This is a genomic window from Burkholderia sp. A9, from assembly GCF_000801975.1.
Window position 1 is genome coordinate 1 of record NZ_JSZN01000003.1, and the last position, 57,128, is coordinate 57,128.

General features: G+C 68.3%; 52 protein-coding genes. 17 read left to right on the top strand and 35 right to left on the bottom strand.

Translation table 11 applies throughout. The features are described 5' to 3' along the window. Positions 1-130: 130 nt before the first annotated feature. The 3 genes from PI86_RS00940 to PI86_RS00950 all read left to right on the top strand — a co-directional run bounded on the left by PI86_RS00940 (position 131) and on the right by PI86_RS00950 (position 4,451). Positions 131-1,705, top strand: a complete 1,575-nt coding sequence (locus tag PI86_RS00940; protein WP_039317753.1) for a DUF3138 family protein — start codon at positions 131-133, stop codon at positions 1,703-1,705. Between the two features lie 112 nt (positions 1,706-1,817). Continuing rightward, positions 1,818-3,122 carry an NAD(P)/FAD-dependent oxidoreductase gene (locus PI86_RS00945; protein ID WP_039318195.1) on the top strand — a complete coding sequence of 435 codons (1,305 nt, stop codon included), beginning with the start codon at positions 1,818-1,820 and terminating at the stop codon, positions 3,120-3,122. A gap of 27 nt (positions 3,123-3,149) precedes the next feature. Beyond that, complete coding sequence (locus PI86_RS00950; RefSeq protein WP_039317755.1) at positions 3,150-4,451, top strand: NAD(P)/FAD-dependent oxidoreductase; 1,302 nt, start codon at positions 3,150-3,152, stop codon at positions 4,449-4,451. A gap of 143 nt (positions 4,452-4,594) precedes the next feature. On the opposite strand, the gene PI86_RS00955 is transcribed toward PI86_RS00950, so the two are convergent. From PI86_RS00955 to PI86_RS00995, 9 genes are all read right to left on the bottom strand, one after another. Continuing rightward, the gene (locus PI86_RS00955; RefSeq protein WP_039317759.1) at positions 4,595-5,269 is read right to left on the bottom strand and encodes a DUF799 domain-containing protein; all 675 of its coding nucleotides are present in this window, start codon (positions 5,267-5,269) and stop codon (positions 4,595-4,597) included. 10 nt (positions 5,270-5,279) lie between these two features. Next, complete coding sequence (locus PI86_RS00960; RefSeq protein ID WP_039317762.1) at positions 5,280-5,711, bottom strand: DUF4810 domain-containing protein; 432 nt, start codon at positions 5,709-5,711, stop codon at positions 5,280-5,282. A 56-nt stretch (positions 5,712-5,767) separates the two neighbouring features. Then, positions 5,768-6,439, bottom strand: coding sequence for a CsgG/HfaB family protein (locus PI86_RS00965; RefSeq protein WP_200885173.1), 672 nt, complete (start codon positions 6,437-6,439; stop codon positions 5,768-5,770). 625 nt (positions 6,440-7,064) lie between these two features. Next, positions 7,065-8,420: a glutathione-disulfide reductase gene (gene gor, locus PI86_RS00970; RefSeq protein WP_039317767.1), complete on the bottom strand. Its 1,356-nt coding sequence runs from the start codon at positions 8,418-8,420 to the stop codon at positions 7,065-7,067. Positions 8,421-8,664: 244 nt separating this feature from the next. Then, a complete protein-coding gene (locus PI86_RS00975) occupies positions 8,665-8,889 on the bottom strand; it encodes a hypothetical protein (RefSeq protein WP_039318199.1) in 225 nt (74 codons plus the stop codon). Between the two features lie 376 nt (positions 8,890-9,265). Next, positions 9,266-10,387 (bottom strand): porin, encoded by a 1,122-nt coding sequence (locus PI86_RS00980; RefSeq protein WP_039317770.1) that lies wholly within the window; start codon positions 10,385-10,387, stop codon positions 9,266-9,268. Positions 10,388-10,871: 484 nt separating this feature from the next. Continuing rightward, positions 10,872-11,639, bottom strand: a complete 768-nt coding sequence (locus tag PI86_RS00985; RefSeq protein ID WP_039317773.1) for a YoaK family protein — start codon at positions 11,637-11,639, stop codon at positions 10,872-10,874. A 264-nt stretch (positions 11,640-11,903) separates the two neighbouring features. After that, a complete protein-coding gene (locus PI86_RS00990; RefSeq protein ID WP_039317776.1) occupies positions 11,904-12,431 on the bottom strand; it encodes a chromate transporter in 528 nt (175 codons plus the stop codon). Beyond that, complete coding sequence (locus PI86_RS00995; RefSeq protein ID WP_039317779.1) at positions 12,428-13,042, bottom strand: chromate transporter; 615 nt, start codon at positions 13,040-13,042, stop codon at positions 12,428-12,430. The genes PI86_RS00990 and PI86_RS00995 overlap by 4 nt, the downstream gene beginning before the upstream one ends. A gap of 95 nt (positions 13,043-13,137) precedes the next feature. Here PI86_RS00995 and PI86_RS01000 point away from each other — a divergent pair, with 95 nt between their 5' ends. From PI86_RS01000 to PI86_RS01025, 6 genes are all read left to right on the top strand, one after another. Next, positions 13,138-14,022 carry a transcriptional regulator GcvA gene (locus tag PI86_RS01000; RefSeq protein ID WP_039317782.1) on the top strand — a complete coding sequence of 295 codons (885 nt, stop codon included), beginning with the start codon at positions 13,138-13,140 and terminating at the stop codon, positions 14,020-14,022. An 897-nt stretch (positions 14,023-14,919) separates the two neighbouring features. Then, positions 14,920-15,426: a Csu type fimbrial protein gene (locus PI86_RS01005; RefSeq protein WP_014895811.1), complete on the top strand. Its 507-nt coding sequence runs from the start codon at positions 14,920-14,922 to the stop codon at positions 15,424-15,426. A 95-nt stretch (positions 15,427-15,521) separates the two neighbouring features. Continuing rightward, entirely contained in the window at positions 15,522-16,274 is a 753-nt protein-coding gene (locus PI86_RS01010) for a fimbrial biogenesis chaperone (protein WP_039317787.1), read from the top strand. A gap of 25 nt (positions 16,275-16,299) precedes the next feature. Then, on the top strand, positions 16,300-18,594 hold the full coding sequence (locus PI86_RS01015; protein ID WP_152608015.1) for a fimbria/pilus outer membrane usher protein: 2,295 nt from the start codon (positions 16,300-16,302) through the stop codon (positions 18,592-18,594). Further along, complete coding sequence (locus tag PI86_RS15785; RefSeq protein ID WP_039317789.1) at positions 18,591-19,094, top strand: Csu type fimbrial protein; 504 nt, start codon at positions 18,591-18,593, stop codon at positions 19,092-19,094. The genes PI86_RS01015 and PI86_RS15785 overlap by 4 nt, the downstream gene beginning before the upstream one ends. 73 nt (positions 19,095-19,167) lie before the next feature. After that, on the top strand, positions 19,168-19,755 hold the full coding sequence (locus tag PI86_RS01025; protein WP_082012095.1) for a hypothetical protein: 588 nt from the start codon (positions 19,168-19,170) through the stop codon (positions 19,753-19,755). A gap of 43 nt (positions 19,756-19,798) precedes the next feature. Here PI86_RS01025 and PI86_RS01030 read toward each other — a convergent pair whose 3' ends face one another. From PI86_RS01030 to PI86_RS01090, 13 genes are all read right to left on the bottom strand, one after another. After that, a complete protein-coding gene (locus tag PI86_RS01030) occupies positions 19,799-21,106 on the bottom strand; it encodes a solute carrier family 23 protein (protein ID WP_039317792.1) in 1,308 nt (435 codons plus the stop codon). Between the two features lie 221 nt (positions 21,107-21,327). Next, positions 21,328-22,566 (bottom strand): flagellar hook-associated protein FlgL, encoded by a 1,239-nt coding sequence (flgL, locus tag PI86_RS01035; RefSeq protein WP_039317795.1) that lies wholly within the window; start codon positions 22,564-22,566, stop codon positions 21,328-21,330. A gap of 23 nt (positions 22,567-22,589) precedes the next feature. After that, positions 22,590-24,581, bottom strand: coding sequence for a flagellar hook-associated protein FlgK (gene flgK / locus PI86_RS01040; RefSeq protein ID WP_039317798.1), 1,992 nt, complete (start codon positions 24,579-24,581; stop codon positions 22,590-22,592). A 190-nt stretch (positions 24,582-24,771) separates the two neighbouring features. Further along, on the bottom strand, positions 24,772-25,527 hold the full coding sequence (locus PI86_RS01045) for a flagellar brake protein (protein ID WP_039317800.1): 756 nt from the start codon (positions 25,525-25,527) through the stop codon (positions 24,772-24,774). Positions 25,528-25,751: 224 nt separating this feature from the next. Further along, entirely contained in the window at positions 25,752-26,744 is a 993-nt protein-coding gene (flgJ, locus tag PI86_RS01050) for a flagellar assembly peptidoglycan hydrolase FlgJ (protein ID WP_039317803.1), read from the bottom strand. Further along, positions 26,745-27,932 carry a flagellar basal body P-ring protein FlgI gene (locus PI86_RS01055; RefSeq protein ID WP_039318206.1) on the bottom strand — a complete coding sequence of 396 codons (1,188 nt, stop codon included), beginning with the start codon at positions 27,930-27,932 and terminating at the stop codon, positions 26,745-26,747. A 5-nt stretch (positions 27,933-27,937) separates the two neighbouring features. Continuing rightward, positions 27,938-28,627: a flagellar basal body L-ring protein FlgH gene (flgH, locus tag PI86_RS01060; RefSeq protein WP_039317806.1), complete on the bottom strand. Its 690-nt coding sequence runs from the start codon at positions 28,625-28,627 to the stop codon at positions 27,938-27,940. A 21-nt stretch (positions 28,628-28,648) separates the two neighbouring features. Beyond that, on the bottom strand, positions 28,649-29,437 hold the full coding sequence (gene flgG, locus PI86_RS01065; RefSeq protein ID WP_014895799.1) for a flagellar basal-body rod protein FlgG: 789 nt from the start codon (positions 29,435-29,437) through the stop codon (positions 28,649-28,651). A 35-nt stretch (positions 29,438-29,472) separates the two neighbouring features. Then, entirely contained in the window at positions 29,473-30,231 is a 759-nt protein-coding gene (flgF, locus tag PI86_RS01070; RefSeq protein WP_039317809.1) for a flagellar basal-body rod protein FlgF, read from the bottom strand. Positions 30,232-30,251: 20 nt separating this feature from the next. Next, positions 30,252-31,493: a flagellar hook protein FlgE gene (flgE, locus tag PI86_RS01075; RefSeq protein ID WP_039317812.1), complete on the bottom strand. Its 1,242-nt coding sequence runs from the start codon at positions 31,491-31,493 to the stop codon at positions 30,252-30,254. Between the two features lie 27 nt (positions 31,494-31,520). Next, positions 31,521-32,267 (bottom strand): flagellar hook assembly protein FlgD, encoded by a 747-nt coding sequence (locus PI86_RS01080; protein ID WP_039317815.1) that lies wholly within the window; start codon positions 32,265-32,267, stop codon positions 31,521-31,523. A gap of 67 nt (positions 32,268-32,334) precedes the next feature. Then, positions 32,335-32,760, bottom strand: coding sequence for a flagellar basal body rod protein FlgC (gene flgC, locus PI86_RS01085; protein ID WP_014895795.1), 426 nt, complete (start codon positions 32,758-32,760; stop codon positions 32,335-32,337). 38 nt (positions 32,761-32,798) lie between these two features. Next, positions 32,799-33,287 carry a flagellar basal body rod protein FlgB gene (locus PI86_RS01090; RefSeq protein ID WP_039317818.1) on the bottom strand — a complete coding sequence of 163 codons (489 nt, stop codon included), beginning with the start codon at positions 33,285-33,287 and terminating at the stop codon, positions 32,799-32,801. A gap of 204 nt (positions 33,288-33,491) precedes the next feature. Here PI86_RS01090 and flgA point away from each other — a divergent pair, with 204 nt between their 5' ends. The 3 genes from flgA to PI86_RS01105 all read left to right on the top strand — a co-directional run bounded on the left by flgA (position 33,492) and on the right by PI86_RS01105 (position 35,719). After that, positions 33,492-34,745, top strand: a complete 1,254-nt coding sequence (gene flgA, locus PI86_RS01095) for a flagellar basal body P-ring formation chaperone FlgA (protein WP_039317821.1) — start codon at positions 33,492-33,494, stop codon at positions 34,743-34,745. Positions 34,746-34,863: 118 nt separating this feature from the next. Next, complete coding sequence (gene flgM / locus PI86_RS01100; protein WP_014895792.1) at positions 34,864-35,193, top strand: flagellar biosynthesis anti-sigma factor FlgM; 330 nt, start codon at positions 34,864-34,866, stop codon at positions 35,191-35,193. A gap of 85 nt (positions 35,194-35,278) precedes the next feature. Further along, entirely contained in the window at positions 35,279-35,719 is a 441-nt protein-coding gene (locus tag PI86_RS01105; RefSeq protein WP_039317824.1) for a flagella synthesis protein FlgN, read from the top strand. 96 nt (positions 35,720-35,815) lie between these two features. On the opposite strand, the gene PI86_RS01110 is transcribed toward PI86_RS01105, so the two are convergent. Continuing rightward, a complete protein-coding gene (locus tag PI86_RS01110; protein ID WP_014895790.1) occupies positions 35,816-37,666 on the bottom strand; it encodes a M24 family metallopeptidase in 1,851 nt (616 codons plus the stop codon). A gap of 438 nt (positions 37,667-38,104) precedes the next feature. On the opposite strand from PI86_RS01110, the gene PI86_RS01115 reads away from it, so the two are divergent. Next, complete coding sequence (locus PI86_RS01115) at positions 38,105-38,923, top strand: helix-turn-helix domain-containing protein (protein WP_039317829.1); 819 nt, start codon at positions 38,105-38,107, stop codon at positions 38,921-38,923. 49 nt (positions 38,924-38,972) lie between these two features. Here PI86_RS01115 and PI86_RS01120 read toward each other — a convergent pair whose 3' ends face one another. The 4 genes from PI86_RS01120 to PI86_RS01135 form a co-directional block, all read right to left on the bottom strand. Continuing rightward, positions 38,973-40,214, bottom strand: coding sequence for a multifunctional CCA addition/repair protein (locus PI86_RS01120; RefSeq protein WP_039317832.1), 1,242 nt, complete (start codon positions 40,212-40,214; stop codon positions 38,973-38,975). Next, on the bottom strand, positions 40,211-40,858 hold the full coding sequence (locus PI86_RS01125; protein WP_039317836.1) for a glutathione S-transferase family protein: 648 nt from the start codon (positions 40,856-40,858) through the stop codon (positions 40,211-40,213). The genes PI86_RS01120 and PI86_RS01125 overlap by 4 nt, the downstream gene beginning before the upstream one ends. A 55-nt stretch (positions 40,859-40,913) precedes the next feature. After that, positions 40,914-41,870 (bottom strand): complex I NDUFA9 subunit family protein, encoded by a 957-nt coding sequence (locus PI86_RS01130; protein WP_014895786.1) that lies wholly within the window; start codon positions 41,868-41,870, stop codon positions 40,914-40,916. Between the two features lie 344 nt (positions 41,871-42,214). Continuing rightward, positions 42,215-44,167, bottom strand: a complete 1,953-nt coding sequence (locus PI86_RS01135) for a lytic transglycosylase domain-containing protein (RefSeq protein WP_039317839.1) — start codon at positions 44,165-44,167, stop codon at positions 42,215-42,217. A gap of 8 nt (positions 44,168-44,175) precedes the next feature. Between PI86_RS01135 and PI86_RS01140 the strand changes: the two genes are divergently transcribed. Continuing rightward, the gene (locus PI86_RS01140; RefSeq protein ID WP_052319343.1) at positions 44,176-44,784 is read left to right on the top strand and encodes a 5-formyltetrahydrofolate cyclo-ligase; all 609 of its coding nucleotides are present in this window, start codon (positions 44,176-44,178) and stop codon (positions 44,782-44,784) included. Between the two features lie 86 nt (positions 44,785-44,870). Here the strand turns inward: PI86_RS01140 and PI86_RS01145 are convergent, their stop codons facing one another. Further along, positions 44,871-45,383 carry a winged helix DNA-binding protein gene (locus PI86_RS01145; protein WP_014895783.1) on the bottom strand — a complete coding sequence of 171 codons (513 nt, stop codon included), beginning with the start codon at positions 45,381-45,383 and terminating at the stop codon, positions 44,871-44,873. A gap of 148 nt (positions 45,384-45,531) precedes the next feature. Here PI86_RS01145 and pxpB point away from each other — a divergent pair, with 148 nt between their 5' ends. Genes pxpB through pxpA form a run of 3 tightly spaced genes read left to right on the top strand, consistent with a single transcriptional unit; the run spans position 45,532 to position 48,072 of the window. Next, complete coding sequence (gene pxpB / locus PI86_RS01150) at positions 45,532-46,188, top strand: 5-oxoprolinase subunit PxpB (RefSeq protein ID WP_014895782.1); 657 nt, start codon at positions 45,532-45,534, stop codon at positions 46,186-46,188. Further along, entirely contained in the window at positions 46,185-47,252 is a 1,068-nt protein-coding gene (locus PI86_RS01155; protein ID WP_039317847.1) for a biotin-dependent carboxyltransferase family protein, read from the top strand. Before pxpB ends, PI86_RS01155 begins: the two co-directional genes overlap by 4 nt. A 55-nt stretch (positions 47,253-47,307) precedes the next feature. Next, positions 47,308-48,072 carry a 5-oxoprolinase subunit PxpA gene (gene pxpA / locus PI86_RS01160; protein WP_014895780.1) on the top strand — a complete coding sequence of 255 codons (765 nt, stop codon included), beginning with the start codon at positions 47,308-47,310 and terminating at the stop codon, positions 48,070-48,072. 570 nt (positions 48,073-48,642) lie between these two features. Here pxpA and PI86_RS01165 read toward each other — a convergent pair. The 7 genes from PI86_RS01165 to PI86_RS01195 all read right to left on the bottom strand — a co-directional run bounded on the left by PI86_RS01165 (position 48,643) and on the right by PI86_RS01195 (position 57,092). Further along, on the bottom strand, positions 48,643-49,788 hold the full coding sequence (locus PI86_RS01165; RefSeq protein WP_014895779.1) for a TraB/GumN family protein: 1,146 nt from the start codon (positions 49,786-49,788) through the stop codon (positions 48,643-48,645). Continuing rightward, the gene (locus tag PI86_RS01170) at positions 49,781-50,797 is read right to left on the bottom strand and encodes a peptide ABC transporter ATP-binding protein (RefSeq protein WP_014895778.1); all 1,017 of its coding nucleotides are present in this window, start codon (positions 50,795-50,797) and stop codon (positions 49,781-49,783) included. Before PI86_RS01170 ends, PI86_RS01165 begins: the two co-directional genes overlap by 8 nt. After that, complete coding sequence (locus tag PI86_RS01175) at positions 50,794-51,792, bottom strand: ABC transporter ATP-binding protein (protein WP_014895777.1); 999 nt, start codon at positions 51,790-51,792, stop codon at positions 50,794-50,796. Before PI86_RS01175 ends, PI86_RS01170 begins: the two co-directional genes overlap by 4 nt. A 1-nt stretch (position 51,793) precedes the next feature. Continuing rightward, positions 51,794-52,711: an ABC transporter permease subunit gene (locus tag PI86_RS01180; RefSeq protein WP_039317851.1), complete on the bottom strand. Its 918-nt coding sequence runs from the start codon at positions 52,709-52,711 to the stop codon at positions 51,794-51,796. A 4-nt stretch (positions 52,712-52,715) separates the two neighbouring features. After that, on the bottom strand, positions 52,716-53,726 hold the full coding sequence (locus tag PI86_RS01185; RefSeq protein ID WP_014895775.1) for an ABC transporter permease subunit: 1,011 nt from the start codon (positions 53,724-53,726) through the stop codon (positions 52,716-52,718). Positions 53,727-53,843: 117 nt separating this feature from the next. After that, the gene (locus tag PI86_RS01190) at positions 53,844-55,472 is read right to left on the bottom strand and encodes an ABC transporter substrate-binding protein (RefSeq protein ID WP_014895774.1); all 1,629 of its coding nucleotides are present in this window, start codon (positions 55,470-55,472) and stop codon (positions 53,844-53,846) included. Positions 55,473-55,784: 312 nt separating this feature from the next. After that, positions 55,785-57,092: an MFS transporter gene (locus tag PI86_RS01195; RefSeq protein WP_039317855.1), complete on the bottom strand. Its 1,308-nt coding sequence runs from the start codon at positions 57,090-57,092 to the stop codon at positions 55,785-55,787. Positions 57,093-57,128 lie beyond the last annotated feature (36 nt).

The following is a 57,128-nucleotide window of genomic DNA, read 5'->3' on the forward strand; positions in this document are numbered from 1 at the left end:
ACATGAAGGCGGCGTTCGCGGCGGCCTGAATCCCCTCTTCCCCATCCCTCGATAACAAGACCCGCGCGCCGCACGATGCGGCGCGCAAACCGATCGCACATTGACAGGCACACGACAAGGAGAATCCGCAATGAAGAAGAAACTGATCTGCCTGCTGGTGGCCGGCGCGCTGCCGGGCATCGCGCTGGCCGACTCGACTTCCGCCGAGATCAAGGCGCTGCAGGCGCAGGTCGCCGCGCTGCAGAAGCAGATGAAGGCCATGCAGGCACAGCTCGCCGCGAAGCCCGGCGGCGCGCCGGTGGTCCAGGCCGGCGCGACGGCCGCGACCAAGCCGGTCATCGTGGCCGCCGATCCGTCCTCGCCGGATTACGGCCGTGCCCAGGCCGCGCTGACCAACGACGAAGTCAGCGAAATGAAGCAGCAGATCGCGAACCAGCAGCTGAAGGTCGACTCGCTGACGGACGCGGCCAACACCGGGCCGCTCGCGGGCCTGTCGGTGACGGGCTACATCGACCCGACCTACATCTACAACCGCGCGCCCGGCACGTCGTCGTTCCTGTTCGCGAACCACGAGAACGCGTACAACTATTTCAACAGCACGTTCGGTGACCTCTACCTCGACATCAAGAAGACCTTCGGCGTCGGGCCGATGGCACCGTCGGCCGAGATCACGCTGATGCCGAACCGCGGCAACGGCATCACGCTGCTGCAGAACTCGCGCGGCTCGATCACCGACAACCTGCTGAACACCGCGGTCGTCAACGTGCCGATCACCGCCGAGACCACGCTCGTTGCCGGCCTGATCCCGAGCTTCGGCGGCTACGAGGTGCAGCAGTCGAACCAGATGCTCACGCTCACGCACAACCTGCTGTACGACTTCTCCGATCCGGGCAGCTACGTCGGCGCGGGCGCGAACTACACGAAGGGCAACTGGGCGTGGAAGTTCTTCGTCGGCAACGAGCAGTACCGCACCTACGGTTCGGTCACGACGACGGGCACCAACGCACTCGGCGATCCGATCACGACCAGCAACAAGGTGCCGACCTTCACCGCACGTGCGGACTACACGTGGTCCAGCGCACTCGACATCGGCGGCTCGGTCAACATCGGGCGGCAGACGCTGGCGAGCGCGATCGACTCGAACGGCAACGTGCACTACGGCCCGGGCGGCGCCGCGCCGAATGCGTACGGCGCGTTCTTCTTCGGCGAAGTCGATGCGACCTACACGCTCGCGGACATCCAGTACAACGCCGAGGTCGACTACGGCCAGCAGCAGCATGCGGCGTACAACGGCGGGCTGGCGCAGTGGTACGGCCTGTCGCTGCTCGCACACCGCAAGTTCAACGCGCCGGTGGTCGGCCGCATGGGCGTGACGCTGCGCTACGATGCGCTCGTGAACAGCAAGAACGGCGGCGGCGGCGGCGGCATCGCGCTGAACGGCAACGGGATGGATCCGTCCAACGGTTTCGGCGTCGATGCGGACTGCCTCGCGACGTCGAAGGCGAACGGCGGCCTCGGTTTCGACTGCAAGGGTGCGATCCGTCAGGACGTCGCGCTCGACCTGCTGTTCTATCCGACCCAGCAGATCACCGTGAAGGTCGAATACCGGCACGACTGGGCGAACAACAAGGTGTTCCTGCGCAACGACGGTTCGTACGGCAAGTCCAACGACCTGCTCGCGACGCAGTTCATCTATTCGTTCTGATGCTGGCCGCGCGGGACGCCGTGCCGCAAGCATGGCGTCCCGCGCCGTTTCACCCGGCCGGATGGCGGTGCAGCGCGCACCGGCGCCGGCCGTCTTCGACGGAGTCGGTTTGATGACGCAGTCTTTCACCCAGCGCGCCGATGCGCTCGCGCGCGACTCGTACTACGAAGCAACCGCCACGCGCCCCGAGGTCGACGACCCTGTGCTCGACGATGCGATCGACGTCGACGTGTGCGTGATCGGCGCGGGCTTCGCGGGCCTGTCGACGGCGCTCGACTGCCGCGCACGCGGGCTGTCGGTCGCCGTGATCGACGCGCACCGCCCCGGCTGGGGCGCGTCGGGCCGCAACGGCGGCCAGGCGATCACGGGCTTCGCGAAGGACGAGGTGATCGAGCGGCAGCTCGGCGCCGGCGGCGCGCGCGCCGCGTGGTCGCTGTCGCTCGACGGCGTCGCGCTGATCGCCGAGCGGATCGCACGCTACGGGATCGACTGCGACTTCACGCGCGGCTACCTGACGGTCGCGACGAAGCCGCGCCGCATCGACGACCTGCACGCGTGGATGGATGCCGCGACGTCGCGCTGGGGTCATCCGTCGCTGGCGTGGCTCGATACCGGCGAGATTCGCGCGCGGATCGCATCGTCCCGTTATCTGGCAGGCGTCTACGATCCGCTGTCGGGCCACCTGCATCCGCTCAAGTATTGCCTCGGCCTCGCCGAGGCCGCGCGCCGCGAAGGCGTCGCGCTCCATGCGCATACCCCCGCGCTCGACGTCGTGCGCGGCGCACGGCCGGTCGTGCGCACGCCGTCGGGCGAAGTGCGCTGCCGCTTCGTCGTGTCGTGCTGCAACGCGGGCCCCGGCGGCATCCTGCCCGCCGCGACCGCCGCGCGCATCGCGCCGATCGCGTCGTACATCATCGCGACCGAACCGCTCGGCCGCGCGCGCGCCGACGCGCTGATCGCGCAGCGCGAAGCCGTGTGCGACAACAACTTCTTCCTCGACTACTTCCGGCTGTCGGCCGACCACCGGATGCTGTTCGGCGGCCGCGCGAACTCGGCCGGCGCCTCGCCCGACACGCTCGCCGAAACGATCCGGCAGCGCATGGTCGGCGTGTTCCCGCAACTCGCCGACGTGCGTGTCGACCACGCGTGGGGCGGCTTCGTCGACGTCACGCGCAACCGCGCGCCGGACTTCGGCGCGCTCGATCCGAACTTCTTCTACGTCCAGGGCTTCAGCGGGCACGGCGTCGCGCTGACCGGGATCGCCGGGCGCACGATCGCCGCCGCGATCGCGGGCGACACGCGCGCATTCGACCTGTTCGCACGGCTGCGCCACCGGCGCTTTCCCGGCGGCGACGCATGGCGGCAGCCGGCGCTCGAACTCGGGATGCTGTACCACCGCGTGCGCGAGCTGTTCTGAGCCCCTCCTTTCTCCGTTCTACTGACCATGCAGACATTCGCCAACCAGCCGCATGTCGCGTCGTACTACGCAGCGACCGCCAACGATACGACCCGCCACGCGCCGCTCGCCGGCACGACCGACGCCGACGTGTGCGTGATCGGTGCGGGCCTCACGGGCCTGTCCGCCGCGCTCAACCTCGCCGAGCGTGGCCATTCGGTGACCGTGCTCGAGGCGTCGCGGGTCGGATGGGCGGCGAGCGGGCGCAACGGCGGCCAGTTGATCGGCGGCTTTGCGTGCGACATCGATACGTTCGGCAACTTCATGCCCGAAGGCGACGTGAAGCGGATCTGGGACATGGGGCTCGAGACGCTGTCGCTCGTGAAGTCGCGGATCGCACGGCACGACATCGACTGCGCGCTGGTGCCCGGCTACCTGACCGCCGCGAACACCGAGCGCGATGCCGATTCGCTCAAGCGCTGGCGCGACGAGGCCGCGAAGCGCTTCGGCTACGACCGTTTCCACTTCGTCGAAGCCGACGAACTCGGCGACTACGTGCAGTCGGCGCGCTATTGCGGCGGCCTGTACGACCCGGACAGCGGCCACCTGCATCCGCTCAACTACACGCTCGGCCTCGCGCGTGCGGCGACCGACGCGGGCGTGCGCATCCACGAGGACAGCTGCGTGACCCGCGTGCGCGACGTCTCGGGCGGCCACGTCGTCGAAACCGGCCAGGGACAGGTGCGGGCACGCTTCGTCGTGCTCGCATGCAACACCTACGTCGGCACGCTCGCGCCCGCGCTGTCGAAGAAGATCATGCCGGTCGGCACCTACGTGATCGCGACCGAGCCGCTCGGCGAAGCGCGCGCCGCCGCGCTGATGCCCGCGCGCGCGGCGATCTGCGACAGCCGCTTCGTGCTCGATTATTTCCGGCCGGCGCCCGACACGCGGCTCGTGTGGGGCGGCAAGGTCAGCTATTCGACGCGGCAGCCGCGCGATCTCGCGGCGGCAATGCGTGCGGACATGCTGAAGACGTTCCCGCAGCTCGCGGACGTGAAGGTCGACTATGCATGGGGCGGCTTCGTCGACATCACGATGAACCGCGCGCCGCACTTCGGCCGTGTCGCGCCGACGATGTACTTCGCGCAGGGATTCTCGGGGCACGGCGTGAACACGACCGCGCTCGCGGGCAAGCTGATCGCCGAGGCGATCGACGGACAGGCGAGCCGCTTCGACCTGTTCGACAGGATCCGCCATCGCGACTTCCCGGGCGGCGCGACGCTGCGCACGCCGGCGCTGGTGCTCGCGATGAGCTGGTACCGGATGCTCGACGCGTTCGGCGTGCACTGAGCGGTAGCACGCCGCGCACGACGCATGCCGGCGCCCGCGATGCAAAACGGCCGCGCACGCGCGGCCGTTGCATCGATTGTCGCGGCGGCGGCACGACAGGCTGGCGACCTTGCCCGCCCGACACGCCGCCGCCTCCGCATCGGTCAGTCGGTCCCGTACTTCGGCGACCGCGGCCCGTACAGCAGCCCGTTCGGCGGTCCCGCAGACAACAGCCTGCTGCTGGTCAACCCGGCCACGTCGTGCGCCTCGTCGGTCAGCGAATGCGCGACCTGCTTGACGGCCGCCTGCACCAGCATCCCGACGACCCCGAATGCATTGACGCTCATGTTGTTGCCGACTTCCTTGCCGGTCGCACGACCCTCGCCCTGCCACAGCACGTCGCCGCTCTTCAGGTCGACGAGCTTCGCCGACGCCGCGACCACCGTCGTGCTGTCCACCACCTGGTAGACGGAGCCGTATTGCGTGATCTTCGAGTAGAGCGCTGCATCCGCGCCGAAGATCTCGCGCAGCTTCGCCGGCGACGTGCCCTGGATCTCGGCCGCGTTCGCGAGGCCGTTCTGCTTGAACGTCTCGTCCATCACCGCGACGGGCACCACGTAGTAGCCCGACTCGGCCAGCGGCTGCGTCATCTGCGACAGCACCCCGTAGGTCGCGCCGACATCGGTCGTCTCGTTGACCGGCGGCAGCACGAGGATCGAGCGCGGCTGGCTCTTCTTGAAGGCCGTGTAGTCGGGCCGTTTGACGGGCTGCGCGCATGCGCTCAGCAGCGCGACGATCGACAGCACGGACAGCAGCTTGAATGAAAGTGTCTTGATCATGGCACGCACGTCACTGTTTGACAGGAATCGGATCGGCATTCTTCTGGCCGGCGATCGTCTGGCCGGCGGCCGACGGATTCGTGGCCTTCGTGTCGCCACGTTTCTTCTTCATCAGGAAATCCATGTACGACGCGGATTCCGGAAAGAGCGCCTTCTCGGCCTGGAATTCCTGCCCGGCCTGCTGTTCGTTGCCGACGCTCGCATAGAGCATCCCCAGATGCGCATGGAAGCCGGGCGGCGGCTTGTTGCCCTTCGCGCGGACTTCCTGCAGCGCCTTCTCGAGCGCGTCGATCTGCTGCTGCGGCGAGCTCTGCCCCTTGAAGTATTCGTACACCTGCGGCTGATAGCCGTTCCACTGATAGAGCGGCGGCGTGGTCGGCGCCGCGCAGCCCGCGAGCAGCACTGCAACTGCCGTCGCCGGCAGCCAGATTCCCCGTTTCATGGTCTTGTCTCTTCTGGTTGAAGGATGATTCGTCGCGCACGTGTCGCGCACGGCACTTACTGCGGCACCTTCAGCGTGCCGGCGTCGACCTGGTCGACGAGATGGTTCACGGCTTCCTGGATCGCGAGGTCCAGCACCTTGCCGTTAAGCGTCGAGTCGTAGCCGGCCGTCCCGCCGAAACCGATCACTTCGCGGTTCGACAGGCTGAACTCGCCCGCGCCCTGGCTCGACGCGACGACTTCCGACGTCGTCGTGTCGACGATGTTGAGGCTGACCTTCGCATACGCGACCTGCGTCTTGCCGCGGCCGAGAATGCCGAACAGCTGGTGATCGCCGACGTCCTTGCGGCCGAACTCGGTCACGTCGCCGGTCACGACGTAGTTCGCGCCCTTCACGGCCTGCGCCTTCTTCATGAAGCCGGCTTCCTGCTTGATCTCGTCGAGGTTCTCGCGATCGAGCACGTTGAAGCGGCGGCTCTGCTGCAGGCGCGTGACGAGGATCGTCTTCGCCTGTCCGCCGAGGCGGTCGATGCCGTCCGAGAAAATGCCGCGCATGTAGCTCGAACGGTTGTCGAACTTGCCGACCGCGATCGCGACGGGCTTGCCCGCGTACGGCTTCTGCGCGCTGCTCACGGCCGGCACGTCGAGCGTGCGCGACGATTCGGTCGCGCAGCCGGACAGCGCCGCGACGAGCGCCGCCGCCACGAGAACGGTGCGTCGTGTCTGAATGTTCACTGCTGGTCTCCTTGCGTGAAAAGATGGCCCGGAACGGGCGCGCCGGCTCGCTGACGAACCGGCGGTCGATGCGGTGATGCAAACGGCGGGAGCGCGCGTGGACGCGCGCGAATTCATCGCCGGAGAGGCGATGGCGGCATTCGACGGGAAAGCGCGCACAACGGACGTGTTGCGGCAGGACGCGCACGAGCGGCGCAATGATCGACAGCCCGGCGTGTGCCGGTTATGTCGTCATCGTGGTTACCGCGCTGTTGATCGCGCATGATCGGCCCCGTGTATGAATATGATTTTGGGCGATCATATCAAGCCTGATTATCGAGACGGCATGAATTGAGAAGAATTAACGATTTTAACAATCCCCGTCAAATCAACGATTAGCCACATGCAAACGGAGAATGAGCGGGAATGGACAGCGCACCCGCTGCTTTAACGACCAATCGATCGCCTATCTGAAAATAGCGGCACATATTGCGGGTACGGCCGGTTCGCATTGCCGATATTCCGGGAATAAGCGGTGAAAACCGCGCGGCATTTCGGAGCCGAAAACCGGAGCGCCGGGCGGGGCCGCATGCGATACGCCGAAACACACGCCGGCTGCAAGCCGGCGTGCCGGTTCCCGCTAGTCCGCCACCTTCTGCCGCATCGTCACGAATTCCTCGGCCGCGGTCGGGTGGATGCCGATCGTGTCGTCGAACTGCGCCTTCGTCGCGCCCGCGCGAATCGCGATCGCGATGCCCTGGATGATCTCGCCCGCATCGCGGCCGACCATGTGCGCGCCGATCACGCGCTGGCTGTCGCGCGCGACGACGAGCTTCATCATCGTGCGCTCGTCGCGGCCCGACAGCGTGTGGCGCAATGCCTTGAAGGACGTGCGGTAGATGTCGAGGTCGGCGTGCACGCGACGCGCATCGGCCTCGGTCAGGCCGACCGTCGCGACCTCGGGCTGGCTGAACACGGCCGACGGCACCCATTCATGATCGGCCGCGACGCGCGACCCGCCGAACAGCGTCCGCGCAAGCAGCCCGCCGTCGCGTGTCGCCACCGGCGTGAGCTGCGGCCGCGACGTGACGTCGCCGATCGCATGGATCGAAGGCACCGACGTCGCCGAATACGCATCGACGGCGATCGCGCCGCGTGCGTCGCGCATGACGCCCGCCTGTTCGAGCCCGAGCCCGTCCACGTTCGGCACGCGGCCGGTCGCATAGAGCACCGCGTCGTACGGCCCGTGCCGCGCATCGCCGACACGCACGGACAGCGTGCCGTCGTCCGCGCGCTCGATCGACTCGACCACCGCGCGCGCGTGGATCGTGACGCCCTGCTTCGTCATCTCGTCGGTCAGGAATTGCCGCACGTCGTCGTCGAAGCCGCGCAGGATCTTCTCGCCGCGATAGAACAGGTCGACGTGGCTGCCGAAGCCGTTGAAGATGCCCGCGAACTCGACCGCGATATAACCGCCGCCGACCACCGCGATGCGCTTGGGGCACGTCCCGAGCGACAACGCCTCGCGCGACGTGATCGCATGCTCGATGCCGGGACGGTGCGGCAGCGCCGGCCGCGAGCCGGTCGCGATCGCGATGTGGCGCGCGCGGATCGTGCGGTCGCCGATCGCGACCGTATGCGCGTCGACCAGCGTCGCGCGCCCCGCGTGCATGTCGACGCCCGATTGCCGCAGCAGGTTGATGTAGATGTCGCTGAGCCGGTTGATCTCGCGATCCTTCGCGGCGATCAGCGCGGACCAGTCGAGCGTGCCGGCGCCGAAGCGCCAGCCGAAGCCCTGCGCGTCCTCGAGCTCGTGCGGATAGTGCGATGCGTAGACGAGCAGCTTCTTCGGGATGCAGCCGCGCAGCACGCAGGTGCCGCCGATCTGCTCCTGTTCCGCTATGCCGACGCGTGCACCGTATGACGCCGACATCCGGGCGAGCCTCACGCCGCCGGAGCCGGCCCCGATGACGAACAGGTCGTAGTCGAAATCCATCGCAAGCCCTCATCGCAGTTCGGATGACGGCACGATAGCAAGATTCCGGAATTCGTGCGGGACGTGGCGCCGCAGCACACGCGCCCCATAAAAAACGGCGAGAGACGTCGCCTCTCGCCGGTCAAACCAGCTGCCGGGTGTGCCATGCGTCACCGATCGACCACATGCCCGGCCTGCCGGCCGCGCGGCACCGGTCCGCCCGGGCGCGCGAACGGCGCACCCGCGGCGGGACCAGCCGCCATGCTCAGGCCTGCGACGTGTCGCTGCCGTCCGTCGCCTGCGTGTCGTCAGCCTGCTGCGGCTGCTCGTCCTTCTTCTCGAGCATGCCTTCGATCGCCTCGGCGCCCTTGAAGCCGGCGACGGCTGCCGCCGCCTTGGTCAGCAGGCCCGCATCCGGATCGACCTTCTCGGCCGCCTCGACGGCTGCCACTGCGCCAGCGATTTCACCCACGGTGTTCAGGATACCCATCGTCATCCCCTTTCAAGAAAATCGTGAGCGCATCGTCCCACGAAAAAAAACCGGCAGACCGTGTCTGTCATCACCGGATACACAAGTTACGCACCAGGCCGGCCGTGCACGACGCGCACTCCGGAACGACGCCCGCGCGTGTCCATTGCGGCACACGGCGGACCATGCACGCAGCGTAGCGGAAACACCGGGCGCGCACTGTCAAAGTATGTTCTGTCATGCCGACGGAACCCTTACGGTCGGGCCTTTCCTGATGGAGCGATCGCTGAATAGTCGGCCGCGCGCATGAAGGTCGCGTGACGAAAAAAAAGAGGCTCCCGCGGGAGCCTCTTCGATGTGTGCCGAGCCAAGGCCGGCGCACGCGTGCCGACGTTCGTCAGAAGATATTGCGCAGGCCGATCGCGATGCCGGTCTGGTTGCTGCGACCCGGCAGCTCGACGTTCGCCGCGCCGTTCGTCTTGTTGAAGTCGACGGTGCCGTAAACTTCCGTGCGCTTGCTGAGCGCGTATTCGGCGATGCCGACGATCGCGTAGCGGTTGCCGCTCGCGAGCGTGCCGTTGGTGGTCATCGCGTTGCGCATGTGGTCGTAGTAGAACGCGCCCGTCAGCGTCAGCGGCGTGCTGACCTGCCAGCTCACGCCCGCGAACGGACCGTCGTCGATCCGGCCGGTACCCTTCGCGACCGGAATCGACTGCTGCGCGAGCAGGCTGTCGACGAAACCGGTGTCGTCCTTCGAGCGCAGGTAGCCCGCGTAGACCTTCGCCTTGCTGAACGCGTACACGACGTTCGCGTGGTAGATGGTCTGCTTGCGTGCGGAGTTGTCGCTGTTCTGCTGCGCGCCGGCCGCGATGCTGAGCGGCCCCATCACGTACGACAGCGACACGCCCCAGGCATTGCCCTTGCCGAGCGAGCCCGGGATCTGGCCCGAGAAGCCGCCCGCGCCGGTCGATTCGTAGTTGGTGCCCGTCGAGTACATCGCCTTCGCGGTCAGGCCCGCGAACTTGCCGGTGTACTTGATCTGGTTGTCCGCATACAGGCCGCCACCCAGCGCGACCGGCAGCCACGCGTTTTCGAGGTAGTTGCCGACCGTCAGCGGATCGTAGGTGTCCGACAGCAGGTCGAACAGCGGGGTCTTCTGGCGGCCGAGGGTCACCGTGCCGTACGGGCTCTGCAGGCCGACGTACGCTGCGCGGTTGAACAGGCGGCCGCTGTCGGCGAATGCGCCGTTCTGCAGGTTCACGCCGCTTTCGAGGTTGAACAGGGCCTTCAGGCCGCCGCCAAGGTCTTCCGTGCCGTAGATGCCGAAGCGGCTGTTGGTGATCGCGCCGTTGGTCATCGACACCAGGCCGTCGTTCTTGGCGTTCGCGTTGGTCAGGTACCGGACGCTGACGTCGGCGACGCCCCACAGCGTGACCGAGCTTTGTGCTGCTGCGTACTGGCTGGCGAAGGCCAGGGCCGCGCCCCCTGCGATGGCTGCGAGTCGGATGGTCTGCTTCATGAGCTTTCCTGTTTGTAGGTGTCTCCATTCATGGCCGGCCGCGTGCGCAACCGGGTGGCGATCGCGAACGTTCTTGGCGCGCGCGATGTGGGCTGAATCATAAGACCAGTGCGCGCCCTGAAAGAAATTGAAATGCGTGGTCACGCGCGATTGTCGCCCGGGAACAACGTTTCCCGCGCCAGGCTTGCCTCTCGCGGCGCCGACCCGGGGCGAATCGAGCGCCGAAAGCGGGTCGGTGCTGTAAGGATCGGGCGGATGTGGGCGACGCGGTTCGTCGCGCGGCGGGCGGAGGTGGCACGGTCCACGGAGGGTCGGCAGTGGCGCCGATCGACGGTATCGGATGCGGCCGGGGCAACCGGTTTGCATTCGGGTGTAACTGCGGGTCGGTGACGGTATGAATCGGTCAATCCGTCACGCGGTAATTCGGTCACGCGCTGGTGGGCAAGCCGCGCGGCGGCGGCCGGCCCTCGGCCCTCTGCACGCGTCAGGCGGCCGGCCTCGGCGTCCCGCCGTCGGGAGTGCTGGCGTTGCTGCCATTGCTACCGACGTCGCCCGCCCTGCCGCCGCCGTCACGGTCATCGCCCGCACGCCGCCACGCCCGCCGCACGATCTCCGCGAACGCACCGGCGAGCAGCAGCACGGCGCCCCACAGCGCAAGGTCCGGCACGAGCCGCGTCACGAGGCCGCCGACCACCGCGCCGGCCAGGAAGCAGAAGCTGATCGTCGCGAGCAGTGCCGAGTCGTGCAGCGCGCCCGCGTCGTAGCGCGGAATCAGCCCGATGAACAGCTTCTGCGCGGCGCGCCGCAGGTTGCCGGTCGTCATCACCGACGTGTAGGACAGCGCCTCGAGATGGGTGAACGACAGCGTCTGCAGCGTCGCGACGAACGAGATGCCCGGGATCAGCCACGCGCTCGACGCGCCGACGAGCCCGCTCGCGGCGATGCCGAGAAACGCGATCTCGACGATCAGGCTCGCGAACGCCGTGTGGCGCATCCAGCCGCGTTGCGCGGCGAGACCGAGCAGGTGCGCGACGAACACCGCGACCACGAAGCCGCCGAGCGGCGGCACGTGATGCAGCGCGGCCGCCCATTCGCCCGCCGACAGGTTGATGCCGAGCAGCGCGACGTTGCCCGTCATCGTGTTCGCGAACACGTGGCCGTGGCCGACATACGTGTAGGCGTCGAGGTAGCCGCCGGACAGCGTCAGCAGTGCGGCGACAGTGAGGTTGCGGCTGGCGCCGTCGAGATCCATCGCTCCTCCCGTGTGGCGCGTCGCCCGGCTGCACGCGGCAGGCGGCGCCAGGTTCATCGGTGCCGGCGGGCGCAGGACGCCGCGGCTTCGGCGCGGCCCTGGCGCAGGCTCGCGGGCCGCGCCAATATCATGCTCGGCGTCGGGCGAGCATCCGGTCGCACGGTGCCGGCACGCACCACCGTCGCGGATGGCCGCGCCGAAAGACCGGCCGAGTATACCGGCCACCTCGCCGGCCACCTCGCCGGCCACTTCACTGCCCCCGGTTCACTGGCCGATGCCGGTGAGCCCGATCAGCGCGCCGGCCGCGAGCAGCCACAGCGGGTGGATGCGGGTACGCCACGCAAGCACCGCGCACGCGGCGGTGATACCCCACTGGATCGCGGTGCGATTCGATGCCGCCGAAATCAGCACCGCGCTGGCCGCGACCAGCCCGGCCGTGACCGGCATCAGCCCCTGCTGCACGTAGCGGCGCCACGGCCGGTCACGAAAGCGCTCCCACGCATGCAGCGCCAGCACGGTGACAACCGACGACGGCCCGAATTTCGCGATCGACGCGACCAGCAGCCCCGCCCAGCCCGCCACATGCCAGCCGACCAGCGACACGATCATCATGTTCGGCCCCGGTGCCGCCTGCGCGAGCGCGAACAGTGCGGTGAACTCGTGCGCGCTCATCCAGTGATGCACGTCGACCACCTGCCGCTGCATCTCCGGCAGGATCGTGTTGCCGCCGCCGAACGCGAGCAGCGACAGCTGGCTGAAGATCGTCGCGATTGCGATCAGCGTGTCGTTCATGACCGGCCTCCGTCGCGCGCGCTGGTGCGCTGCGCTGCCGGCGTATCGCGGCGCCGCGACGCGAGCCAGATGCTGACGGGCGTCAGCACCAGCATCGTCGTCAGCAGCGGCAGGCGCAGCACCGCAATCGCGACGAACGCGAGCGCCGCGACGCCGGCCGCCGCGCGCGGCGCGTGCCGCAGCGGCTTCACGACCTTCACCGCCATCGCGACGAGCAGGCCCGCGGCCGCGGCGGCGAGCCCGCCGAACAGGTGCTGCACGCGCGGATCGCCCTGCGTCTTCGCATACAGCACGCCGAGCGCGACGACGACCAGCGTCGGCCCGGCGATCAGCCCGAGAATGCCGGCGAATGCGCCCGCGACGCCGCGAAAGCGCATGCCGACGGCGACCGACAGGTTGATCACGTTGCCGCCCGGCAGGAACTGACACAGCCCGAGCAGATCGGTGAATTCTTCGGCGGACAGCCATTTGCGCTCGTCGACGATGGTGCGCCGCGCAAACGGCAGCGCGCCGCCGAACGACATCAGGCCGAGCGACAGGAAGCCGGTGAACAGCTCGGCGAGGCCGACCCGGCGTGCGGACGCGGCGGGCGGCGGAGAAACGGATTGCATGGGGGTCCTCACAAACGATGCCCCGAGGTTACCGCCGTTCAGGAGGCCGGCAAAACGATTTTATCGACGCGTCCTTGTGATCTAGAATCACAAGCATGGCACGTGATCTCCCGCCCTTCTCCGCGCTTCGGGCCTTTGAAGCGGCGGCACGACATGAAAGCTTCAGCGCTGCCGGCGACGAGCTGCATGTGACTCACGGTGCCATCAGCCGGCAGATCGCCGGGTTCGAGGCATGGCTCGGCAAGCCGGTGTTCCACCGCTACGGCAAGCGCGTGAAGCTCACCGACGAAGGCCGCCGCTATCTGGACACCGTGCGCGCCGCGTTCGACAGCATCGCGCTCGCCACCGAGCAGCTGCGCAACACCGGTGCCGCGCGCGTGCTGCGCATCAATGCGCTGCCGACCTTCGCGATGAAATGGCTGCTGCCGCGCCTGTCGCGATTCCAGCGTGACGTGCCGAACGTCGAGCTGAAGCTGTCGACTTCGAATGCGCCGCTCGACACGCTCGACGGCTTCGACGTCGCGATCCGCCGCGGCCCCGGCCACTGGCCGAACTGCACGAGCGGCCACTTCCTCGACGAAAGCGTGATCCCCGTCTGCAGCCCCGCGCTGCTCAAGCGCGCGCCGATTACCCGCGCGGACGATCTCGTGCGGCACGTGCTGCTGCATTCGGATACGCGGCCGGAAGGCTGGCGCGACTGGTTCGCGGCGGCCGGCGTGACGATGAAGGGGCGCAAGCGGCAGTCGTTCGACCACTTCTACCTGGCGCTGCAGGCGGCCGTCGACGGGCTGGGTGTCGCGCTCGGCCCGCTGCCGCTGATCGACGACGAACTCGCGAGCGGCCGGCTGGTGATGCCGCTCGACGGACCGCGCATCGCGACGCGCAGCTACTGGTGGATCGCGCCCGGCGCGCCGGCCGACGATCCGCTCGTCGCGCAGTTCTGCGCATGGCTGCAGGGGCAGTCGAATACCAACGCATGACGCGACACGCACCCGGCACGAGATCGAAACGGCAGCGACACGCCGCCTCCCGCCCCGCACGCGTTGCACGGATGAAACCGATCCGCACGCGCCGCGTGCGTTTCCCCAGCAGAATCGCCATCGCGCGGCACCGCAATTCCCCCGTCATTCCCGTCATTGCGCACCAGGCTTGATGCGCCGCCGACCGGCCCCGCCACCCGCGTTTCACGCCTGAAACATTTTCGCGTCCGCAACGTCGCACAACCGCCATGTCGTACCCGCTCAGCCCCTGTCCACGCCGCAGTCCGCGCGCTGGCCCGCTGCTTGCTGATGCTGCCGTGCAGACAACAACGACTGCACGGGCGAGCGGCTCGATGCAGGCACACACACACTCAATAAGCGGGTCGGGGAAATCATGTCGAAACTCATATCGGCCGTCATACGGCTGCTGTCCAGCCTCACTCCTCCTGTTACGCATCGGCTGATGCCGGCGGCGCGACTTCGCCCCGTCGACGCCCGGTGCGCCCATTCGATCCGCGCCGTCACCCGACGTCACGACGCCCCGATTCGATAGGCGAATCCCGGAAAGCTGCCTGCCTGGCGCGTGCGCGCCACGACAATCCGTGCCGTTCGCACGGCCATTGCCGCCGGCGCTCGCCTGCGCGCAGACCCGCGCGCGGGCGGCGACGGCCGCGATAGAAGTCGTACGCCCGCGGCGGCGCAGCCAGGGTGCTCGTGCCCGAGCACCGCGCCGGTCCGACTCTGCATACCGACACAAAGGAGGTGCCCGCCCAGCAAGCGATCCGACTCCGACGCACCCGGAAGACCCATCGCGCATCCGGACGATCGAGACCCCGTCCCGAATGACCCTCTCGTCACACCGGCTGCACATTCCAGCTTTCAAGGGAGAAATGCATCATGAAGCAATCCTTACTGACCAAGGCGGCGCTTGCCGCATCGCTTGCTTGCGTGACCGTCGCGGTATCGGCCGGACAAGCCAGCACGACGTTCGGCGTGTCCGCCACGGTCAACGCAACCTGCCTGATCGACTCGGCGGGCGCACTGACCTTCCCGGCCTATACGCCGGGCACCGGCGATCAGACCGCGCAGTCGGCGGTCACGGTCCGCTGCACGAATGGCACGAATTTCAACATTGGCCTGAATGCGGGCACCACGTCCGGCGCCACCGTGACCAACCGCATCATGACGAGCGGCTCGAATCAGCTCAACTACTCGCTGTACCAGGATTCGAACCGTACGGTCGTCTGGGGCAACACGCCGCCGACCGACACCGTCAACGGCACGGGTGCGGGCATGGCGATGGCCCAGGCGATCACCAAGACGGTCTACGGCAAGGTGCCCGATCAGCCCAATGCGGTGCCGGGCAGCTACGCCGACACGGTGACGGTCACCGTGACGTTTTAGTGCCGAGCGGAGGGCTCGCCGCATCCCGCCTGCGCGCCCTCCCGACCCGCGGCCGCCGCGCGTGCCGACGCGAATCTCCTGAAGGTGGATCTGTCATGAAACCGAACGTGTGCAAACTCGCGACCTGGATCGCGGCCGTGACGCTCGCCGCCGCATGCGCCGACAGCCAGGCGACCGACTTCACCGTGTCTCCCGTTCGCGTCGAGCTCTCCGCCGCGCAACGGAGCGTCGCGCTCATGGTCAGGAACGAGTCGTCCGACCAGCCCGTGATCGTTCAGCTGCGCACCGCTGCGTGGTCGCAGAACGCGGGGGATGACGTCTACGCGTCCACCGGCGACCTGATTGCCGCCCCGCCCATCTTCACGATCGCGCCCGGCGGTTCGCAAGTCGTGCGCATCGGCCTGCGGCACCCGCCGGCCGCTGATCGGGAAACCGGCTACCGGCTCTATCTGCAAGAGATTCCGCCCGCGCCGAAGCCGGGCTTCGCCGGCGTGCAGATCGCGCTGGAAATGAGCCTGCCGATCTTCGTCAAGCCGGCCACCGACACCGCCCCGCGACTGCACTGGAGCGCGGAGCCGCGACCGGGCGGTGCCGGCATGCTCGCACTGCGCGTCACCAACGACGGCACCGCGCATGCGCAGGTCGCGAACCTCGCGCTGTTCGCGCCGGGCAACGACCGCCCCGTCGCCACGCATGCGGAATTCGCGTACGTCCTGCCGGGCCAGTCGCGGGAACTGATGTTCAAACCCGGCGCCGGAGCCTCGCCGGCCGTAGTTTCCGGGTTGCATCTGGTCGGCTACTCCGATGCGGGCGACATCGATTCGACGGTCGCGCCGAGCGCGCGCTAACGCGGCGCTTCTGATCGCGATCCTCATGAACGCGCAGATGACACTCGCGGAAGAACGCCTCGTCGCGGTACCGGCTGCGCCTGCGTCGCATGGCGCAGCGGGCGGCCCGGCCGAGCTGCTGTATCAAGTCGACATCAACCGACAGGGGCTCGATGAAACCGCGCTGCTGATCAAGGCGGCCGACGGCGAATTCTACGTGTCGGCCGACGACCTGAAACGCTGGCGGCTCCGGCAGCCGGACGTCCCGCCGCTGGCCGGGAGCGACGCGCCGTTCTATCCGCTCAAAGCAATCGCGGGACTCACGTACACCGTCGACGAGCCAAGCCTGACGATGGCGATCAGCGCCCCCGCACAAGCGTTCACCCGCTCGACCTTCGACGAGACCGACAGGCACCGCGCGCCCGCGGTCGAACCGGGCATCGGCGGCTTCTTCAACTACGACCTGCTCGCGGAGCAGGCGGGTGGCCAGACGCACGGCTCGGGCCTGTTCGAGCTCGGCTTCTTCAACCGCTTCGGCGTCGGCGTCGGCACGTTCCTCGCGGACGAATCGGGCCCGACCCGGCGGCTGACGCGCCTCGAAACCACCTGGACGACCGATCTCCCCGGCAAGCTCGCCAGCCTGCGCATCGGCGACGCGATCAGCCGCCCCGGCATGTGGGGCCGCGCGATCCGCTTCGGCGGCATTCAGTACGCGACCAATTTCGCGACGCAGCCCGGGCTCGTGACAATTCCGCTGCAGGGCGTGAGCGGTCAGGCCGTGCTGCCGTCGACCGTCGACGTCTACGTCAACAACGCGCTGACTTCGTCGCGCGACGTCGCGCCCGGCCCGTTCGCGATCAACAACGTGCCGGTGGTGACCGGCCAGGGCGACGTGCGGGTGGTGGTGCGCGACGTCATGGGCCGCGAGCAGGTGATCACCCAATCGTTCTATGCAAGCGCCAATCTCCTCAAGCAAGGCATGCAGGACTTCTCGTATGAGGTCGGCAAGGAGCGGCGGGATTTCGGCCTGGCGAGCAACGACTACGGGCGATGGTTCGCCAGCGCGACGCACCGGATCGGCATGACCGACCGGTTCACCGGCGAGATCCACGCCGAAGCCGAAGCGTCCCGGCAGAACCTCGGCGTCGGCGGCGTGGTGCTGGCCGGGCCGCTCGGCGTCGTCAACGCGTCCGCCGCCGCGAGCCGCAGCGCCGACGGCCCGGGCGCGCTCGCGACGATCGGCATCGAAAGCCAGTCCGGCCTCGTCGAGTTCGGCGCGCACGCGCAATGGGCCACGCCGCATTTCGCGCAGGTCGGACTCGAGCCGGGCACGCTCGCGCCGAAGCTGCTGACGAGCGTCAACGTCGGCGTCGGGATGGGCCGCTTCGGCTCGCTCGGGCTCGCGCATGTGTTCCTCGACAATCGCGGCGGCTACAAGACCCAGTTGCTGTCGCTCAGCTACAGCGCCCAGCTCGGCCGCTTCGGCTTCGCCAACGTCAGCGTCAGCAAGCCGCTGGGCGGCACGGGCGCGACGCTCGTCGGCGTTGCGTGGACGATACCGGTCGACAACCGCACGAGCGCGTCCGTCACGCTGACGCACCAGCAGGGTGCCACCGAAATGCTCGCGCAACTGCAGCGCAGCCTGCCGGTCGGCGAAGGATTCGGCTATTCGCTGCAGGCAGGCAACGACACACAGGATGCGAGTGCGACGCTGCAAACGCGCACCGGCACCTACAGCGTCGAGGCGGCGTCCTATCGCGGCCGGGCCGGCGTACGCGCCAACGCGGCGGGCGGCATCGCTTTCGTCGACGGCACGGCACGCCTGTCACGGCAACTCACGGACAGCTTCGCGCTCGTCAAGGTACCGGGCTTCGCCAACGTCGGCATCCTCGCGGACAACCAGCTCGTCGCACACACCGACGCCAGCGGCGTCGCGCTGCTGCCGCGGCTGCGCGCGTACGAAAGCAACCCGATCTCGATCGAGCAGGCCGACCTGCCGTTCGACGCGACGATCGGCACGCTGAAGCTCGACGCGGTGCCCTACTTCCGCAGCGGCATGGCGCTCGAGTTTCCGATTACGCGTTCGCGCGGCGCGATGCTGACGCTCGATCTCGAGAACGGCGCGCATCTGCCGGCCGGCGCGACCGTCACGATCGCAGGGCGGAACGAAACATTTCCGGTCGGCCGCGACGGCGTCGTCTACGTCACCGGACTGTCGGAGCAAAACCGTCTGCATGCGACGTGGCGCGACCGACAGTGCGACGTGACCGTGCGCTTTCCCGCCGGCGACGACCCGCTGCCGGACCTGGGCACCCATCTTTGCAAGGGAGTCACACCATGAGACATCGCAAGCATGGCGGGCGGCCGGTCCGGCTCGCGCGCTTCGGCGCCGCCGCGGCGCTCGCGGCCGGTGCGGCCGCGCTGGTCGCACTGCCCGTGCGCGCGGCGACGACGTGCACGATGAATGCGCCGTCGTCGATGGTGTTCGGCACGTACGACACGATCAACGCCGCCACCTCGGCCGTCACGATCTCGATCAACTGCACCGGCAGCGGCAACGCCACGCCGACGGTCACGGCGAGCGCGGGCGGCGGCACCTTCGCGAACCGCCTGATGACGCGCACCGGCGCGACCCAGACGCTCGGCTACAACCTGTATCTCGACAGCGCACACACGTCGATCTGGGGTGACGGCACGAGCGGCACGTCGGCGATTTCGTGGGGCAAGATCACCGGCGCCGGGGCCTTCAGCGCGACCGTGTACGGGCTGATCCGCGGCGGCCAGAACGTCGTGCCGGGCGGATACGCGGACCACAACATCACGATCCTGTTCAACTACTAGATGCGGTGGCGGCGCAGGCCTGGCGCGTACCGCCACCGGTCGCCATCACGGACTCGGACAACGGGGACATACCATGAATCGAACCGAGACAGCGAACGCCGCCGCATCGCGGTGCGACCGGTGCGGACGGACCCGCGCTGCGTCTCTCGGCCCGCAGCGGGCCGCCCGCCGCGCACGCCGGCTGGTTGGCGCCGCGGTCGCGCTGTCGATCGCGCTGCTCGGCGCGGCGCCGGGCCATAGCGATGCGAAGCAGTCCAGCCGATCGGTGCAGGTCGGTACGACGGTCCAGGCGTATGCGCGGGTCAATGCGACCAATCCGGCCAAGCTCGTGATCGCGAACAAGGACACGAGCATCGGCTACGTGGCCGTGCCGAACGTCAGCAACCCCGCCGGGACGACGCTCGCGATCCAGACCAACGACCGGGCAGGGTACACGGTGCTGGTGCAGGTTGCGGCCGCCAGCCAGTCGCAGTTCAGCTCGATCGAGATCAGCGGCTTGGGCGGCAAGGTCGTGCTACCGGGGACGGGCGGCACGATCGCCGTACCCTATACGGCGCTGAACACGACCTTCACGCTGACCTATCGTTTCGTGTTCGCGCCGAAGGCGAAGGACGGGACCTTTGCATGGCCACTCACGTTTTCGGTGCACCCGAACCCGTGACGCCCGATTCGCAGGTGCCCGCGGCCACGATCCGCGCCGCGGCTCACACCACCGGGCCCGGTTCCTTTTCCTTGCGCAGGATCGCGTAAAGGATGATCGCGCCGAACGTCGCGGTGCCGATCCCGCCGAGCCCGAAACCGCCGATCTTCAGCGAGAAGTCGCCGGCGCCGAGCACCAGCGTGACGGCCGCGACGATCAGGTTGCGGTTGTCGGAGAAGTCGACCTTGTTGACGACCCAGATCCGCGCGCCCGTCACCGCGATCAACCCGAATACGACGATCGACACGCCGCCGAGCACCGGGCCCGGAATCGTCTGGATCACCGCACCGAATTTCGGCGAGAAACCGAGCACGATCGCGATCAGCGCGGCGACGACGAACACGAGCGTCGAGTAGATCCGCGTGACGGCCATCACGCCGATGTTCTCCGCATAGGTCGTGACGCCCGTGCCGCCGACGCTGCCCGACACGATCGTCGCGAGCCCGTCGCCGATGAACGCACGGCCGACGTAGCGGTCGAGGTTGTGGCCCGTCATCGCGCTCACAGCCTTGATGTGCCCGAGGTTCTCGGCGACCAGGATCACCGCGATCGGCGCGAGCATCAGCATCGCATGCGAATCGAACACCGGCGCGCGGAAGGTCGGCACGCCGAACCACGCGGCATGCGCGACGACCGCGAAGTCGATCGGCTTGCCGAGCGCCATGCCGTTGGTCGCGATCGCATAGATCACGTAGGCGATCACGAGCCCGACGAGGATCAGGAGACGCTGCATCATCCCGCGCGCGAACACCGCGACGCCGCCGACGCACAGCACCGTGACGAGCGCCATCACCGAGTCGAAGGTCGAGGCCGACACGCCCTTGACCGCGATCGGCGCAAGGTTCAGCCCGATCACCGCGACCACCGCGCCGGTGACGACGGGCGGCATCAGCGTCTCGATCCAGCGCGTGCCGATCGCCTGCACCAGCGCACCGAGCGCGACGTACACGACGCCGCACGCGATGATCCCGCCGAGCGCGACCGGGATGTTCGGGTTCGGGCCGCTGCCGCCGTAGCCGGTCACCGCGATCACGAGGCCGATGAACGCGAAGCTCGAGCCGAGATAGCTCGGCACGCGGCCGCCGACCAGCACGAAGAACAGCAGCGTGCCGATGCCCGACATGAAGATGCACAGGTTCGGGTCGAAGCCCATCAGCAGCGGCGCGAGCACGGTCGAGCCGAACATCGCGACGACGTGCTGCACGCCCATCGCGATCATCTGCGGCCATGCGAGGCGTTCGTCGGGGCCGACCACGCGCGACGCCGCGCCGGTCGATTGCTCCCGCCAGCGCGGGAAGTAGGAATCGGACATGGGAAAAAGGGCTCCTGTCGAACGCCGGCTGCGGACGGTGCGCCGGTCTGGAATCTGGCGCGAGTTTACGGAGCGGAAATGGGGCTGGCAAGCACGAACCGCCAATGCGACGGCCGCGCCTGCCGGGCGGGCATCGGAGCGGCGCGACCGCATCGGCGGCGGTCGGCCGGCGCACCGCACGATGTAAGCGGGCGCTCACATCGCAGCGGACGCCACGGGGATCACGGATTGATGTACTGGAACAGCGACATGTTCTGCAGCTGCGCGTAGGCCTTCTGCGCGCCGCTCAGCGCGTTCTGCACCTGCAGGTACTGGCTGATGGTCGTGACCATGTTGGCGCTCGTCAGGTCCGACAGGTTGCTGGTCGTCTGCAGCGCCGCGGTCTGGTTGACGGTCTGCATCGCCTTGACCTCCTGCTCGCGGCCGCCGACCGACGCCAGCACGGTCGTGACGTTGCGCATCGTGTTGCCGATCTTCGTCGCGGCCGTGCTCAGCGTGTTCGACAGCGCGGCGGTCGCCGTCGGATTGCCGGCGACGGGCGTCTTCAACGCCGTGATCATCGAATCGAGCGTCGAGAACACGTCGACCCCGCTCGCCTGCGGCGCGGGCGTGACCGAAAAGGTGTCGGTGGGCGACGGCGTGCCCGACACGGCGACCTTCATCCCGTTGCCGAGCGCGATCGCGGTGCCCGACGTATAGGCCTGCGCGGGCCCGGGCGTCGGGGGCGAAATCGAGTTGTCGGTCACCGTGTAGGTCGGCGCGGCCGCCGTGCCGCCGAAGGTGATCGTGAACTGATGGCCGTTGGTCGCAGCCGACGGATCCGTCACCGTGACGTTGCCGATGGTGGCCGTGCCGGTGTTCGCCGCGCCGGCCGCCTGGACGGGCGAGTTGCCCAGCGCCTGCACCGACATGAACACCGAGAGGCCCGAGTCGCCCTGCGGCACGCTGCGCGAATCGTCGATCTGTACGGTGCGCGTGCCCGTATCGCCGACATAGCTGATGCTGCCGGCGGCGTCCTTCGTGAACGGCGCCGTCGAATTCTGGTAGCCGGCGAACAGGTAGTTGCCCGCGCCGTCGGTCGAGTTCGCGAGCGACACCAGCTGGTCGCGGTAGCCCTCGAGCTGCGCCGCGAGCGCCGCGCGGTTGTTGTCGGCGAGCGAACCGTCGCCGGCGCGCACGATCGTCGACTGGACGCTGCCGAGTACGTTGCCGACGCTCTGCAGCGTCTGGTCCTCGGCCTGCAGCGACGCGAGCGCCGTGCTCTGGTTCGCCGCGTACTGCGACAGCGTGGCCGACGTCATCGACAGCTGCACGGCCTGCGCCGCGCCCAACGGGTTGTCGGCCGGCGTCGCCAGGCTCACGCCGCTCGAGATCTGCTGGTAGAGCTGCGCGAGCTGGGCCTGCTGATCGTTCATCTGGCCGACGTTCAGCTGGTAGAACTGGGTCGTGGAAATCCGCATCGTTTCTATCCTCTCGAATCCGGTCAGCTGAACAGGCCCAGCACGGTCTGGAACAGCGAAGCCGCCGTCTGGATCACCTTCGCGTTGGCCTGGTAGAGCTGCTGGTACTGCATCAGGTTCGCGGCTTCCTCGTTCTGGTTCACGCCCGACACCGACTGCTGCGCGGAGGTGATCTGGCCGACCAGCGCCGTCTGTGCGGTACTCGACGACTTGAGCTGGCTTGCCGCGTTGCCGATGTTGTTCACGTAGTTCGCGTAGGCGCCCGTGATCGTCGTCGTGCCGCCGCCGAGGGTCTTCGCGTTGACGAGCCGCGACAGCGCGAGCGCGTTGCTGCCGTCGCTCGTGCCGCCCGCGTACGGCCCGATCGTGAACGAATCGCCGTCCGACGGCGTGCCCGACAGCGTGACGGTCACGCCGTTCAGTGCCCCGGCGGCCGTGCCCGACATCGTCATCGCCGCGCCGCTCGACGGGTCGTACGGCACGGAGTCGGTCGGATTGCTGATCGTCACCGACGTCGGCGGCGTGCCCGGGATCGTCACCGTGGTGCCGACCGGGAAGCCCGACAGCGACTTCGTCGCCGCGTCGTAGGTCAGCTTGGTCGACGGCACCTGATAGCCGGAGGTCACCCCGCTCAGCGCGATCTCGCCGGTGCCGATGTTGGTGCTCGACGCCGACGTGACGACCGGCGACGCGGCCGCGATCGCCGAGCCGCTCGTCGTCGCGAGGCCGAAGCCCGTCAGCGCGCCGCGCGTCGGCAGCACGGTGAACTGGTCGCCGGCATTCATCGTGCCCGATGCAATCGAGAAGTTGAGCCCGGTCGCTCCACCGAGCGAAACCGGCATCGGTCCGCTTTTCTGGTCGACCACCGCGCCGGAAGCGCGGTCCGTCAGCGTGTAGTTGGTACCGTCGTACGACAGCGTGTAGTCGCTCGTCGTCGGCTGCGACGCGTTGGCGAACGAGACGGACAGCGCCGCGTTGCCGGTATTGCCCTGGTTCGAATAGACGGTCGGGTTCGCCACCGTGAACAGGTTGCCGCCCGGATTGCCCGCCAGGTCGACGCCGAGCGCGTTCTGCCCGTTGACCTGCGCGGCGAAGCTGGTCGCGAGCGCGCCGAGCTGCGCCTGCGCGGGGTCGAGCGTCTGGCTGCGGAACGCGAGCAGGCCGCCGAGCGTGCCGCCCGACAGCGACGAATCGGGCAGCGCCTGGTTCGGCCCCGGCGGGTTCGCGCCGGCGATCCCCTGCGACACGACGGTCAGCTCGCTCGGATCGGACGACGACGTGACGGTCGCAAGCTGGTAACTCTTGTCGGCGAGGACGAGCGGCTGGCCGCCCGCGAGGAACACGCTGTAGCCGCTGTCGTTGCGCACCACCTGCACGCCGGCGAGGCTCGACAGGTTCGACACCGCGAGGTCGCGCTGGTCCATCAGCTGGTTCGGCGGCTGCCCCTGGCTGCTCGCCGCCGAGATCTGCTGGTTCAACTGCGCGATCTGCTTGGTGTACGTGTTGATCTGCGACACCGCGCTGGTGAGCTGCGTATTCACGCTCTGGCGCAGCGCGTCGTACTGCTGGCCGGCCGCGTTGAGCTGGTTCGCAAGGACCTGCGCATTGCTGACCGCGGTCTGCCGCACCGACGGATCGGCGGCGCTGTTCGCGACGTTCTGCAGGCCGGTGAAATAGCCGGTGATCGCGGTCGAGATGCCGGCCGTCGGGCTGCCGACGTAATTGTTCAGCTGCGCGACGAGCGAATACCACGTCGACAGCGAGCCGCCCTGCGACTGCGCGCTGTTCAGCTGGTCGCTCAGGTACTGGCTGTACTGCCGCTGCACGGTGACGGTGTTCACGCCCTGCGGCATGTAGCCGCTAGACGTGTACTGGCCGCTCGCCTCGGCATAGACCGGGCGCTCGACCGAATAGCCGGGCGTCGCGGCGTTGCTGATGTTCTGGCCGGTCGTCGTGAGGCCCCAGAGCGCGGCATTGAGGCCGCTGACGCCGAGGTTCATGAGTGTGTTGGACATGCGCGATCCTGATGAGCCGGCCGCGCTGCGGCCGCCGGGTTGCGTGACTCCCGGTATAACGGCCGCGGATCGGAAAAATTGAGGAAAAAATGCGCATGCGACGCGCGGGTGCGCGTCGTCGGTCGAGCGTGTCGGCAGGCCCTGCCGGCGCCGCTGCGAACGCGGCCCCGCGCGGGGCCGCGAGCGGCTGTCAGGCCCGCGCGAGCGAGCGGCGCTTCATCTCGAGCTGCGTGATCAGGCGCTGCAGCGTGTTCTCGGCGCTGCCCGGCAGCGACATGAAGCGAAAGCCGAGCTGGTAGCGCCGCGAGCCGTTCGGCATCTGCGTCGAACGCTGCGACACGAGCCGCAGGTCGAGCGACAGTTTGCCGTGGCCGGTCAGCTCGAGCTCGACGTCGGGCAGCAGCGTGCCGACCTCCAGCGCCTCGACGCGTTCGTCGGCCGTGCGCAGCCCGACGCCGCCGAGCGACAGGTTATGCACCTCGAACACGAAACCGTCGCCGCCCGGCAGCTTGCCGCGGCACAGGAACGGATCGACGATCGGCGCATCGACGCGGAAATATTCGCGGCGCTGGATGCACATCAGCACCTCGGGGAAATCGGCGACGAACGCGGGCAGCCCCTCGTAGCGCGTCTCGCGCGGCGTGCTCGTGGTGAACTCGACGCGCACGCCCTCCGGCGCGGCCGCGAACGTGCAGTGCGACGCGCCGAGGATGCCGGCGTTCTGCTCGGACAGCGCGCCCCAGTCGAACGTGAACGTGCGCGCGCCGACGTCGACCTCGAGCAGGCGCGTGACGAGCTGGCCGCCCGGGTACTGGACGGTCAGGAAGTCGCCGCGGTTCACGAGGTTGCGCAGCTGCACGCCGATCTCCAGCGGATTGCGGCGGGCATAGTCGGGCCCGGAATGGCCCGCATCCAGGCTCGGATCGGTCGACGTTTCGATATTCATGGCTAGCCGGTTTTCTTGTCATGGGCGCCCGGGCGACCGGTGCGCAGTAAAACCGGGCCAGAACAAGGGCCCGGTTGCAGGTCTCACACACTTAGCGGCAGTGCTCACCGAAAGTTTAGATCGATTTACCGATTTTTTTCGCGCAAACGTTGAAACCGCGCGCGGCGGTCAGCCGGGCGCGGTCCGAATGAGGGCAAACGGGCGGCGGGAACGGGCGCTGGCCGTCAGCCGATCTGCTGCATGATCGAGATCAGTTTCTTCGCGTAATTCGGGTCGGTCGCGTAGCCGGCCTTCTGCATCCCGTGCGCGAAGCCCTCGACGCTGCGGCTCGCGCTCAGCACGCCCGCGTAGCGCGGGTTGTTCTTCAGCAGGTTCGCATAGTCGGTCATCGCGTGCTCGTACGAATCGTACGCGCGGAACTTCGCGACGACGCGGCGCGGCGTGCCGTTCACGTATTCGGTCGTCAGCGCCGACACCGTGCGGCCCGTCCAGCCCTTGTTCGCCTTGATGCCGAACACGTTGTAGCTCGTCGAGCCGTCGCTCGCGCGAATCTCGCGCTTGCCCCAGCCCGATTCGAGCGCCGCCTGGCCGACGATGAAGCGCGCCGGGATGCCGGTGGTTGCGCTCGCCGCCTGCGCCGGGCCGGCGAGCCGGTCGACGAATGCGTCGGCGTCCGGCGTGCCGCCCGCGCCCTTCAGCGGCGGCGTCAGCGCACTGCCGGCCGAGTAGCCGCGCGCGCCGGCAAGCGCGCCGTTGCCACCGGCCGCGTTCGCGTTCGCGTACGCCTTTGCCATCGCATTCATCGCGGCGAGGCTGCCTTCGTTACCCGACGTGCCTGAGCCGGCCACGCCGAGCCCGGCCACGCCGGCGTCGGCCGCCGTGTCGTCGCCGGTGCCCTGCCCGGCATTGCGCAGCAGCTGCTTCATCAGTGCATCGGCCACGCCGATCCCGCGCTTCGACATCTGCTGCGCGAGCTGCTGGTCGAGCATCGACGTGTACATCTTCGACGTGTGCGAATCGAGCAGCCCGCCCTCGGGCGACGCGTCGCGCATGCTCTTGAGCATCATCTGCGTGAACATCGCGTCGAACTGGCCGGCGACCGCTTTCGCGCCGGCCTGCGGCGACTGCTTCGCCTGCGCGCGCAGCGCATCGAAGCCCTGCACGTCCAGTGCGAAGCGCTGCGTGAGGTCGTTCGCGTTCGGAAGGTTCGCTGCCATTTAGATGATCTCCAGGTCCGCGCGCAGCGCGCCGGCCGCCTTCATCGCCTGCAGGATCGACATCAGGTCCGCCGGCGTCGCGCCGAGCGTGTTCAGCGCCTTCACGACGTCGGCGAGGTTCGCGCCGGCCGTCACCATCTTCAGCGCGCCGTTGTCCTGCTTCAGCTGGATCTGCGACTGCTGCGCGACCACCGTCTGGCCGTTCGAGAACGGCCCCGGCTGCGACACCACCGGCTGCGTGTTGACGACCACCGACAGGTTGCCGTGCGCGACCGCGCAGCTTTGCAGCGTGACCATCTGGTTCATCACGATCGAGCCGGTGCGCGCGTTCAGGATCACCTTCGCGGCGGCCTTGTCCGGGCTCACGTCGAGGTTCTGCAGGCGCGCCATGAACGCGACCTGCTGCGCGGAATCCGCCGGCGCGGCGAGCTGGATCGTGCGGCCGTCGAGCGCCGTCGCGGTGCCCGGGCCGAAGCTCGAATTGACTGCGGACACGATCCGCTGCGCGGTGCCGTAGTCCATGTCGTTCAGCTGCAGCTGCAGCACGCCGTTCATCTGCGCGATCGCGTTCGGCACCGCACGCTCGACGATCGCGCCGCCGACGATCCGGCCGGCCGCGAGCTGGTTCACCTGCACGCGGCTGCCGTTCGCGCTGGCGCCCGCGCCGCCGACTGCCATGTTGCCTTGCGAGAGCGCGTACACCTGCCCGTCCGCGCCCTTCAGCGGCGTGAGCAGCAGCGTGCCGCCGCGCAGGCTCTTCGCGTTGCCGAGCGACGATACCGTCACGTCGAGCGCCTCGCCCGGCCGCGCGAACGGCGGCAGCGTGGCCGTCACCATCACGGCCGCGACGTTCTTCAGCTGCATGTTGTTCAGCGACGACGGGCCGCCGTTGGCCGACCCGTTGTTGATCGAGATGCCGAGGTTCGCGAGCATGTTCGCGAGCGTCTGCGTCGTGAACGGCGTCTGCATCGTCTGGTCGCCCGTGCCGTCGAGACCGACGACGAGGCCATAGCCGATCAGCGGGTTGTCGCGCACGCCCTGGATCTGCGCGAGATCCTTCAGGCGCTCTGCGTGCGCGGGCAACGCGCCGAACGCGCACGCCGCCAGCGCGAGCGCGGCGGCGATCCGCGCGACGGCGCGCGCGCGCGACGACAGGCGGTGGAAGCGGTGAAAAAGAGGCTGCTGCATCGTCATCACCACGGCGCGATGTTGAGGAAGAAGCGCTGCAGCCAGCCCATCGTCTCGGCTTCGTTGATGTAGCCCTTCGCCGAGTATTCGATCCGCGCGTCGGCGACCTGCGTCGAGTAGACCGAGTTCGCGCCCGAGATCGTGTTCGGGTTGACGACGCCCGAGAAGCGCACGAATTCGTTGCCCTGGTTGATCAGCATCTGCTTCTCGCCGCTGACGACGAGGTTGCCGTTCGGCAGCACGTTGGTGACGGTCACCGTGATCGTGCCGTTGAACGTGTTCGCCGCGCTCGCGCCGCCCGTCGACGCAAACTTGTTGTTGCCGGCCGCCGACAGGTTCGCCTTCGCGAACAGCCCGCCGAGGAAGCCGGCCGTCGGCACGTTGAAGTCGGTGGTGCCCTGCCGGTTGGTGTTCGCGCCCGACGATTTCGTCGCGTTGATGTTCTCGGCGATCACGATCGTCAGGATGTCGCCGATGTTGCGCGGCCGCTGATCCTCGAACAGCGGCCGGCCCGCGTAGCCCGGGTTGTAGATCGAGCCGGGCGCCTGCATCGACATCGGCATCGGCGGCTGCGCCGTCATCGGCTGCTGGATGATCGGATCGCGCGGAATCTGCGCGCAACCGGCGAGCGCGGCCACCGCGACCGCACACGCGGCGCGGACGGGGGCTGACGGGAGGAGGCGAACCTGCTTCATGGCGACGGCGGGACTTTCCGGTTAGCTCTTCATCTGCGTGACGGTCTGCAGCATCTGGTCGGACGTCGTCACGGCCTTGCTGTTGATCTCGTACGCACGCTGCGTCTGAATCATGTTGACGAGCTCCTGCACGACGTTCACGTTCGACGCCTCGACATAGCCCTGGTTGAGCACGCCCGCGCCGTTCAGGCCCGGCTGCGACACGTTCGGCGCGCCCGACGACGTGGTCTCGGCGAACAGGTTCTCGCCCTTCGCCTCGAGGCCGGCCGGGTTGATGAAGGTCGCGATCTGCAGCGAGCCGATCTGCACCGCGTTGCTCGAGCCCGGTTGCGTGACCGACACGACGCCGTCCTTGCCGATCGTCAGGGACTGCGCGTTCTGCGGCACCGTGATCGCCGGCAGGATCTGGTAGCCGCTCGACGTGACGAGCTGGCCCTGCGCGTTGGTCTGGAACGAGCCGTCGCGCGTGTACGCGTTCGTGCCGTCCGGCATCAGCACCTGGAAGAAGCCAGCGCCGTTGATCGCGACGTCCTTCGAGTTGCCGGTCTGCGTGAGGCCGCCCTGCGTGTACAGGCGCTCGGTCGCGACCTGCTGCACGCCGGTGCCGAGCTGCAGGCCCGACGGCAGTTCGGTCTGCTGCGTCGAATTCGCGCCCGGCTGGCGGATGGTCTGGTACAGCAGATCCTCGAACACCGCGCGCGACGCCTTGAAGCCGTTCGTGCTGGTGTTCGCGAGGTTGTTCGAGATCACGTCCATCTGCGCCTGCTGCGCATTCATGCCGGTGGCGGCGATGTAGAGCGATCGGTTCATGTTGAATCTTCTCCTGGTAGCGAGGGCCGTGCCGCTCAGCTGAAGTTGAGCAGCTGGTTCGCCGACTGCTCGTTCTGGTCGGCCGTCTGGATCAGCTTCGACTGCAGCTGGAACGCCCGTGCGTTGTCGATCATCGCGACCATCGCGGTCACCGGGTTGACGTTGCTGCCTTCGAGCGAATTCGGCGTGACGACCACGTTCGGGTCGACCTCGGCCGAATTGCCGTCGGCGGTGCGGAACAGCCCGTCGTTGCCCCGCGTGAGCGTGGCCGAATCGGGGTTCACGAGCTTCATCCGGTCGACGATCGCGACCGCCGTCGGCGGGTCGCCCGGCATCAGCGCGGACACCGTGCCGTCCTTGCCGATCGTCACTTCGGCGTTCGGCGGCACCGAGATCGGGCCGCCGTTGCCGATCACCGGCAGGTTGCTCGCGTTGACGAGCTGGCCGTTTTCATCGACGTGCAGGTTGCCGGCGCGCGTGTACGCCTCGCCGCCGTCGGCCGTCTGCACCGACAGCCAGCCGGCGCCCTGCACGGCGACGTCGAGCGGATTGCCGGTGCGCGTGATCGGCCCCGGCGCGAAATCCGCGCCGGGCGTCGACGCGAGCACGTAGGTGCGCGTCGTCGTCGGGTCGATCGTGCTGCCGTCGCCGAAATTCATCGGCACCGCGCGATAGGTCGCAAGCTGCGCGCGAAAGCCCGTCGTCGAGGTGTTCGCGAGGTTGTTCGCGACGATCGCCTGCTGGTCGAGCGACTGCGACGCGCCCGTCATCGCCGTGTAGATCAGTCGGTCCATGGCTGCCGGTTATCCGCGCATTACAGGTTGATGAGCGTCTGGTCGACGGTCTGCTGCGTCTTGATCGTCTGCGCGTTCGCCTGGTAGTTGCGCTGCGCGGTGATCAGGTTGACGAGCTGCGACGTCAGGTCGACGTTCGAGTTCTCGAGCGCGCTGCCCTGCAGCGCGCCGTGGTTGGTGCTGCCCGGCGCGGAGATCTGCGGCACCCCCGACGCGGCCGTCTCGGCGTACTGGTTGCCGCCGAGGCTGACGAGCCCGTTCGGGTTGTTGAAGTTCGCGAGCGCGATCTGGCCGAGCACGGCCGTCTGCCCGTTCGAGTAGTTGCCGGTCAGCTTGCCGTCCGAGCCGATCGAGAAAGTCGTCAGCGTGCCGCTCGCGTAGCCGTCCTGCGCAAGGTTGTTCACGCCGTCCTTGCCGCCGTACTGGGTGGTGCCGGTCAGGTCGAGCGTGAGCTGCTGCGGCGTCGCCGAGCCATCGGTGGTCGGCACGGTGAACTGGAACTGGCCGAGCGACGCGGTCGGCGCGACCGGCGCGGCCGTCGTCGTGCTCTGGATCGCGCCCGACTGGTCGAACGTGACCGTGCCGAGGTCGGTCGCGGCGCCGCCCTGCACGCCTGCGTAGGCTTCCCAGGTGCTCGACGCCGACTTCACGAAGTACATGTTGACCGCCTGCGAGCCGCCGAGCGAGTCGTACACCTGGACCGAGGTCGAGAAGTTGTACGTCGTGGTGTCGGTCGGGTCGAACGGCGTCTTGGTCGGCGCCGTGTCCTGCGAGTTCAGGTTGAACTGGCCGGTGATCTTGGCCGTCGCGGTCGGCGCGATGTTGGTGGTCGGCGCCTGCAGCGGCACGGTCTGCGCGGTGCTCACCACGCCGTTCTTGTCCGCCGCGTAGCCCATCAGGTTCATGCCCTGCGCGTTGACGATGTAGCCGTTCTTGTCGCGCTGGAACGTGCCGTCGCGCGAGTACGACGTCACGCCGTTGTTCGACATCTGGAAGAAGCCGTTGCCGTTGATCGCGACGTCGAGCGCCGAGTTCGTCGAGTTGATCGTGCCCTGTCCGAACTGCTGCTGCACCGACGCGAGCGTCGTGCCGATCCCGATCTGCGTGTTGACCGACGTCGCGATCGAGTTCGCGTACATGTCGGCGAACTGCGCGGTGCTCGACTTGAAGCCGACCGTATTCGCGTTCGCGATGTTGTTGCCGATCACGTCGAGCGCGCTCGATGCGCCGGCGAGGCCGCTCAGACCCTGTTGATAACCCATTTCGGTCTCCGTTGCGAGAAAGCTGGATCAGTTGGTGGTGGTCGTGCCGCCGGACGACGACGACGCGGTGTTCGGGAAAATCGACGCGACCTGGGTCAACCCCACCGTCGTGCCGTTCGACAGCACGAGCCCCGCCGTGCCGTCGGCCTGCTTGATCACGCTCTGCACCTGCGCGGCCGCGAGCACGGTCGGCGCATACGTCTTGCCGTCGGTGCCCGTGTACTGCGCGCTCACGGTGTACTTGCCGTCCGCCAGCGTGTTGCCGGCCGCATCGGTCGGCGTCCAGTTGAACGGCACCGTGCCGGCCGACTGCGCGCCCGCGTTGATCGTGTTGACGACGGCGCCCGCGCTGTTCTTCACGGTGATCGTCAGGTTCGACACGTCGCTCGCGAGCGACACGCCGAACGGCGACGCTGCGCCGCTCTTCACCGCGACGCTGTTGCCCGGCGCGAGCACGTTGGTGCCGATCAGCGCCGCCGCCTGGGTCTGCTGGCCGGCCGCGAGCTGCGTCGACAGCGACGTGAGCGACGTGTTCAGTTGCGCGATCCCGCTCACCGTGTTGATCTGCGCGAGCTGCGACGTCATCTGCGAGCTGTCGACCGGGCTCGTCGGATCCTGGTTCTGCAACTGCGTGACGAGCAGCTTCAGGAACGTCGCCTGCAGGTCGCTGGCCGACGTGCCGGTCGTCGACACGCTGTTGGTGTTCATCGTGTCGGTCGGCAGGGTCGACACGTTGGTGCCGTTGCTGCCGATCGTCGTGCTGGAGGAGGTCATCCTGGGTGGCCTTGTGTCGGAACTGTCGGGTCTGGGTGTCGGTCTGGAAGGTCGCTCGGCGCGCGGCTTACGTGCCGATCGTCAGCGTCTTGAGCATCAGCGTCTTCGCGGTGTTCAGCGTCTCGACGTTGGCCTGGTACGAGCGCGACGCCGAGATCATGTTCACCATCTCCTGCACCGGATCGACGTTCGGCATCTGCACATAGCCGTTCGCGTCGGCTGCCGGGTTCGCCGGGTCGTAGGTCGACTTCATCGGCGACGGATCGTCGACCACCTTCGACACGCGCACGCCGCCCACGCCCTGGCCGGACGCGGTGCGCGCGCCGCCCATCGGGTCGGCCGCGAACACGACCTGCTTGGCCTTGTACGGCTTGCCGTCGGGGCCGGTGGCGCTGTCGGCGTTCGCGAGGTTCGACGCGGTGACGTTCAGGCGCTGCGATTGCGCGGACAGCGCCGAACCGGCGACGCCGAAGATGTTCATCAACGAAGGCATGGAGGCTCCTTGTGCTCGGGTGCGGAAGCGGCGCGCGCTTACGAGTTCGTCGAGATCGCGGCGATCATCGCCTTGATCTGCTGGGTCATCACGGTCATCCCGGTTTCGTAGTGCAGCGCGTTGTTCGCGAACTGCACGCGCTCGACGTCGAGATCGACCGTGTTGCCGTCGAGCGACGGCTGCAGCGGCATCCGGTACTGCGCGCTACCGTAGTCGTCGGCCGGGCCGCCGGTCGGCATCAGCTTCGCGGTGCCGGCCATGTGGCCCGGCGCCGTCGACACCATCGACATCCCGCTCGTCACGCCGGCCGGCTGCGCCATCGGCAGCTGCGCGGCGTTGCTCGGCGCGAGACCGCCGCCGGTCTGCTTCAGCGAGCGCGCGAGGGTCGACGCGAAATCGGTGTCGCGGGCCTGGTAGCCGGGCGTGTCGGCGTTCGCGATGTTCGACGACAGCAGTTCCTGCCGATAGGCGCGCACGTCGAGCGCCTGTCGGCCGAACGCGAATTCGGCATCGAGTTTGTCCAGCATGTGTGCGTCTCTCCGTATGAAGCGCTGCACGCCCGTTGCGCCGGATGGCGACGCAAGGGGCTTTTTTCCATGACAGCGATGGTAGGCGGCGGGCGCAACCGGCAATCGGGCGAATAACGCGGCAAAGGCCCCCTCTATTCATCGTTTGCGCGACGGCCCCGCTCCCTAGAATGCGAATCGGATCAACGGTTCGAGGACACGGCGATGGCAGGCAGCGCACTTCGCGGAAACGACGGACGCCGGACGCGCGTCCGGCGTGCGCTCGCGCTCGCCGCGGCGCTGTGGCTCGCGGTGCCGGCCGCGCATGCGGACGACGGCATGATCGTGATTCCCGGACGCGGCGAGACGGCCGAGACCGCGCTCGCGCATGCGAATGCGGCGAGCGGCGGGCAGTTCGGCGGGAATGCGGGGACGGCTGCGGGCGCGGGCATGGCGATGGCGGGCGGCGCGACTGGCGTTGCCGGCGTTGCCGGCGTGACCGGCGCAGCCGCGGCCGGCTACGCGGCGCAGCCGGCCAGCTCGATAGTCGTGACGAGCGTCCCGGCGCCGGCCACCGTGCCGGCCCCTGCACCGCGCCCCGTCTACGCCGCCGCGCGCGCGAATGCCGCGAATGCCGCGAACGCCGCTTATGGCACACAGCGCGCCGCCGATCCGGGCGCCGTCGCGACCGTCGTCGCCGGTACGGTCGAACCCGCCTCGAATCCCGCGCGACCGGCGATCGCCACGCGCATGGCGGCGGCCCGCCCCCCTGCGGCCGCCCCGGCGCCGCGCACGCCGGCAGCTTCCGCCAACCCGGCCCAGGCCGCCGCCGCGCCCCAGCCCGCGACGCCGCCCGGCCAGCAGGACCCCGAGTCGATCCGGCGCACGGCCCTCGCCTTCCTGCAGCAGCAGGTCGCGGGCCTGCCGGGCAAGACCACCGCGACCGTCGCGGCCGCGTTTCCGCGCGGGCTCGCCGCGTGCACGACGCTCGAGCCGTTCCTGCCGACCGGCGCACGCCTGTGGGGCCGCACGACGGTCGGCGTGCGCTGCGCGGGTGAACGGCCGTGGACCGTCTACCTGCAGGCGAAGGTCGCCGTGCAGGCCACCTACTACGTCGCCGCGCGGCAGATCGCGCCGGGCGAACCGCTCAGCGCGGCCGACCTCGTCGCGCGCGACGGCGACCTGACCGTGCTGCCGCTCGCGGTGATCACCGATCCCGCGCAGGCAGTCGGCGCGACCGCGCTCGCGCGGATCTCGGCCGGGCTGCCGCTGCGTCAGGACTTGCTGAAGAGCCCGGCGTCGGTGTCGGCCGGCCAGACGGTGCGGGTCGTCGCGGCGGGGCCCGGCTTCACCATCTCGGCCGAGGGCAGCGCGCTCGCGAACGCGGCGCCCGGCCAATCGGTGCGGGTCAGGATGGCCGCCGGCCAGATCGTCACGGCGATCGTCAAGGACGCCGGCACCGTGGAAATTCCGCTGTAGGGACGGATCTCGCCGGAAGATTGTAAAGAATTGTTTCTTCGGAGAATTTCAGGCTCACGATGCTAAAGTTCGGGCCGACCCGGCCGTTATCTGGGTCATACCGTCCAGGAAACCCATCGTGAAGATCGATTCCACTCCGAACCCGAGCCCACTCGCGTCGACCGGCAACGGCGCGACCCGCGCGCAATCCGGCGCGGCTTCGTCGTCCGCGCAGGCGGCCGACGCAGGATCGACCGGCGGCGACACGACCGTGAACCTGTCGGGTTTGTCCGGCCAGCTGCGCTCGGTGTCGGCCTCCGGCAGCGCCGACATCGACACGGCCCTCGTCCAGTCGATCAAGGACGCGCTGAACAACGGCACGTTGACGATCGACGTGAACAAGATCGCCGACGGCGTACTGAATACCGCCCGCGACCTGCTGCAACGGCAGCGCTCGCAGGGTAACTGAGCCGGCCCGGGGCCCGTCACGCCCTGACCGGTCCCCTGGTTTGCCGGCATGCGGAAACGCGTGCCGGCGCGACGAGCATGACGCGATGAGAGAAGAGCTGCTGGCCACGGTCAACGACGAACACGCGACGGTCGAAGCGTTCGCGTCCCTGCTCGCCTACGAGGAAAAGGCGCTGACGACGCCGGAGCCGCTTGAAATGCTGCCCGGCATCGTCGAGAAGAAAAGCGCGCTGATCGACCGGCTCGCGCAGCTCGAGCGCACGCGCGACACGCAGCTGTCCGCGCTCGGCTTTCCGGCCGGCAAGAAAGGGATGGACCAGGCCGCCGAGCGCGATGCGCGCCTCGCCGGCCGCTGGCAACTGCTGCTGCAGGCCGCCGAACGCGCGCGCCAGGCCAATGCGACCAACGGGATGCTGATCCGGATCCGGATGGACTACAACGAGCGTGCCCTCGCGGTGCTGCGCTCGGCCCCCGCGCCGGCCGGCGTGTATGGGCCCGACGGGCGTGTGTCGGCACTGATGCGCTAATGCGCCGATTGCACTGACATCATGATCGCGCCGGCGCATCGACGCGCCGGCTGCGCATCGCGCGGCCCTGCTGCGGCCGCGCGCACCTTCCCCGTCTTACAACAGCGGACACGCGGTGACCTGCGTGCCGCGCTCCACGCAAAGCCGTTCGTAGTCGCGCAGGTACGTGCGCTCGTCGTCGTCCAGCAGCGTGACATCGATCAGGTCCCAGTCGTAGCCGACCGTGACGATGTTCTCGAACGCCACGGTGTCCGACTCTTCGTCATCCGCGCGCACGATCACGATGTTCTCGATCCGCACGCCGCCCTTGCCCTGCAGGTAGATGCCCGGCTCGACCGAAATCACCGCATTCGGCACCAGCCCGTACTTCGCGCCCGGCGCGAACCGCACGCCACCCTCGTGCACGTGAATCCCGACACCGTGCCCGGTGCCGTGGCCGAAGTCGTAGCCGTGATCGCGGCACACCTGGCGCACCGTCGCGTCGACGTCGCCGCCCGTCGCCGCTTTCGGGAAGCGCGTGACGAGCCCCTTGATGCAGGCCTTCAGCGCGACCGTGTAGATCTCGCGCTGCCACGGCTGCGCCACCGTGTCCGGATGCGTGCGGCGCAGCACGACACGCGTGCAGTCCGTCGCGAAACCGGCGTCGTAGTACGCGCCGCTGTCGAGCAGCACCAGTTCGCCTTCGGTCAGCTCGACCTCGGCGCTCGCCGCCGTGTAATGCGCGAACGCGCTGTTCGCGCCGTTCGCGGCGATCGACGGGAACGTCAGCGCGACCGCCGAGCGTGCGCCGTACGCGTCGTTGATCGCACGCGCCAGGTCGTATTCGGTATGGCGCTGCCCCGGCTCGCCGGCCTTCGCCCAGCGCATCGTCTCGGCGATCGCCGCCGAGCTGCGCGCGAACGCGTCGCGGAACCGGTCGAGCACGGCCGGCGTCTTGCCGGCCCGCAGCGCCTCGACCGGATTGAAATCGGCGTGGCGTGCATGCGGCCACACGCGGCGCACCGACTCGACGAGCGCGCAGTTGACCGACTCGAAGCCGTAGCACACGTGATCGACCGCGAACTGCGCGAGGAAGCGCTCGAGTTCGGCGAAGTCGCGCCGGATCACGTGCAGCGCCGGATACGACGCCAGCTCGACCGGGCACGCGTCGCAGCCCTCCGGCAGGAACAGCGCGACCTGCTCGCCGACCGCGAACAGGAAGCCCAGGTGCGACGACGCATTCGGGATGTGATAGCCGCGGCTGTTCAGCAGATACGCGAGGTCGTCCGATGCGCACGTGAAAAACGCAGTCTTGCCGTGCGCCGCGCCGGTGTGCGCGGCGAGCCGCCGGTTCAGCGTGTCGAGGTTCTGCGCGACGCTCGCGCCGGTCATCACTTCGGGCAGCTCGAAGATCGGCCGCTCGACCACCCAGCCCGGCAGCGCGATCGCGCGGTCGATCTCGCGCTCGGCCAGGCTCGTCCAGTCGAGCGACGCAGCCTGCGTCTGCTCGATCAGCCGGTCGCGCTGCGCGACGCTGATCCGCAGCGCGTCGTAGCCGACCCGGGCGAGCCGGCTCGCGTGCGCGACCAGCCAGTCGGCCAGCGCCTGCCAGATCGTCACGTTCATCCCGAGCTTCTCGATGCGCACCTGCGCCGGGTCGCACTGCTGTTCGGCCTGCAGGTGATAGCGGCCATCGACGAACAGCACGAACGGCGGCACGCCGAGCGCCTGCGCGGTCGCCGCACTCAGGAAGATCCCGCAGCCGGCCGAGCCGTCGAAACCCGACAGCGCGTAGCGCGGGTTGTTGCGGCGTGGCAGGTATTCGGTGATGTATTCGTCCTGCGACGTGACCACTACCGCGTCGAGCCGCGCTGCGTCGAGCAGGCGCGACAAGCCGGCCTGCGTGTCGGCGACGGACGCGTCGTACGAGGGAAGGCCGGAGAAGCTGTATTTCAGTCGATCGATCATCGGATGCCCGTTATTGATTGTCGTCGGCGGACAGCGTCACGCGGCATGGCGCACGCGTGAAGCGACACACCGCCCGTGCGTGGATGACGCGCGGCCCGGCGAGCGGCCGGGCCGCGGTGCCGTTCCAGCGGCAGACCCTCGGGAAAGTTTTGTCTCACTTAACTTTGTTTGATGCGTGCGACAGAATCTAGAGCACGCTGAAATTGAGGTCAAGCTAAAATTTTCGTAGGGTTAAAATTTCCGGCATGGCGCCCGACGGCGGCGCGGCCCTGCACGGCCATACGCGGCGCAGCGCCGTCCGGGCGCCACCGCGCGCGGTACAATGCGCCGGCATCGTCGTCCCGACGGCCGTGTTTCGTGCGATTCGCGGAAAGCCACATCCCGGCGACAGCACCGCCCCTCCGCTCGCCTCCCGACTCGTTGCCACGAAAGAGATTCATGGATTCAGACATCATGCGTATCGGCCAGCGCATTCGCCGCCTGCGCCGGGAAGCGAAGAAGACGCTGCTGGAAGTCGCGACCGAAGCAAACCTGTCGGTCGGGTTCCTGTCGCAGGTCGAGCGCCATCTGACCGGCATCTCGCTCTCATCGCTCGTCAACGTCGCGAAGGCGCTGAACGTGCCGCTCGGCACGCTGATCGACCAGCCGCGCCAGGCGCAGCCCGACTCGCACGCGGGCCGCCGCGAACCGTACGCAGTCGACGCCGCCTCGCAGTGGTACGAGCGGCTGTCCACCACCTTCGACGGCAGCCAGCTCAACGCGCTCAAGGTGCGGATGATGGAGGGCTACCGTTCGGAATGGGTCGCGCACGGCGGCGACGAGTTCGTGTACGTGCTGACCGGCCGGATCTGCTACACGATCGGCAAGAAGGATTACCCGCTGTCGCCCGGCGACTCGCTGCACTTCGACGCGAGGAAGCGCCATCGCGTCGCGAACGTCGGCGACGGGCCCGCCGAGCTGATCGCGGTCGGCACGCTGCCCCTCTTCGACGACAACTGCGGCGAGTTGGGGACCGCGGCGATGAAAATCAGGCTGCTCGCGCGCGACGCCGGCGCGACGCCGGGCGAGCCGCGCGTGAGCCGCCGCGATCCCGCGCCGAAGCGCGAACGCGACGCGGACGCGCACGCGGCAGCGCCCGCCGACAACCCGGCCCGCGCAACGGCAAAGCCGGCTGCCGGGAAGCCGCGCACGGCCGCCGGCAAACGTCCGGCTGCCGCCGCCCCGGCCCGCCGCGCCACCCCGCGTACGAAGAAATAACGGCCGCGGCCGAGCGGCGAACCACGCCACCCGAGCGCGTCGTCCCAGGCTATTCGGCGATCGCCAGCGCCTGCTTGACGGCCTCGACCCGCGCGCGATGCACGGCCTCCTTGATCTGCATCGCGTCGTTGCCGATCCCGCGCGCGATCGCGCCCGCGTCGACGCTGCGCGCGGCCACCAGCGCCACCCGCAGCCGCTCGGCCTGCGGATACGGCTGGGTGTCGAGCCCGAGCCGGCCGCGCGCGTCCGACTCGCACGCCTGCAGCATCTCGGCGAAGCGCGCCGGCTTGCGCAGCGCGTCGCTACGCTCGAAGAACCGCACCAGCGCGGCGGCGCCCATCTCCATCACGCGATGCAGGTTTCCGTGCTCGCGCGCGACCACCAGCGCGAGGTCGCGGCAGTCGTTCGGCACGCGCAGCCGCTCGCACAGCGGCTTGAGCAGGTCGACGCTGCGGCCTTCGTGGCCGACATGGCGCGGCAGCACGTCCGCGGGCGTCGTCGCCTTGCCGAGATCGTGCGTGAGCGCCGCGAAGCGCACCGGCAACGAATAGCCCTGCTTCGCCGCATAGTCGACGACCATCATCACGTGCACGCCGGTGTCGACTTCCGGGTGGTAGTCGGCGCGCTGCGGCACGCCCCACAACGCGTCGATCTCGGGCAGGATGCGCGCGAGCGCGCCGCAGTCGCGCAGCACCGCGAACATCCGCGACGGCTTTGCCTCCATCAGCCCGCGCGCGATTTCCTGCCACACGCGCTCGGGCACCAGCGCATCGACCTCGCCCGCGTCGACCATGTGCCGCATCAGCGCGAGCGTTTCGTCCGCGACCTTGAAATCCGCGAAGCGCGCGGCAAAGCGCGCGATCCGCAGGATCCGCACCGGATCCTCGACGAACGCGTCGCTCACGTGCCGGAACACGCGCGCACGCAGGTCGGCCTGCCCGTCGAACGGATCGATCACCGGGCCGACCAGCGCACCCTTCGGGCTCACTTCGCGCGCCATCGCGTTGATCGTCAGGTCGCGCCGCGCGAGATCCTCGTCGAGCGTCACGTCCGGCGCATAGTGGAACTGGAAGCCGTGATAGCCGGCCGCCGTCTTGCGCTCGGTGCGCGCGAGTGCGTATTCCTCCTGCGTGTCCGGATGCAGGAACACGGGAAAATCCTTGCCGACCGGCCGGAAGCCCTGCGCGGCCATCTGCTCCGGCGTCGCCCCCACCACCACGTAGTCGCGGTCCTGCACCGGCACGCCGAGCAATTCGTCGCGGATCGCGCCGCCTACTGCGTAGATATTCATGGCTGCGGTTCGTATTCGGCAATCACGTTGGTCTCGCCGCGCGCGTCATCGATCCAGCGCTGCACCGCCGGCAGCGCCGTCACGCGCGCCGCGTAGCCGGCCGCGTCCGGCGACAGCGCCGGCTCGTACGTGTTGAAGCGCATCACGACGGGTGCATACATCGCATCGGCGATCCCGAATTCACCGAACAGGAACGGCCCGCCCGATGCCTCGATGCACGCGCTCCACAGCGCGTCGATGCGCGCGACGTCGGCGAGCGCATCGGGCGTCGCGCCGCGCCCCGGCATCGACGCGCGCACGTTCATCCCCATCTGCGTGCGCAGCGCGGCGAAACCCGAGTGCATCTCGGCCGAGATGCAGCGCGCATGCGCACGATCGAGCGGATCGGCCGGCCACATCGGGAATTGCGGATAGCGCTCGGCGAGCGTCTCGGCGATCGCGAGCGAATCCCAGATCGCGACGCCGTGGTCGTCGATCAGGCACGGCACCTTGCCGGTCGGCGAATACTCGCGAATGCGCGCGGCCGTGTCGTCGCGGCGCAGCTCGATCGCGATCTCGTCGAACGGGATACCGAAATGCGCGAGCAGCAGCCACGGCCGCATCGACCACGACGAGTAGTTCTTGTCTCCAATGACGAGTTTCATGGCGATGTTCCGAAAAAGCGCGAAAGTGAATGACGAAAGCGACGGCCCGCGCCGCCTAGCGGCGCGAGCGGAACCAGTCGAAGCGGGAGCGCTGCGCGGCGTTGCCGAGATACGCGGGCGCGATGCTCTCGAGACTCGCCGGCGACAGCCCGAGTTCCGGCGCGAGCGGCCCGGACAGCACGTTCGGCACCGACATCGACGCGAGATTGTCCCGCGTGAGCACCGGCTCGCCTGGCAGGCATTCGAACACGCTCGCCTGCAGCCGCGCGAGCGCGTCGGGCAGCCGCACGATGCGTGCCTGCCGGCCGACCAGCGTGCCGCAATAGCGCACCAGTTGCTCGAGCGTATAGACGGTCGGCCCGCCGAGCTCGTAGGTTCTGCCGTACGCGGCCGCGAGATCGAGCGTGTTGACGAACGCGCGCACGACGTCGCCGACGAACACCGGCTGGAAACGCGCGTCGGGCATCGCGAGCGGCAGCACGGGCAGCGTGCGCTGCAGGTTCGCGAACGTGTTGAGGAAAGCGTCGCCGGGACCGAACACGACCGACGGACGGAAGATGGTCAGCGCGAGCGAATCGGTCGCCGCGACCGCATGCAGCGCGGCCTCGCCGTCGCCCTTCGAGCGCTGGTACATGCTCGCACCGTGCGAATCGGCGCCGAGCGCGCTCATGTGCAGCACGCGCTGCACGCCGACCTCCACGCACGCGGCGGCCAGCGCGGCCGGCAGCGCGACGTGCGCGCGCTCGAACCCGGGCCCGTACGGCGTCCCGCGGCCGCCGTGCAGCACGCCGACCAGATTGACGGCCGCGTGCGCGCCGGCGACGAACCGGGCCAGCGTGCGCGTATCCAGCGCGTCGAGCTCGACGATCTCGACCGGCAGCATCTGCAGGTGGCGCGCGTGTTCGCGCCGCCGCGTGCCGATCCGCACCTGCTTGCCGGCGTCGATCAGCGCATTGACGAGCCGGCTGCCGATGAAGCCGGTGCCACCGAGCAGCGCGACGGTCTGATCCATGTTCCGAACCTCAAAGGGGCTGTTCACGCTAATAACGGGCTTGCGAACGAGCCTTGCCGGCTGCAGTGCAAGAAGCAAGGAGCGCCGTTTGGCCGAGCCAAACAAGCGACGCGCGACGCCGCAATGCGGCCGGCAACGCTCGTTCCCCTGACCGGGAAAAATCATAAATGGGGCTGGCCGCCAGAAGGGCCGATCGCTGCATCATGCTCCTTGCGAATACGTCGAGTATTCGCTTCGTCGCATTCCTTGCGCGCGGCCCTTCTGGCGGCCAGCGCAAGCCCGTTATTCGCGTGAACCGCCCCTTCACACGGCCGCGTCTCGCGCGGCAGTGTGAAGATTGTCGATCAGGGCGAGATCATGCCCAGGCGTTTCTTCAACGACTGCGGTTTGCCCTCGAAGAGCGCCGCGTAGTAGACGGTATTCGACAGCACGTTCTTCACGTAATCGCGCGTCTCGTTGAACGGAATCGTCTCCGCGAAGATCGCGCCTTCGACCGGCTGCGTCAACACCTGGCGCCACTGGCGCGGCCGACCCGGGCCCGCGTTGTAGCCGGCGGTGGCCAGCACCGGCGAGCTGTCGAAGTTGTTGTAGATGTCCGCCAGATACCAGGTGCCGAGCTGGATGTTGGTGTTGATGTCGTGCATCTGCGCGCGCGTGATGGTGCCCATCCCGAGCTTCTTCGCGACCAGCTGCGCGGTGGCCGGCATCAGCTGCATCAGGCCGCCCGCACCGACCGACGAACGCGCGTTCGTGATGAAGCGCGATTCCTGGCGAATCAGCCCGTATGCCCATTCGATGTCGAGGCCCGACGACTGCGCGTAGCGCTCGACGATGTCGCGGTACGGCGACGGGTAGCGCAGCGTGAAGTCGTGCTCGGCCTTCGTGCGGTCGGCCGTGTTGACCGTGCGGTCCAGCAGGTCGACGCGCTTGCCGTATTCCGCGGCCGCCAGCAGCTGGCGATCGGTCATCCCGCGCAGCGGCCAGTTCCATTCGCGGTTGCCTTCGAGGCGCAGGTTCAGCCCGTAGAAGCGCTGCGCGAGCGCGAAGCCCGGAATCTTGCCCATCGCGTCGACCTCGGCGTCGCTCACCTTCGTGCGCGGCGGGATCGACGTGCGCTGGCCGAGCTCTTCGCCGGCGAGCTGCCCGTAGAAGTTGAACTGGCCGGCGACCTGCTCGAATTCCTGGTTCGCCTGCAGCGTGTCGCCGCTCTGCTTGAGCGCGCGCGCATGCCAGTAGATCCATGCCGGATCGTCGCGCAGCGACGGCGGCATCTGCTCGATCGACCAGCGCACCATCGGCCAGTCGCCGGCCAGCAGCGCGGCGCGCGTACGCCATTCGTAGCCCGGATTCGACAGCGGCGCATTCGCGGATTTCGCGTACCAGACCGACGCGAGCGGCGAGCGCTTGATCGCGCCCTGGTAGCCGATCGCACCCCACGCGATCGCCTGTTCCTGCTTCGTCAGCGACGCGGCGACCGACGTCAGCATCCCCGCCGCCGCGTCCGGATCGTTGCGCGCCATGCGGCCGAGCGCGATCAGCGCGAGCTGGTGCGATGCCGCGTCGGAGCCGACGCCGCGCGCGAGGTACAGCGGTGGGGCGCTCGTCGCCTGGTCGAAGCCGGCCGGGCGCTGGCCGAGCGCATCGACGATCTTGCCGCCGAGCGTCGTGTAGTTCTGCTCGTACGCGAGGCGTGCCTGCTGCCACACGTCGTCGCTCGTCAACTGCTGGTTGATCGCCAGCGCGGTAATCAGGTCGACACAGGCATCGCCGTAGTATTTCGGTTCGACGAGCAGCGCACGCGCCGCCTCGGCGACGTTCTCGCCGCGCGCCGCGCGCGATTCGAGCGCGTAGCACTTGACCTGTGTGTCGTCGTCGAGCACGAAGCGCTTGTACTGGTCGTCGAAGTTGCGCCAGTCGTGGCGCGCGCCGAGCACGAGCAGGTAGTCGTTGCGCAGGCGATCGGCGATCGCCTGGCCGTCGTAGCGCTGCAGGAACGACTGCACGGGCGCGTCCGGCGCATCGACACGCGCGCGGCCCGTCGAATCGAACAACTGCGGCTTGATCTGGAAATACTCGACGTAGGACGGGACGGGATAGTTCGGGATCATCGACGCGAGCTGCGCGGCCTTCGCGGCGTCATTGCGGCGCGCGGCTTCGCGAAGCTGCACGAAGATCTGGTCGTCCCCGGCGAGCGTGTCGTCGCCCGGTGCGGCGCACGCGGCCGTGCCCGCGACGAGCGCGGCGGCCGAAAGCGTGAGCGCGACCGCGCGATATACTCGGAAAAGGCTGTTCGACATCGTTTTGAATGGAGCACGAATTGAGCGAAAGCATAGCATGCAACCCTGTGCCTAACCCGAAGGTTGCGCTGCGCAAAACGCTGTCCGGCGCGCGTCGTGACGCCGCGTCGCAGCCCGCCACGAACGCCGCGCTCGACGCGCGGCTGCGCCTGTTGCTCGCACGGCTCGCGCCGCGCACGGTCGGCTTCTACTGGCCGCTGCCGGGCGAATTCGACGCGCGCGACGCGGTGCTCGCGTGGTCCGCGGCAGGCGCGGGTCGCCGCGCTGCGCTGCCCGTGATCGGCGAGCGCCACACGCCGCTCGAATTCCATGCGTGGGACGCACACACGCCGATGCGCGAAGGGCATCACCGGATTCCGGAGCCGGCGTCGGGCGTCGTCGTCGTGCCCGACCTGTTGCTGATTCCGTGCGTGGGATTCGACCTGGAGCGCTACCGGCTCGGCTATGGCGGCGGCTATTACGACCGCACGCTCGCCGTGTGGCCGGGCGACACGCTGCCGGTGACGGTCGGCATCGCGTATGAAGCATGCCGCGTCGATGCGCTGCCGGCCGAGGCGCACGATCTCGCGATGCGCTGGATCGTGACCGACGGCGCACTCTACCCGGCTGCCGGATGACCCGGCGCGCGACGGAGCGGCCAGCGCCGGACGCGCGTCAGCATCATGCTGCGCGCACCGTCGCTCAGCGCACCGTCCGCAATCGTTTACAACGACGCCGCCGCGCGCGCGGCGGTGTCGTAGAGGCCCGATGCGTGGCGCAGCAGCTGCGCCGCGTCACCGATCTGCTCGTTGGTGAGGCCGCTGTCCTTCAGCGTCTCGATCAGGCAATGTTCGCGCACCTCCCGATACTTCAGGCACAGATCGCGGCCCGCGTCGGTCGCGAAGAAGAACACTTCCTTGCCGCTCTTCTCGCTCTTCACATAGCCGCGGGCGATCAGTTTTTTCAGCGCATAGGTCGCGACGTGCGTATCCTCGATATTGAGCACGAAGCAGATGTCGGCGAGCTTCTTCTTGCGTTCGCGATGGCTGACGTGATGCAGCAGCGACACCTCGACCGCCGTCATGTCCTTCGCGCCCGCGGCCGACATGCAGCGCACCATCCAGCGGTTGAACGCATTGCCGGCCATGATGAGCCCGTATTCGAGTTCCGACAGCTCCGCGCTCGAATCGGAAACGAGGTGTTCGGATGACACGATCTTGGTCGGAGGACGCTTCATGGACATGCGGAGCAAGCAGGTTGTCAGGGTGTGCCGAGTGTACGACAGAAGCATCGGCACGCGAGCTAGGCAAAAACGCTTATTGGTAAGTTATCGATATCTTATTGACAATGTGCGCTAACATTGCCGTCCGAACCGTGCCAGTCCGATGACGCAACCCCGCATTTATCCGCTCGGCGATGCCGCCCTCGTCTGCGAGGTGCCGCCGCCCGCCACGCTCGATTGCCAGCGCCGCGTCTGGGCCGTCGCCGAGGCCGCGCGCGCGTGGCCCGACGTGATCGACGTCGTGCCGGGCATGAACAACCTGACCATCGTGTTCGACGCGCTCGCCGCGACGGCCGAGTCGCTCACGCCGGCGCTGCGCGACGCGTGGGAGACGGCCGACGTCGAGCACGCGGACGGCCGGGAGATCGAGATTCCGGTCGAATACGGCGGTGCGGCCGGCCCCGACCTGGCGGCCGTCGCCGCGCACACGGGGCTGTCGACCGACGAGGTCGTCGCACGCCATGCGGCCGGCGAATACGTCGTGTTCTTCGTCGGGTTCCAGCCGGGCTTCGCGTATCTCGGCGGCCTCGACGCGTCGCTGCACACGCCGCGCCGCGCCGCGCCGCGGCTGGAAGTGCCGGCCGGCTCGGTCGGCATCGGCGGTGCGCAGACCGGCATCTATCCGGCCACGTCGCCCGGCGGCTGGCAGCTGATCGGCCGTACGTCGCACGTGCTGTTCGACCCGGCCCGGCCGCAGCCGACGCTGCTGCTGCCCGGCGACCACGTGCGCTTCACCATTGCGGGAGTCGATGCGACATGAGCCAGAACACCGCACCGGGCACCATCGAGGTGGTGCGCGCCGGCCCGCTGTCGACCGTGCAGGATCTCGGCCGCCGCGGCACGCGCCATCTCGGCGTCGCGCAGGGCGGCGCGCTCGACGGCCTCGCACTCGAAGTCGGCAACCGGCTCGTCGGTAACCGCGCTGACGCGGCGGCGGTCGAGATCACGATCGGCCCAGCCGCGTTCCGCTTCACGCGCGCGACGCGCATCGCGATCACCGGTACCGAATTCGGCGCGACGCTCGACGGCAAGCCCGTGTATTCGTGGTGGAGCCTGCCGGTCGAAGCCGGGCAGACGCTCGTGCTGCCGGCCGCGAAACGCGGAATGCGCGGCTACCTGTGCATCGCGGGCGGCATCGACGTGCTGCCGATGCTCGGCTCGCGCAGCACCGATCTCGCGTCGCGCTTCGGCGGCCTCGGCGGCCGCACGCTACGCGACGGCGATCGGCTCCCGGTCGGCGTGCCGCCGGCCGGCGCGGGCTGCCTGGCAGCCGACGCACCCGAATTCGGCGTGAAGGCGCCCACCTGGTGCGCGTTCGTGCGGGTCGACGAGCCGCCGCGTCGCCACCGCCCCGCGCATGCGCCGTGGGCGATGCCCGTGCGCGTACTGCCGGGTCCCGACTACGCATCGTTCGCGGCCGACTCGCAGCAGGCGTTCTGGGACGAGGAATGGCTCGTCACCGCGAACAGCAACCGGATGGGCTACCGGCTCGCCGGCGCCGAGCTCGTACGCGAGCGGCCGGCCGAGTTGCTGTCGCACGCGGTGCTGCCCGGTACGATCCAGGTGCCGCCGAACGGCCAGCCGATCGTACTGATGCACGATGCGCAGACCACCGGCGGCTATCCGAAGATCGGCACGGTGATTCGCGCGGATCTATGGAAACTCGCACAGGCGCGGCTCAACCTGCCGATCCGGTTCGTGCGCACGACGCCCGACGCCGCGCGCGCCGCGCTGACCGCGGAACGTGCGTATCTGCGGCAGATCGACGTCGCGATCGAGATGCGCGAGGAAACGCGCCGCCGCGCGCAATCGCGCGCGGCGTGACAATGGCAACAGCGGCACGGAGGACGCGCCACGCCACCAGTGGACGAGGGACATCATGGAAATCGATCTGAATGCCGATCTCGGTGAAGGATGCGGATCGGACGAGGCGCTGCTCGATCTCGTCACGTCGGCGAACATCGCGTGCGGCTGGCATGCCGGCGGCCCCAATGCGATGCGCGACTGCGTGCGCTGGGCCGTGCAGAAAGGCGTGTCGATCGGCGCGCACCCGAGCTTTCACGATCCGGAGAATTTCGGCCGCAAGGAAATGCAGCTGCCGGCCGGCGAGATCTACGCGGGCGTGCTGTACCAGCTCGGCGCGCTGTCGGCGATCGCGCAGGCCGAAGGCGGCCGCATCGCGCACGTGAAGCCGCACGGCGCGCTGTACAACCAGGCCGCGCGCGACCCGATGATCGCCGACGCGGTGGTGTCCGCGATCCACGACTTCGACCCGTCGCTCGCCGTGTTCGGGCTCGCGAACAGCTTGTTCGTCGCGGCCGCGCGGCATGCGGGTCTCGCCGCGGTCGAGGAAGTGTTCGCCGATCGCGGCTATCGCGCGGACGGCTCGCTGGTGCCGCGCAGCCAGCCCGGCGCACTGATCGACGATGAAGACACCGTGCTTGCGCGCACGCTCGACATGGTGCGCGAGCGGCAGGTGCGCGCGGTGAGCGGCGAATGGGTGCCGCTCAATGCGCAGACCGTCTGCCTGCACGGCGACGGCCCGCATGCGCTGGCGTTCGCGAAGCGGATCCGCACGGCACTCGAGGCAGCGGGCGTCGACGTCGTCGCGCCCGGCGCGCTGCAGGCCGACGAAGGCGCGTAACGTCCCCGGCCCCCCGGCCCCCGGTCCCCGCCGTCGCCGGACGAAAACCGCCGCACCAAAGAAAAAAGCGCCCTCGTGGCGCTTTTCTGTTGGCGCAATCGCCGCGGACTTCGCCGTCTGTCGATTCGCCCCCCGAAGCCGTCGGTCGACGGCGACCGGAAAGATGCTCCGGATCAAAAAACGTCCGCCGCCGCCCGATTACCGCTTCCCCCGGTCGGACGACGGAACGTCGCTTATCTGCAAGTCTGTCGCATGCATTTGTTCTGCCGACGATGTTTGGCCCCGCCGTGCATGCAGACACTCCGTGGCCGGCACGTACATCACGTGCCGGCTACGCTAACCCCGCGCTTTGTTTTTGCTACCCCGTAGAACTTTTTCTATTCTTTTCATTTTTTCAACTTGTGGGATGAAGAATAGAGATTGCCAGAACCGGATGTCAATCGTTTTAAACGCTATTTTCTGAAGATTCGAGGGTTTTCCTTATCGGTGCGCACGGCTGCACCAGCGCCTCGCAGCGCGTGCGCGCCATCGATCAGACAGAGGGAGATCTGTCCATGCGACCTGCCGGGATCAGTTCGCGTCGACCCGGTATCCTTGCTGGCGCAACAATTCGAGTACACCGCGCTGGCCACCCAGATGCAGCGCGCCGATCGCGACGAACAGCGGCCGGTTCGGCGCGGCGATTGCCGTCATCCGTGCAACGAAGCGCCGGTTGCGCTCGTACAGGATCTTGTTGTCGATCGACGCCGACAGTGCCTTCGAACGGGCCAGCCGCTCGCTCTTCGCAACCGCCCACGCCGAGATCGCGTCGGCGTCGCCAATTTGCCACAGCCGGTGCAGCGCCTTGATGTCGTCGGCGTTCTGCGCCGGGGTCTGCACCATGTCCTGGGCGAGCATCTCGCGCTGCTCGGCGAGCGTCAGCCCAGTGAATGCGCGCATCTGCTCGGCGAGCGTCTCGAGCCCGATCACGCGGCCACCCGTCTTCTTCAGGAACACGTTCTGCAACTGCGCCTCGGTGCCGTACTCGGTCTGCAGGCCGGCCGACAGCGAGTCGTAGGTCTCGACGACGAGCGCCGCGAGCCACGGCCGCATCCGGCGGATCTCCGCGAGCGCGGCCGGGTTGCCGCGCAGGCGCGCCGCGAGCCGCTGCCACAGCGGCTCGGGCAGCATGCGCTGCAGGCACGGGTAGCGGCACACGCCGTACTTCGACACGTCGTCCTGCGATTCGAGCAGATCGTCGGGCGACAGCTCGAGCGCGACCGTCGGCGACGCGGCGAGCGCCGCGAGGATGCGCGGCCGGAACGGCTGGGCGGGCGGGTAGTCGGACGGGTCGCCCGTATGCAGCGTGCCGAGCACGTACAGCGTGACCTTGCCCTTGGTGGCGACATAGAACGGCATGCGCGCAGGCTGCACACGCACCGTGCCGCGCGCGACCGTGCCGTTCGACACGGACGGCACGTGGAAGCCCGGCAGGTTCAAGCCCGGTGGCGGAACCTGCGACGGACGGATCGGCGAACTCGCCGGCGCGCGCCCTTCGGCACGCGCGGCGTCGACGGGAACCAGCACGCTGGCGGCCACGCACGCGCCGGCCAGCGCCGCGCCCGTGACCGTGCGCACGCTCCAGCGCCGTGCGTTGCGGCACGCGCGCATCACACGCGCGCTGCCGGCCCCCGAACGGCGCACGCCAGGCGCGCGCGCCGCCAAACCATCAGGCATTCGCCTCCCCCACCTCCTCGGCGCGATGGCAGGCCACGCGGCGTCCGTCGACGTCGCGCAGCTGCGGTTCCTCGACGCGGCAGCGCTCGACCGCGTACGGGCAGCGCTGGTGAAACGCGCAGCCCGACGGCGGATTGAGCGGCGACGGCAGCTCGCCCTGCAGCTTGATCTGGATCCGGCGGTCTTCTTCGAAGATCGCCGGCGTCGCCGACATCAGCGCGCGCGTGTACGGATGGCGCGGCCGTGCGTAGATCGTCGCCTTGTCGCCGAGCTCGGCGACACTGCCGAAATACATCACCATCACGTCGTCCGCCACGTGCTCGACCACCGACAGGTTGTGCGAGATGAACACGTAGCTCGTCTTGAACTGCTCCTGCAGATCCATGAACAGGTTCAGGATCTGCGCCTGGATCGACACGTCGAGCGCGGACACCGGCTCGTCGGCGACGACGATCCGCGGATCGAGGATCATCGCGCGCGCGATCGCGACCCGCTGGCGCTGGCCGCCCGAGAACATGTGCGGATAGCGCTTCGCATGCTCGGGCCGCAGGCCGACCGTGCGCATGATCTGCGCGATGCGCTGCGCGCGCTCGGTGGCCGTCAGGTTCGTGTTGATCTCGAGCGGCTCGGCGAGCGTCTGCTCGACGGTCTTGCGCGGGTTCAGCGACGCGAACGGGTTCTGGAACACCATCTGCACGCGGCGGCGCAGGTCGGCGACCGTCTCGCGGTTCGCACCGGCCACGTTCTTGCCGTCGATCACCAGGCTGCCCGCGGTGGGCGTCTCGATCATCGTGAGCTGGCGCGCGAGCGTCGATTTCCCGCAGCCCGACTCGCCGACGACGGCGAGCGTCTTGCCGCGCTTCAGCGTGAACGACACGCCGTTCAGCGCCTTCACCGTGCCCTGCCCGAACATCCCGCGCTTGACCGTGTAGTGCTTCGCGAGCTGGTCGGCGACCAGCACCGCGTCCTCGTCGTGCGGCGTGGCACGCGTTTCGTGGACTGCATTCATCGTGCGCCTCCCGTCAGGTCGAGGTTGGAAACATTGAGCGGCTTGATGCAGCGCGCACGCATCGCATCGTTGCCGGACACCAGCGTATCGAGCGCCGGACGTGCCTTGCGGCAATCGTCGACGACATACTTGCAGCGCGGCGCGAACAGGCACCCGGACGGGCGATCATCGCGGCCGGGCACCATGCCGGGCAATGCGGCAAGGCGACGCGCCCCCTGATTGTGCTCGGGAATCGCCGCGAGCAGCGCTTCGGTATACGGATGATGCGGCGCACGGAAGATGTCCGGCACGCGATTGGTCTCGATGACCTCGCCCGCATACATCACCGCGACGCGCTGCGCGACCTCCGACACCACGGCCAGATCGTGCGAGATCAGCACGAGCGCCATGCCGCGCTCCTTCTGCAGCTTCACGAGCAGATCCATGATCTGCGCCTGGATCGTCACGTCGAGCGCGGTGGTCGGCTCATCGGCGATCAGCAGCTTCGGATTGCACGCGACCGCCATCGCGATCATCACGCGCTGGTTCATCCCGCCCGACATCTGGTGCGGGAACGCCGTGATGCGGTTCTTCGCATCGGGAATCCCGACCTGGTCGAGCAGTTCGAGCGCGCGCCGGTGCAACGCGTCGCCGCGCAGCCCTTCGTGCAGCTTCAGCACCTCCTTGATCTGGTAGCCGACCGTGTAGCTCGGGTTCAGGCTCGTCAGCGCGTCCTGGAACACCATCGCGATGTCCTTGCCGACGATCTTGCGCCGCGCCTTCGGCGACGCCTTCAGCAGGTCCACGCCGTTGAACGTGACCTCGTCGGCCGTCACCTTGCCGGGTGCGTCGATCAGGCCCATCAGCGCCATCATCGTCACGCTCTTGCCCGAGCCCGATTCGCCGACGACGCCCACCACCTCGCCCGGCGCGATCGACAGGTTGATCCGGTCGACGGCGGGCAGGCCGTTGAAGTTCACCGCGAGATTGCGGATGGTCAGAAGATTCTGGGTCATGTCAGGCCATCCGCTTCAGTTTGGGATCGAGCGCGTCGCGCAGCCCGTCGCCGAGCAGGTTGATTGCGAGCACCGAAATCAGGATCGACAGGCCGGGCATCGTCACGATCCACCATGCGTTGTCGATGTAGTCGCGCGCGGATGCAAGCATCGCGCCCCACTCGGCGGTCGGCGGTTGCACGCCGAGGCCGAGGAAGCCGAGCGCGGCCGCATCCAGGATGGCCGACGAGAAGCCGAGCGTCGCCTGCACGATCAGCGGTGCCGTGCAGTTCGGCAGCACCTGCGAGAACATCAGGCGCAGCGTGCCGGCACCGGCCACGCGCGACGCCGTCACGTACTCCTTCTGCAGCTCGCCGAGCGCCGATGCGCGCGTGAGACGCACGTAGGCCGGCAGCGCGACGATCGCGATCGCGAACATCGTGTTGGTGAGACCCGGGCCGATGATCGCGACGACCGCGACCGCGAGCAGCAGCGACGGCAGCGCGAGCAGCACGTCCATGATGCGCATCACGGCCGTGTCGGCCCACTTCTGGAAGAACGCGGCGACCAGCCCGAGCACGATGCCGGGGATCAGCGCGAGTACGACCGACACGAAGCCGATCCAGAACGACATCCGCGCGCCGAACATCAGGCGGGACAGAATATCGCGGCCCGCTTCGTCGGTGCCGAGGATGAACTTCCAGTTGCCGCCGTCGAGCCACGCGGGCGGGATCTTCACGAAGTCGCGGTATTGCTCGACCGGGCTGTGCGGCGCGATCAGCGGCGCGAACACTGCGACCAGGATCAGCACCAGCACGACGATGCCGGCACCGACGGCGCCGCGGTTGCGCGAGAAGTTGGCCCAGAACTCGCGCAGCGCGAGCGCACGGCCGCCGGCCGGCGCGGATTCGGTCGGCAGGGTGTTTTGCAGATTGCTCATGGAATTACCTCGTGTGGCGAATGCGCGGATTCAGCACGCCGTACAGCAGGTCGACGACCAGGTTCACGACGATCACGAGTGTCGCGATCAGCAGGATGCCGCCCTGGACGACCGGATAGTCGCGGCGGCCGATCGCATCGATCAGCCATTTGCCGACACCGGGCCACGAAAAGAGCGTCTCGGTCAGCACGGCGCCGGCAAGCAGCGTGCCGATCTGCAGGCCGATCACGGTGACGACCGGGATCAGCGCGTTGCGCAGCGCATGCACGACGACCACGCGTGCGGGCGACAGCCCCTTTGCGCGTGCGGTGCGGATGTAGTCCTCGCGCAGCACTTCGAGCATCGACGAGCGCGTCATCCGCGCGATCACCGCGAGCGGGATCGTGCCGAGCACGATCGCAGGCAGGATCAGGTGGCTGACCGCCGACTTGAACGAGCCTTCATCCGGCGCGAGCAGCGCGTCGATCAGCATGAAGCCGGTCGGGTGCGGGAAGTCGTATTCGACCGCGATGCGCCCCGACACGGGGGTCCAGCCGAGGTAGGACGAAAACACCATGATGAGGATCAGCCCCCACCAGAAGATCGGCATCGAGTAGCCGGTGAGCGCGGTGCCCATCACGCCGTGATCGACGACCGAGCCGCGTCGCAGCGCGGCGATCACGCCGGCCGGCAGCCCGACCGCGAGCGCGAACACGAGCGCGCACAGCGACAGCTCGACGGTCGCCGGGAAGCGCGCGAAGAACTCGCCCGCGACGCTGGTATTGGTGATGATGGACGTGCCGAGGTCGCCGTGCAGCGCCCGGCCGATGTAGTGGATGTACTGCATGGGCAGCGGCTGGTCGAGCCCGAGGCGTTTCATTGCCTCCGCATGCATCGCGGGATCGACGCCGCGCTCGCCCATCATCACTTCGATGGGGTCGCCCGGTATCAGGTGAATCAGCGCAAACGCCAGGATGGTGATGCCGATGAAGGTCGGGATCACCATGCCCACGCGGCGCAACACGAATGTGAACATGATGCGTCTCGTATTTTCTTGTGGGAAATGTGCGACCGGCGACGGGAAGCTTTTGGCCTCCCGCCGCCGGATGAGTTAGCCGGTCTCGATCTTCCTGGACAGCTTACACGGGCCGTATTACTTCACGCCGACACCGTCGAAGCGTGCGTAGCCAAGCGGCTCGATGCGCATGTCGACCACGTTCTTGCGTACCGGCTGGTAGACCGTCGAGTTCGCGATCGGCGAGAACGGCAGTTGCTGCGCGAAGATCTGCTGGGCCTGCGTGTAGATCTTCGTGCGCGCGTCCTGGCCCGTCGTCGTGCGACCCTTCTGGATCAGCTCGTCGAACGGCTTGTAGCACCAGTGCGAGAAGTTGTTGCCCTTGATCGCTTCGCAGCCGAGCAGCGTGCCGAGCCAGTTGTCGGGGTCGCCGTTGTCGCCCGTCCAGCCGATCAGCATCGTGTCCTGCTCGCCCGTGTGCGCGCGCTTGATGTACTCACCCCACTCGTACGTGACGATCTTCGCCTTCACGCCGATCTTCGCCCAGTCGGCCTGAATCATCTCGGCCATCAGGCGGGCGTTCGGGTTGTACGCGCGCTGCACCGGCATCGCCCACAGCGTGATGTCGAAACCGTTCGGATAGCCGGCCTTCGCGAGCAGCGCCTTCGCCTTCTCGGTGTCGTTCGGGGCCATCTTCAGGTTCTTGTCGTACGACCATTGGGTCGGCGGCATCGGCGCGCTGGCGGCCTGGCCTGCGCCCTGGTACACGGACTCGAGGATCGCCTTCTTGTTGATCGCCATGTCGAGCGCCTGACGCACTTCGAGCTTGTCGACCGGCTTGTGCTCGACGTTGTACGCGAGGTAGCCGAGGTTGAAGCCCGGCTGCGACGGCATGTCGATGCCCGAGTCGGCCTTCAGCGTCGCGATGTCGGCCGGACGCGGATAGCTCATCACCTGGCATTCGTTGCGCTTGATCTTCTGCACGCGCACACCCGGGTCGGGCGTGATCGAGAAGATCAGCTTCGACACCTTCACCGCGCCCTTCTTCCAGTAATCAGGATTGCCGTCGAAACGGATCGTCGCGTCCTTCGTGTAGCTGCGGAAGATGAACGGGCCCGTGCCGACCGGCTTCTGGTTGATGTCGGCGGCCTTGCCGGCCTTCATCAACTGATCGCCGTATTCGGCCGACAGGATCGACGCGAATTCCATCGCCATGTTCTGGATGAACGGCGCGTTCGGCTCGGACAGCGTGAACTTCACGGTGTACGGATCGACCTTCTCGACCTTCGTGATCAGCTTGTCGAGGCCCATGTCGGTGAAGTACGGGAACGACACCGGATACGCCTTGCGGAACGGCTGGTTCGGATCGAGCATGCGCTCGAACGAGAACACGACGTCGTCCGCATTGAACTCGCGCGTCGGCTTGAAGAAGTCGGTCGCGTGGAACTTCACGCCGTGGCGCAGGTGGAACGTGTACACCTTGCCGTCGGACGAGACGTCCCACTTCTCGGCGAGGCCCGGCTCGACCTTGGTGCCGCCGCGCTCGAATTCGACGAGACGGTTGTAGACGGTGAACGTGGCGGCGGTGAAATCGACGCCGGTCGTGAATTGCGCGGAATCAAAACCCGCCGGGCTGCCTTCTGAGCAGTAGACGAGCGTTTTGTTCGGGATCTGTGCGAATGCAGAACCCGCGACGCCGAGCGATGCCGCTGCCACGCCTGCAATGGCGGTAACACGCAGGGTGTGCAACAGACGGTTGTATTCCATGTTTCCTCCAGGTCTCCAGATCGGAACCGGTCCCCCAGGGGGGCCGGGTACGCGGATATTACTTGAGCTAGCGATTTTGCAACAAGCTGGAGAAAAAACTCTTCTACACGCGCCCACACGGGTTTTTGCGGATGTCTTGCGCACGCGAAAAGTGCCTCTGCGCGCGCAAGCGGCCATTTCGATCATCCCGCGCACGTTTCCTTCGGCAACTAAACATTTCGTACGCGAACGCGAACGTGCGTCACGCGCTTTTCCGGGACCTGCCGGCCATCGTTACGTCGATTGAAAGGATCGATGGACGGCCGCGCGCCGTCAGGCCGGCGCGTCGAGATCCGCGCTGCGCGCCGGCACGAACGCGACCGCGACGATCGACAGCACGAGCCCCGCCATCACGTAATAGGTCGGCGCGAGCGGCGAGCCCGTCACCTTGATCAGCCAGGTGACGATGAACTGCCCGAAGCCGCCGAACAGCATCACCGCGACGTTGTACGCGATCGACAGCCCGGTCGAGCGCACGTTGGCCGGGAACAGCTCGGCGATCATCGCGCCGAACGGCCCGTAGTAGCCCGCGAGCGTCACCGACAGCACGGCCTGCACCGCGATCAGCCGGCCGATGCTCGGCGCCGCGTCGAGCCATGCGAACAGCGGATACATCAGCACGAGCGTCAGCACGAGCGACCACAGCGACAGCCCCTTGCGGCCGATGCGGTCCGACCATGCGCCCGCGACCGGCGACAGCACCATCAGCAGCAGGTTGCCGACGATCACCGCGTAGAACGATTCCGCATAGGGCAGCTTCAGCTGCTTCACCGCGAACGTCGGCAGATAGCTGATCAGCACGTAGATCGTCACCGTCAGCGCGATCACCGAGCCGAGCCCGCACAGCACCTCGCGCGGGTGGCGCGTGAACACCTCGCCGAGCGTCGCGCGGCGCGCGCTTTGCTGCGCATGCAGGAACGCTTCGGAATCGGCGAGATGACGGCGGATATAGAAGCCGATCGGGCCGATCACCAGCCCGAGGATGAACGGCACGCGCCAGCCCCAGTTGCGCAGCGCGTCGTGCGACAGCCCGCGCGTGATGGCCGCGCCGACGAGCGCGCCAATCAGTAGCGCGGCCGCCTGGCTCGCCATCTGCCAGCTGCCATAGAAGCCGCGTTTCGAGAACGGCGCGGCCTCGATCAGCAGTGCGGTCGCGCTGCCGAATTCGCCCCCCGCCGAGAAGCCCTGCAGCAGGCGGCCGAACACGATCAGGAGCGGGCCGCCGATGCCGATCGCAGCATACGGCGGCGCGATCGCGAGCAGGAAGATGCCGGCCGTCATCAGCAGGATCACGAGCGACAGCGCAGCCTTGCGGCCTGCGCGATCCGCGTACAGCCCGAACACGATGCCGCCGATCGGGCGCATGAAGAAGGCGACGCCGAACGTCGCGGTGGTCAGCAGCAGCGACGAGTACTCGCTGGAAGTCGGGAAGAACAGTTCAGCGATCACGACCGTCATGAAGCCGAACACCGTGAAGTCGTACCACTCGAGCGCGTTGCCGATCACGGCCGCCGCGACTGCGCGCCGGTTCAGCGCACGCTCGGGCCGGATCGTTTTGGTTGAATTCGCAATCGTCGCCATGCGTGCCTCTTCCTCGTGGATTCGCCGTGTCGGGCG

Coding starts and splice junctions, on each gene's coding strand:
- PI86_RS01045 (WP_039317800.1), bottom strand. CDS start 25,527: ATGAATATCGAAACGTCGACCGATCCGAGCCTGGATGCGGGCCATTCC.
- flgL (WP_039317795.1), bottom strand. CDS start 22,566: ATGCGGATTTCCACGACCCAGTTCTACCAGCTGAACGTCGGCCAGATG.
- PI86_RS00985 (WP_039317773.1), bottom strand. CDS start 11,639: ATGGATCTCGACGGCGCCAGCCGCAACCTCACTGTCGCCGCACTGCTG.
- PI86_RS00940 (WP_039317753.1), top strand. CDS start 131: ATGAAGAAGAAACTGATCTGCCTGCTGGTGGCCGGCGCGCTGCCGGGC.
- flgJ (WP_039317803.1), bottom strand. CDS start 26,744: ATGGCAGCGAACCTTCCGAACGCGAACGACCTCACGCAGCGCTTCGCA.
- PI86_RS00955 (WP_039317759.1), bottom strand. CDS start 5,269: ATGATCAAGACACTTTCATTCAAGCTGCTGTCCGTGCTGTCGATCGTC.
- PI86_RS01140 (WP_052319343.1), top strand. CDS start 44,176: ATGGAGCACGAATTGAGCGAAAGCATAGCATGCAACCCTGTGCCTAAC.
- PI86_RS01090 (WP_039317818.1), bottom strand. CDS start 33,287: ATGCTGGACAAACTCGATGCCGAATTCGCGTTCGGCCGACAGGCGCTC.
- flgK (WP_039317798.1), bottom strand. CDS start 24,581: ATGTCCAACACACTCATGAACCTCGGCGTCAGCGGCCTCAATGCCGCG.
- PI86_RS01185 (WP_014895775.1), bottom strand. CDS start 53,726: ATGTTCACATTCGTGTTGCGCCGCGTGGGCATGGTGATCCCGACCTTC.
- PI86_RS00990 (WP_039317776.1), bottom strand. CDS start 12,431: ATGAACGACACGCTGATCGCAATCGCGACGATCTTCAGCCAGCTGTCG.
- flgC (WP_014895795.1), bottom strand. CDS start 32,760: ATGCCTTCGTTGATGAACATCTTCGGCGTCGCCGGTTCGGCGCTGTCC.
- PI86_RS01105 (WP_039317824.1), top strand. CDS start 35,279: ATGAGAGAAGAGCTGCTGGCCACGGTCAACGACGAACACGCGACGGTC.
- pxpA (WP_014895780.1), top strand. CDS start 47,308: ATGGAAATCGATCTGAATGCCGATCTCGGTGAAGGATGCGGATCGGAC.
- PI86_RS00945 (WP_039318195.1), top strand. CDS start 1,818: ATGACGCAGTCTTTCACCCAGCGCGCCGATGCGCTCGCGCGCGACTCG.
- PI86_RS01130 (WP_014895786.1), bottom strand. CDS start 41,870: ATGGATCAGACCGTCGCGCTGCTCGGTGGCACCGGCTTCATCGGCAGC.
- PI86_RS01165 (WP_014895779.1), bottom strand. CDS start 49,788: ATGCCTGATGGTTTGGCGGCGCGCGCGCCTGGCGTGCGCCGTTCGGGG.
- PI86_RS00980 (WP_039317770.1), bottom strand. CDS start 10,387: ATGAAGCAGACCATCCGACTCGCAGCCATCGCAGGGGGCGCGGCCCTG.
- PI86_RS01195 (WP_039317855.1), bottom strand. CDS start 57,092: ATGGCGACGATTGCGAATTCAACCAAAACGATCCGGCCCGAGCGTGCG.
- flgG (WP_014895799.1), bottom strand. CDS start 29,437: ATGAACCGATCGCTCTACATCGCCGCCACCGGCATGAATGCGCAGCAG.
- PI86_RS00960 (WP_039317762.1), bottom strand. CDS start 5,711: ATGAAACGGGGAATCTGGCTGCCGGCGACGGCAGTTGCAGTGCTGCTC.
- PI86_RS01110 (WP_014895790.1), bottom strand. CDS start 37,666: ATGATCGATCGACTGAAATACAGCTTCTCCGGCCTTCCCTCGTACGAC.
- PI86_RS01025 (WP_082012095.1), top strand. CDS start 19,168: ATGAATCGAACCGAGACAGCGAACGCCGCCGCATCGCGGTGCGACCGG.
- PI86_RS01010 (WP_039317787.1), top strand. CDS start 15,522: ATGAAACCGAACGTGTGCAAACTCGCGACCTGGATCGCGGCCGTGACG.
- flgF (WP_039317809.1), bottom strand. CDS start 30,231: ATGGACCGACTGATCTACACGGCGATGACGGGCGCGTCGCAGTCGCTC.
- pxpB (WP_014895782.1), top strand. CDS start 45,532: ATGACGCAACCCCGCATTTATCCGCTCGGCGATGCCGCCCTCGTCTGC.
- gor (WP_039317767.1), bottom strand. CDS start 8,420: ATGGATTTCGACTACGACCTGTTCGTCATCGGGGCCGGCTCCGGCGGC.
- PI86_RS01005 (WP_014895811.1), top strand. CDS start 14,920: ATGAAGCAATCCTTACTGACCAAGGCGGCGCTTGCCGCATCGCTTGCT.
- PI86_RS00975 (WP_039318199.1), bottom strand. CDS start 8,889: ATGGGTATCCTGAACACCGTGGGTGAAATCGCTGGCGCAGTGGCAGCC.
- PI86_RS00995 (WP_039317779.1), bottom strand. CDS start 13,042: ATGCAATCCGTTTCTCCGCCGCCCGCCGCGTCCGCACGCCGGGTCGGC.
- PI86_RS01055 (WP_039318206.1), bottom strand. CDS start 27,932: ATGCAGCAGCCTCTTTTTCACCGCTTCCACCGCCTGTCGTCGCGCGCG.
- PI86_RS01180 (WP_039317851.1), bottom strand. CDS start 52,711: ATGAGCAATCTGCAAAACACCCTGCCGACCGAATCCGCGCCGGCCGGC.
- PI86_RS01030 (WP_039317792.1), bottom strand. CDS start 21,106: ATGTCCGATTCCTACTTCCCGCGCTGGCGGGAGCAATCGACCGGCGCG.
- flgH (WP_039317806.1), bottom strand. CDS start 28,627: ATGAAGCAGGTTCGCCTCCTCCCGTCAGCCCCCGTCCGCGCCGCGTGT.
- flgE (WP_039317812.1), bottom strand. CDS start 31,493: ATGGGTTATCAACAGGGTCTGAGCGGCCTCGCCGGCGCATCGAGCGCG.
- PI86_RS01080 (WP_039317815.1), bottom strand. CDS start 32,267: ATGACCTCCTCCAGCACGACGATCGGCAGCAACGGCACCAACGTGTCG.
- PI86_RS15785 (WP_039317789.1), top strand. CDS start 18,591: ATGAGACATCGCAAGCATGGCGGGCGGCCGGTCCGGCTCGCGCGCTTC.
- PI86_RS00950 (WP_039317755.1), top strand. CDS start 3,150: ATGCAGACATTCGCCAACCAGCCGCATGTCGCGTCGTACTACGCAGCG.
- PI86_RS01015 (WP_152608015.1), top strand. CDS start 16,300: ATGAACGCGCAGATGACACTCGCGGAAGAACGCCTCGTCGCGGTACCG.
- PI86_RS01170 (WP_014895778.1), bottom strand. CDS start 50,797: ATGAATGCAGTCCACGAAACGCGTGCCACGCCGCACGACGAGGACGCG.
- PI86_RS01145 (WP_014895783.1), bottom strand. CDS start 45,383: ATGAAGCGTCCTCCGACCAAGATCGTGTCATCCGAACACCTCGTTTCC.
- PI86_RS01000 (WP_039317782.1), top strand. CDS start 13,138: ATGGCACGTGATCTCCCGCCCTTCTCCGCGCTTCGGGCCTTTGAAGCG.
- PI86_RS01120 (WP_039317832.1), bottom strand. CDS start 40,214: ATGAATATCTACGCAGTAGGCGGCGCGATCCGCGACGAATTGCTCGGC.
- PI86_RS01115 (WP_039317829.1), top strand. CDS start 38,105: ATGGATTCAGACATCATGCGTATCGGCCAGCGCATTCGCCGCCTGCGC.
- PI86_RS01190 (WP_014895774.1), bottom strand. CDS start 55,472: ATGGAATACAACCGTCTGTTGCACACCCTGCGTGTTACCGCCATTGCA.
- flgA (WP_039317821.1), top strand. CDS start 33,492: ATGGCAGGCAGCGCACTTCGCGGAAACGACGGACGCCGGACGCGCGTC.
- PI86_RS01175 (WP_014895777.1), bottom strand. CDS start 51,792: ATGACCCAGAATCTTCTGACCATCCGCAATCTCGCGGTGAACTTCAAC.
- PI86_RS01155 (WP_039317847.1), top strand. CDS start 46,185: ATGAGCCAGAACACCGCACCGGGCACCATCGAGGTGGTGCGCGCCGGC.
- PI86_RS01125 (WP_039317836.1), bottom strand. CDS start 40,858: ATGAAACTCGTCATTGGAGACAAGAACTACTCGTCGTGGTCGATGCGG.
- PI86_RS01135 (WP_039317839.1), bottom strand. CDS start 44,167: ATGTCGAACAGCCTTTTCCGAGTATATCGCGCGGTCGCGCTCACGCTT.